Genomic DNA, 57,671 nt, shown 5'->3' with positions numbered 1-57,671 from the left:
CGACGAGCGGCCCGACTATGTGCTCGGCGAGGTCGTCCGGACGGCCGGCCGGTTCAAGGACCCGGTGATCGCCTGCCTCGGTCTGGCCTTCAAGGCGAACATCGACGACCTCCGGGAGAGCCCCGCCCTGCACATCGTCACGCAGCTGGCCGAGCGTCAGCTCGGCCGGCTGCTGGTCGCGGAACCGCACATCAGGGAACTGCCGGACTCACTGGCGCAAACGGGCGTGGCCGAACTCGTCGACGTCACCACCGCGGTGCGGGACGCCGATGTCGTCGTACTGCTCGTGGACCACGATGCCTTCCGAGGCGTCAAACGGACCGCGCTGCGCGGCAAGGCCGTCTTCGACACTCGCGGCATCTGGAGCTGACGCCGAGTCGCCTGCGGAGTCCGGCGCGTCGCCGAACTCCGCAGGGCGCCCGCACAGGCCCATCCAGTGCCCGATCGCCCGTACGGTACGGTCCGCGGCGCGCCCGTCGCCGTACGGGTTCACGGCCTTCGCCATGGCCGCGTATGCCGCACGGTCGTGCAGCAGCAGGCGTACCTGCTTCACGATGTGCTCGCGGTCGGTTCCCACCAGGCGGCTCGTTCCGGCCCGGAGGGCCTCCGGGCGCTCCGTGGTGTCCCGTATGACCAGCACGGGCTTGCCGAGGCCCGGGCCCTCCTCCTGGATGCCTCCGCTGTCGGTCAGGATGATGTGCGCACGGTTCATCAGCCGGGCGAACGCCCCGTAGGCCAGCGGTTCCGTCAGGCGGATGCTGGCGATGTGGGCGACCTGGGGCAGGATCGCCGCCCGTACGACCGGATTGGGGTGCAGCGGGAGCACGATGAGGAGGTCGGGCTCGGCACGCGCCAGATCGGCGAGAGCACTGCCGATGGACTCCATTCCGCCTCCCCATGACTCCCGGCGATGGGCCGTCACCAGCAGGACCCGGCGGGCCGTGTCGTCGAGGTCGGCCAGGGCCGGGTCCCCGTAGTGCGCCTTGCGCCCGACCGCCCAGAGCAGGGCGTCGATGACTGTGTTCCCGGTGACCACGACGGACGACGGGGGGACGCCGTCTCGCAGCAGGTTGTCCCGCGCGTGCGGGGTGGGCGCCAGATGCAGGGAGGCCAGTTGGGTCGCGAGCCGGCGGTTGATCTCCTCGGGGAAGGGCGAGTACCGGTCGCCGGTACGCAGTCCCGCCTCCAGGTGGACCACGGGGATCTGGCTGTAGAAGGCGGCGAGGGCCCCGGCGAACGCGGTCGTGGTGTCGCCCTGGACCAGCACCGCCTCCGGGCGCTCCCGCAGCAGCAGCGGACACAGCCCGTCGAGGACACGCACGGTGATGTCGGCGAGGGACTGGCGTTCGCTGAGGATGTCCAGATCGTGGTCGGCCCGCACGCCGAACAACGCGTGGACCTGGTCGAGCAGTCCGCGGTGCTGGGCGGTCACCGTCACCGTCGGCCGGAATATCGGGGACCGGTCGAGTGCCTCGATGACGGGGGCCATTTTGATGGCCTCCGGTCTCGTTCCGTAGACGACCATCAGTCGCTTCACCCGAATTCTCCTTCCGGGCGGGCACCGGACCGCTGCCGGGGTGGCACCCACCGGTGGCCGTAGTTCCCCGGAGCGAAAGAAGGGCTCGCCGGGCACCAGGGAATCGGTATTCCGCGACAACGCCCACCATGCCAGTGGCATGTTCACCCGGCCGTATGGAGATGTTCGTCCGTCTGGTCCGTTCCGCGTGAGAAGTGCATGTGCCGGTGATTTGCCCTCCCTACAGTGCGCTGGGCCGCGATCCCTCCCCGTAAAGGCAGGAAATGAAAACAGTCCTCCTGTCCCCGCGCACCGGCGCCATCACGGTGGGAGAAATTCCCGCCCCCGAAGCAGCCGCCGGTGTGGTGGTGATCCGCAACGACTGGTCGCTCATCAGCGCGGGTACGGAACGGGCCACCGTCTCGACCGGCGCGCAGAGCCTGCTCGGCAAGGCGAGACAGCGGCCCGAGCAGGTGGCGCAGGTGCTCGACAGCGTGAAGCGAACGGGCCTCGTCGAGACCTACCGGACGGTCCAGGACCGCCTGGACCGTCCGGTGCAGCTCGGGTACTCCTGCGCGGGCACGGTCCTGCGGACGGGCGAGGGGGTCGACGACATCCGCCCCGGGATGCGGGTGGCTGCCGCCGGGGCCCGCTACGCGTCGCACGCGGAGATCGTCGCCGTGCCCCGCAACCTTGTCGTCCCGGTGCCGGACGCCGTGGACACCCAATGGGCCGCCTTCGCCACGGTCGGCGCGATCGCGCTTCAGGGCATCCACCAGGCCGAAGTGGTGCCGGGCTCACGGATCGCCGTCATCGGCCTCGGCCTGGTCGGCCAGATCACGCTCCAACTGCTGCGCGCCTACGGATACGACGGGGTGGGTATCGATCCCGACCCCGCCATGGTGGCGCTAGCCGAGTCGGCGGGTCTTGTGGCCTTCCCGCGGGAGGCGGCCGGCCTGCCCGGCGACGTCTCCCGGCACTGGGCAGGCGCCGACGCGGACGCGGTGCTCATCACCGCCGCCACGTCCAGCTCCGACCCCGTCGAGTTCGCCGGCCTCCTCGCCCGTGACCGCGCCACCGTGGTGGTCGTCGGTGACGTCAAAGTAGCACCGCCACGATCGTCCTACTACCACAAGGAATTGACGATCCGTTATGCGCGGTCCTACGGCCCCGGCCGGTACGACGCACGCTTCGAAGAGGACGGCCATCCGTACCCGGAGGGCTATGTCCCGTGGACAGAACGGCGCAACCTCGCCGAGGTGCTGCGGCTCCTGGCGACGGGCGCGGTGGACTTCGCCCGGCTCAAGCCGCGGGTCTTCGCCGTCGAGGACGCGGCGGGCGCGTACGAGGCGCTGAAACCGTCGGCCGCCGGACGCAGCGTCGCCCTGCTGCTGCGCTACTCCGCAACCGCGCAGCTCCCGTCCCGGCCGGCTCCGGAGGCGGGCTCCCGCACCTGGACCGCCCCTCGCGGCACCTTGCGGCTCGCGGCGATCGGCGCCGGCAACTTCGCCACGCGGACGCTCTTCCCGGAGCTGGAACGGGAACCCGGCGTCGCGTTCTCGTGGGTCGCCGGCGGACGGGGGCTGTCCGCCGCGCACCAGGGCCGACGGTGGGGTTTTCGTACCGTGGCCGAGAGCGTCGACACCGGCCTCGCCTCGGGCGACGCGGACTGCGTGATGGTGCTCAGCCGCCATGACAGCCACGGACAGTATGCGGCGCGGGTGCTGCGCGGGGGTGCCGCCCTGTACTGCGAGAAGCCGCTGGGCCTGACGGAGACGGAGCTGGAGGATGTCGCCGACGCCTGGCTGATTTCCGGCGCCCCGGCGATGGCGGGGTTCAACCGGCGGTTCGCCCCCTCGGTGCGGGACCTTCGCGCCGTGCTCCCCACGGGCGCGCCCCTCCAGGTCGTCCACCGGGTGTTCGCGGGCCGGCTCCCGGCCGACCACTGGTACTTCGACCCCGGGCAGGGTGGCCGGCTGCTCGGCGAGGTGTGCCACTTCATCGACACCGCGGGCTTCCTGGTCCCCGGCAGGCCAGTCGATGTGCGGGCGGTCGGCGTGGATACGCGGGACCCCGCCGCCGCGCAGAGCCTCACCCTGCAGATCACCTACGACGACGGGTCGGCTGCCTCCATCGTGTACGGGGGGCTGACGCCGCCCGGCGCGCCCAAGGAACTCCTGGAAGTGGCCACCGACCGGGTGGCGGCCAGAATCGACGACTTCCGCTCGCTCACCGTGTGGAAGGGGGGCAGGGCGGTCACGACGAAGTACCGGGGCGGTCCGAAGGGACACGCGGCCGAGATGCACTCCCTCGTCCGACTCGTCCGGGGCGAGCCCCTCGGCGAGGAGACCGCTGCCGCCGCCGACTTCGCCTCGGCGCTGTGGAGTTCCCTCGTCGCCTGTCGTGCCGCCCGCTCGCTCACGGAGGATGGCGTCGTGGCGACCGCCCCCCGCACACCGGCTCTGGCCAGGGCACTGGGGTGTCCGTCGCCCGGTCCCAGCGCTGCGGGCGCCGTGCCGAAACCGGGTGGGCAGGCCGCGTACCGGGCCGGTGGTTCTTCCTCGACCACGGCGGCGCGCTGATGTGCGGTTTCGTCGTCCTGCTGAACGACACCGCGCGCCATCTGCCGCCATCGCACGGGGACCCGTGCGCGGCGCTCGCGCACCGCGGCCCCGACGCGAGCGGACACCTGGACCTCGGCGGTGGCAATTGGCATGCGGCGCTGCACTTCCGCCGCCTGGCCGTGGTGGACCTCGATCCGAGGAGCGACCAGCCCTTCGGCTCCCCGAAGCGGGGCGTGATGGTCTACAACGGCGAGATCTACAACGCTTTATACCTGCGCGAGGTGCTGCGGAAGCGGCATGTGACGTTCACGACCGAGGGCGACACCGAGGTTCTCTACGAACTGCTGCTGCAGCCGGACGCACCACGGCTGCTCGACCAGGTGGACGGCATGTTCGCCTTCGCCCTCCTCCTGCCCGACGGCGAGCTTCGCTACGGGCGTGACCGACTGGGCGTGAAACCGCTGTACGCGGCGGTGGACGCGGCGGGCCGCACGGTCGCGCTCGCCAGTGAGATCGAACCGCTGCGGGCAGCCGGGCTGACCGGCGACGTCGACCCCGTCGCGGTGGCGCAGGGCGCCATGTTCCTGTGGACGCCGCCGCCGCGGACCGGCTGGCAGCGCGTTCGTGCCGTACCGGCCGGGACGGTGCTGTCCCGGCGCGCTCCCGGCTATGACACGGCGTCACCCTGGTGGCGGGCCGGTGCCGCGATGCCCGCCGAGGACATCGGTGCCGCGGTCCGCGCGTCGGTCGCCCGGCAGGTGCGCGCGGACGTGACGGTGGGGCTGTTGCTGAGCGGAGGGCTGGACAGCACCTGGCTGGGCGTGGAGATGAGCAGGGAGGGCTTCGCCGGACCCGCCTTCGCCGCCAGAGCACGCACCACGGCGCCCACCGCGGAGCCGTTCGAGGACGATGCCCCCTACGCCGCCCGGGTCGCCCGACGGCTGGGCCTGCCGCTGACGTGGGTCGACCTGGACGTCGACGTACTGCGCCGGATCCCGGAGCTGGTCACCGCCATGGAGCTCCCTTTCGGGGACCCGGCCGCCGTCACCCTCATACAGCTCTCCCGCGCCGCCTGCGGTGAGGCGACCGTGCTGCTGTCGGGGCTCGGCGTCGAGGAACTCTTCCTCGGCTACGAGCGCTACCAGGCCGTGCTGCTGCTGCAACGGCTTCCCGCGTGGGCGCGCCCCGCCCTCGGCGCCACCACCGTGGTTCCCGGACCCCGGCGCTACCGGGGCCGTGTCGACAAGTTCGGGCGGCTGCTCCAGCTCGGCCCCCGCGACTGGTCGTGGGCGACTCAGGCGTACTACTCGGGGCGGGAGTGGGCGGCGCTGTCGCCGTTCATCGGACTGGAGGCGGTCACCGAGCGGCATCGCGAGGTGGCGGGCGGCGTGCTCGACGCGGGCGGGACGCCCCTCTCGGCGCTGGCGGAGTGCGACCGGCGACTGTTCCTGCCGGGGCTGAACCTGCTGTACGGCGACCGCGCGTCGATGCGGGCGAGCGTCGAGCTGCGGGTGCCGTTCCTGGGGGAGCCGGTGGTGGCCGCCGCCCTCGGCGCCGTCGCGGAGGAGCAGCTGCAGCTCGGCGACGGCAAGGCGCGCTTCCGCGCGGCGGCGGTGGCGTCCGGTGTGCCGGAGTTCGTCGCCAGGCGCCCCAAGACGGGGTTCGGGGCGCCGGTGCGGTCGCTGCTGCGCGAGCACGGTGACCGTCTGTGGGCCGAGGTACGGCGCTCCCCGCTGTTCGACGACGTCTTCGACCGGCGGACCGCCGACCGCCTCGTCGCCGAACACGTCCGGGGCCGGCGCGACCGGGGACTCGCCGTGTTCGGGCTGTTCTGCGCGGCCGTGTGGTGGGAGCGAAACGCGACGGGAGGGGCGGGAGGCGCGGGGCGGACCGCGGACGTCCTGTCGGGCTACGAGGCGGCCGTCGTCGGCTGAGCGGCCGGGGTGGCGGGGTGCCGGCCGCCCGGCAGGACGGCGTGGAGGGCGGTCAGGGCGTCCAGCAGGGGAGCGGCGCTCCACCGGGGCGACTCCCACAGGGACCTGTTCCGCGGGGAGCCGCCGGCCCGTGTGTCCGCGCCGAGACCGGGGTAGCGGTCCACGACGGCGGCCAGCACGGCCCGGGGGAAGTCGATCCGGACAAAGCCGTGATGGGCCGCCCACGCCGCCATCCGTACCGCTGTCGCGTCGTTGTTCGGGTCCCGTCTGTTCCGGCCGTCCGCGAAGTAGCGGGGCAGGGGGCCGTCGAACAGGTGCCGCAGGTAGTGGTCCACTCCCCGTTCGAGGGGGCGCCGGACGTCAACGTCGAGCAGCGTTCCCGCCTGTTCGAGGCGCAGCAGCACGTACCCCGTGTGGAAGCCGTCCACCCAGCCCAGCCGCGGGCCCCGCCCGTAGGGCCACGAGCCGTCGGGGCGCTGACCGTTCAGGCTCACCTCGACGGCACCGCGGGCGGCATCGACCAGGCGGTCCGCCAGTTCGCCCGGCAGCGTCCCGATGCATGCCAGGCGGCCGGCGAGCGCGGCACCCATGAGGTTGGCGTTGTGGACGAGGACGTCACTGGCGGGTGTGTAGGTGAAGAACTCGCCGTTGTGCAGGTGTTCCAGGAGCCCGTGAGCGAGGGTCCGTACCGCCTCGTCGCCGAGCGTCCCGGTGTCCAGACAGCCGTCCGCGCAGAAGGTGGTGGCCACGAGGTTCGGGCGGGAGGCGGGGTAGTACGCCCAGCGGGTCTGCACGTCGAACTCGTAACGCCACAGCCCGGCCCAGCGCCCGGACAGCTGCTCGGCGGCCGCCGACCGGCCCAGTCGGAGGGCGCGCTCCCGCCACACGGGGGAGGCCGAGAGCCTGGCGCAGGCGCCGGCCGCGGTTCCGGCGGCCGTCGCGGTGCGCAGCGGGTGAATGCCCAGGGCCGGACGCAGGTCGATCCGGCTGCGTTTGACGGTCTGCAGGAGCACCTGCCGAAGCACACGGTGCACGGCCAGCCGTCCCAGCGGGCCGGTCAGCCCGTCGTACGGGTCCGGGCCCGCCCAGTCGCGGGCGTCGGCCCACCCGAAGAGCCGGTCCGCCAGGGCGAGCACGTCCGTGGCCTCCAGCGGCGAGCCGAGGCGGTCCCCCGGGGCGTGGTGGTCAGGTCCGAAGCGGTCCCGGGGTGAGTGGGCGGTGGGGGTTCCGGGCGGCATGAGCCCTCCAGGGGGATCGCCGGTGCTGGTGGATGCCGTGGACATCAGTGGATGTCGTCGGTGCTGTCGGGCGTGGTGGCGGGTCGGGCAGTTGCTCAGTAGGCGCCCCTGCCCGCCACGACAGCGCCCACGGTCCGGCACAGCACCTCGAGGTCCCCCGACGGGGACCAGTTGTCCACGTACCTGAGGTCCAGGGCGACCGTCTCGTCCCAGGAGAGGTCCGAGCGGCCGCTGACCTGCCACAGGCCGGTGAGTCCCGGCTTGACGACCAGCCGGCGCCGCTCCACCTCGTCGTAACCGGCGGCCTCGTCGGGCAGCGGCGGTCGCGGACCGACCAGGGACATGTGTCCCCGCACCACGTTGAACAGCTGGGGCAGTTCGTCCAGGGAGGAGCGGCGCAGCACCCGGCCGACGCGGGTGATCCGCGGATCACGGCGGATCTTGAACATTCGGCCGTCCTGCTCGTTGGTCCCGGTCAGCTGATGCCTCAGCCGCTCCGCGTCGACGACCATGGTGCGGAACTTGGCCATGGTGAACGGTTTTCCGCCGCGTCCGATGCGCGTCTGCCGGTGCACGGCGGGCCCCGGGGAGTCCATCCGTACGGCGAGGGCCACCGTCACGAACACCGGGGCCAGCAGCATGATCAGCAGCGCCGCGCCCAGCCGGTCCGTCACCGACTTGAGCAGCGTCGCAAGCCCCCGCCTCAGGGGCGGGGCCACGGCCAGCATGGTGAGCCCGGCCACGGAGAGGACGCCCACCCGGCGCCCGGCGACCTCGGTCAGCCCCGGTACGACCACGAGCGGGCACTCCTCGCCGTGCAGGGCCCACGACAGCCGCCGCAGGCGCGTTCCGTTCATGTACGGTCCCGGCACGACGAGGACCACGTCCGCGTGGAGCCGCCGGGCCGCATCCAGTACCGGGGCGGAGTCGGCCGACGGGCGTGGCGGTGCCTGCCGGCCGATACGGGTGGCGACCGGGGCCAGTGTGTGCGGGTCCTCGTCGCCGATCGGGCACACCCCGACGACGACGAACTCGTGGTCGGTCCGCTTCGCGAGGTGGCTCACCAGACCGTCGAGGGCGTCGGCCTCCCCGATCACCAGGGCCCTGCGGACGGTCCGGCCGTCGCGGCGTCGGGCGACCAGGTGACGGTGGATCAGATTCTGTACGGCGGCGCTCGACGGGGCGCAGGGCACCAGGGCGGCCAGCGCAAGGAGGAACGGGGACTCCTCGCCTGTCGCAGCCCGTACCACCGCGAGCAGTCCGATCAGCACCAGCCAGTCCTGCACCGCGGGGCCGATGTTGTCGCGTTCACCGAGACGGGGCTCGCCGTAGCGGTCCCGTGCGGCGCGCACGAGCAGCCAAGCTGCGGCCGCCACCATCGCGTAGGCCACGGCATGCGTGCCGCCGGTCAGCGTGAAGGCCAGATACACCGGCACGGCGGCGCCGGTCACGTCGCCGATGACGGCGGCCGGCGCGTACCACACGGGCTTGCCGGCGCGGCGCCCGGTCGGCGGCTGCTCCCGGATGACCTGTCTCTGCGCAGGTCTTGCCACTGGTACGTGGGGCATAGTCTCCCCGAACAGCCACATTCGCCCTCCAAGCGCATCAAAAAAGGACTATTCGAGTGTGAACGGCTGCCCGGTGAACAGCGGGGCGCGACGCTGGGCTTCGAGCAACTCTCACCCGATGAGCAGAGCTCCATGCCTCGTGCATATGCGGAAATCAGGGCCGGGAGGCGAGGGGTCCACGGGAGGGCACTGAAGAGGTGTGCGGAGCCGCCCGTCCGTCAGGCCGGGGCCAGCGCGACGCGGAACATTCTGGGCCAGAACTTCCCGGTGATCAGGAACTGACGGGTGCCGGGGACCGCCGCGATACCGTTCAGCGCGGCCCCCGGGGCGAGTTCGTCGTCGCGCAGCAGGCCCGAGGCGTCGATGCTCGCCGTCACCGCTCCGGTGACGGGATCGATGCGCACGATCCGGTCGGTGAAGAGCACGTTCGCATACACAGCGGCACCGACGCACTCCAACTCGTTCAGCTCCGTCAGCGGCCGGCCCCCTTCGGTCACGGCGACCTCGCCCGTCTTCGCGAGCGACCTGGGGTCACGGAACGTCAGCCGTGACGAGCCGTCGCTGGTCACCAGCCGGTGCCGGGCCCGCTCGAGGCACACGCCCCAGCCGTCGTCCTGGTAGGGGACGCGACGCAGTTCCTTGAGCGTCCTGGCGTCGCGCTCGATGGCGGTCCGGTTGCGCCAGGTGAGCTGCCACAGGGTTCGGCCGAGCACGGTGATGCCCTCACCGAACAAGGGTGCGGGGAGTGCCGTGCGGACCGCGGGCTTCTTGCCCAAAGGCCCTGCCCGTACCGAGGACCGGCCGGAGATGCCGGTGCCTTCGTAGAGCGTGTCGCCGGCCATCTCGAGGCCCTGGGTGAACGCTCGCGGGTCGTGCGGAAAGGTCTTGAGCACCTTGACCCGCAGGTGCTCGACCCGGTGCGCGGCGACCCGCCGCCCACCCGCGGCCCCGCCTGCCGGATCGTCCGGGGCGTGCTCTCCCGCCGCGCACGACGCGAGCAGCAGCACCCCCAGGAGCACCGCCCCGGAGCGGCGCAGGCGCTCAGACACCGCAGGCACCGACCGGTTTCAGTGTGGCTCGCAGTGGCGTCACCAGGGACTGTCGCAGAAGGACCGGGGCGCGGTCCGCGTGCGGCTCCAGCAGGTGCAGCACCAGCGTGTGGCTGGAGTGGGCGGGCAGCTCCAGGTCCAGCGTGTACACGGAGTGGCCGCGTTCGACGCCGGGCGCGAGCTGCGCCGGACGGCCGTCCAGGGTGGCGCCGTCCAGGGTGGCGCCGACGCCCGCGTAGTACGACACCAGGAGCCGGTTGTCACCCGGCCGGGTGCGGTAGGGCGGGGAGTCCTCCCGCAGGGTGACGTAACCGGGCAGTCCGGAGACCGGGGCCCGGTTGGTCAGGGTCACGGTCGCGGTGACCGGGCGGTCGCCGCGGGAGCAGCCGTTCGCTTCCCAGACCAGGCTCCGGTCGAGGTAGTAGTCCAGTTTGGAGCCGGCCGCGTTGTTCACCACCAGCCCCGCGAAGGGGCCGGGAGTGTCCGGGAGCGCGCCCGAGTAGGAGCGCGACTCGAGGAGACGTTGCTCCGCCGCATGCGCGCTCCACACCTTCAGCCGTCCGTCCCGCTGGACGTCGTTCAGGGCGGCGAGCAGGGCGGGAAGCCGGCGCATGTCGCCGGTCGCGGAGATCAGGGGCCCGGCGGCGGCGCGGGCCGCCTCGACGAAGAACGCCTTGCGCCGGGCGACGTCGTCGTACATCGCGTAGCTGGCCCGTTCGGTGAGGTCCACGACGTTGTCGGCGGTCAGCTCGGTGCCGTCCGCCATGCGGGCCGGGCCGGTGACGCGCAGCAGACGGCTCAGCGTGGCGGGGTCGACGGCGAACACTCCGTCCACGCGCTCGCCGGTGTGTTCGCGCCACGCCGCGGCCCAGATGCGGGCCGCGTAGGGGAAGTGCGGGCTCATGTTGGAGTTGGCCCACACGCGGGTGGGCTCGCTGCCCTGGTAGCGGGCCGTGAAGTCGGCTCCCAGGTCGAGGTCCGTCTTCGTCGTGGCCATCTCGGTGTTGTTGCCGAACCGCTCGAAGGACAGATGACCCCGGTCGGCCGACAGCACTGCGAAAGCCCCCGGAACGCCCCCGGTGCCACGCGCCTCGGCGATGTTCTGGAACGCGAGGAAGTAACGCCGTTCCCCTTGAGTGCCGAGCAGGGGCGGCAGGACGCGGGCCGCCAGTGAGGCGTCGGTCATCACCGGGCCGAGGCGGTCGATCTGCCGCGCGAGCCCGGCCCGGGCCCGGTCGACCGCCGGCAACCAGGTGGACCGGGGCAGCCCGTGCACGTCGGCCTGCACCTCGGCCGCGGCGCGGGCGGCCCGGACGACTTCCGGCGCGTGCTTCTGCAAGGTCATCAGGGCCTCGGACATCCCGTCACCGCGGCCGTCCGGCGTGGCTGGTGGCAGCGCTCGCACCAGCGGGGACAGCACATCGCCGGCCAGCCGGTCGGCCGCGTACGCGGCCCCGCGCACGGTCCTGACCGGGCCGCCGAAGAAGGGCAGCGCGGCTGCGGGGTACCAGGCCGGGCCGGTGGTGAGGCGATGAGCCCGAGCGGCGTGGGCGGCGGCGGAAAGCACTTCCCGTTCCCGCTCCTGGGCGGACGCGGGCCCGGCACCGGAGGCGGCGCCGGGCCCGGGCGCCACCGACTGCCGAAGCGCGTCGAGGTCCCGCCCGGCCGCGATCAACTCCGAACGGGCGAGCAGCCCGGTGACACCGATCCAGACGGCGCCGGCCAGGGGGAGCGCCGCGGCGGCCAGCAGGGTGTTCCTGAGTACGCGACGGCGGCCCGGTGCCCTCTCGCGGGAGTGGCCGGGCCCGCGCATGCGGAAGGCGTCTCGGCCGGGGCCGGGACGCCTTGATTCCGCCGTGCCGATGTCCTGCTCCGTCATGAACTGCGGCGACGGCGCACGGCCAGCATCGTGCCCCCGCCCGCCGCGACCAGCCCCGCCGCGGTGCCGCCCAGCGCCAGGGCCTTTTCATTGCCTGTTTCTGCGAGGCCTGGGCGGTGATGGGGGTTCCACGAGTCGCCGGGTTCGCTGCCTGGCCGGCCGAGCCTGCCCTGCACGTTGATGCCGACGGAAAGCGTCAGGTCGGGGTGGCGGGCGCTCAGTTTGAACGTGTGGCCGCCCAGCACGGCGTGCCTGGGGATGGTCACCTTGCCTGTGACGACTCCTGTCCTGGTCGCCCTGTACCTGCCCAGGACGACTTCATTGGAGAACAGCGACGCGGTGACCAGCTGCCTGGCGCCGAAGCCGGTGCCGACGAAGGTCAGTGCACCTCCGGCGGGCAGCGTGGTGCGGCTGAGGGTGAGACGCGGGGGCGGTGGCGGGTACTGCGCATGGGCGGTCTGCGCCCCCACCAGCGGTGCCGCGACGAGCACGGCAGCTGATCCTGCCGATGCCAGAGCAACCCGCCATCTGGGCGATGTCGTCATCTTCTTCTTCACTCTCCTCGACTTCAGTCCGGGCCAAGCCGCAGCGTCGGCCGTGAGCAAGATCTGGGTACCAACATCTAGATACATGGAATAAATGGGACATATAGCCATCGACTGGCGTGACGCCGGGCAGAAGCCACCGGATGGTGGAGTACTCGCTTCCCGGATGGCCCACGTTCGGCGGGCCGACACAGGGGTGGCTCCCCCGGTTGACGCGCGCGAGTCCCTATCGTCGGCTGCGTACATAGGGAACAGAACATTCCATTTCGGGTGGTTCCCTCGGTCCCATGAGGGGTGCAGCTTGGATCTCCACGGATTCCTGAAGGCTCTTGCCAGACGCTGGCCGACCGTCGTGGTCTGTCTCGTTCTCGCGACCGGGGCGGCGCTCGGCGCGACGAGCTTGAGTACACCCGTCTACGAGGCGAGGACCCAGCTCTTCGTCGCCACCCGCACCGGCGACGACACCGCCCAGTTGAACCAGGGGCAGAGCTTCTCGCAGGCGCGCGTTCAGTCGTACGCCGCGATCGTGACCACCCGTCAGGTGACCCGGCCCGTGGTGAAGGAGCTGCGACTGCGCACCACTCCGGAGGAACTGGCGTCGCGGATCACCGCCGTCGCCCCGCTCAACACCGTGCTCATCGACATCACCGTCCGGGACACCGAGCCCAAGCGTGCGGCACGCATCGCCAACGCCGTGGCGCAGCGGTTCAGCGCGGTCGTCGAGCGACTGGAGGCGCCCAAGCGCCCGCCCGGCTCGGAGCGGTCAGGAAAGAGCCTCCGTACGGGCGACGGCACCTCGCCCGTCTCCCTGGGCGTCACCCAGGAAGCTGTCGCCCCCATCGGCCCGGTCTCGCCCCGCCCGCTGCTGAACCTGGCCGCAGGAGTGCTCGGCGGCCTGCTGCTCGGTGCCGGACTCGTCGCCCTGCGCGAGACCCTCGACACCACGCTCAAGACCAGCGAGGCGCTGGGCGAGTTCACCGCGCTGCCGGGTCTCGGCGCCATCCCGTACGACAGGAACGTCCCCAGGCAACCGCTCGTCAGCGCCGACGGGCACTCCCACCGTGCCGAGGCCTTCCGCAAGTTGCGTACCAACCTGCAGTTCTCCCAGGTCGACGAGCCGCCCCGGATCATCGCGGTGACAAGTTCGGTGCCTGGTGAGGGCAAGACCAACACCGCGGTGAACCTCGCCCTCTCGCTCGCCGAGGCAGGTCTCTCCACCTGCCTCGTGGACGGCGACCTGCGCCGACCGTGCGTGGCCTCGACCTTCGGTCTCGTCCAGGACGCCGGTCTGACCACCGTGCTCATCGGACAGGCCCGTATCGAGGACGTGATGCAGCAGGCCGGCGGCCGGCTCTCGGTTCTCGCCAGCGGCGCCGTACCGCCGAATCCCACGGAACTGCTCGCCTCGGCGCGCATGGAAGAGGTACTGCGCGAACTGGCGGACACCTACGAGGTCGTGATCGTCGACACCGCGCCGCTGCTGCCGGTCGCCGACACCCTCGGACTCGCCTCCTTCGCCCAGGGCGCACTGCTCGTCGTGCGCGCCGCGAAGACCAGCCGGGAACAGGTCCGCACCGCCGCGGAATCGCTGGACCGCGTGAGTGTCCGCGTCCTCGGCACCGTCTTCAACATGGCTCCGGTGCCCCGGGGCAATCGCTACGGCACCTACGGGTCGTACGGCGAGCTGCCCGCTCCTCGTGTGTCGGACCCCCGGAAGGAGGCCGCCGCGGCGGCACGTCTCGCGGGCGAGAAATGACCCAGGTCCTGTTCGTCTGCACGGGCAACGTGCACCGCTCGGTGCTCGCCGAACGGCTGCTGGCCGCGAGGCTTCCGCCCGGTTCGGCGATCCGGCCGAAGAGCGCCGGAACGCACGCCCGGCCCTGGTCCGGCATGGAGGCCTCCACCAGGGCGGTGCTGGAGGAACTGGGCGGTGAGGGCTCCGGCTTCGCGGCCCGCCCGCTCAGCGCACAGCTCGTCGCGGAAGCAGCGCTGGTCCTCGGGCTCGCGCACGAACACCGGGAGGCCGCCGTACGGCTCGTGCCGACGGCGCTGCGGCGCTGCTTCACCCTGAAGGAGTTCGTACGTCTCGCTGTGGGGGGAGTCGACACGGTGCGGGGCGGGGAAGGTACGGCGACCACGCATGGCGATGTACCGGATGGGCAAGTCCCGCCGGCCGTGGACGGTTTCGACGTCGTGGTCGCGGCCACCGCCGGCCGTCGGGGTGCCGTCGCCCCGGTCCCGCCGGCCGAGGACGACATCTCGGACCCGTGGGGGAGGCCCCACTCCGTGCTGTACGAGTGCGCCCGCGAGATCGACGGGACGGTGAGCACACTCGCCCGGTTGCTGGGCGGCGGAGCGAGCCTCTGAGCCGAAGGTCCTTCCGGACGCGATTCGGCTTCTGGGTCACCCTGGCCGACAGTGTGGGAGCCACGGTCGATGGGGAATGGCAGGGTCTCTCAGAGGCCGCGTGACACGCCTGCGATCGCTGTATGGACAATCGGGCCGAAACAAGACCTCTGCGTGCTGCTCGCCCCCTGAGCATCCAGGTCCTCACCGTCCGGGCCGTCACCCGCGCAGATAGGCAAGGACCGCCAGCACCCTGCGATGGGTCGCGTCGGCCGGAGGCAGGTCCAACTTGGCGAGGATGCTGCCGGTGTGCTTGCCCACGGCCGCCTCGGACACCACCAGTTCGAGGGCGATCGCGCCGTTCGACCTGCCCTCCGCGACCTCGCGCAGGGCGTCAACGAAGTCCTCGACCTGCCCCACCCGGTCCTTCAGCAGATAGCCGATCCCCGATCCGTCGCCGGTGTCCAGCAGTTCCGAGGCGTACGTCCGCTGCACGTACTGGCTGAGCACCAGGACCGGCAGCGTGGGCCGCTTCTCGCGCAGCCGCACGGCCGCGTGCAGCCCTTCGTCCTCGAACGCGGGGGGATGCATGGGCGTCGCCGTAGAAGGGCCGTCCCGGGCGGTGCCATCGGGGCAGGGGGCGGACCGGGGGTATGCCTGGCCCTATCCCAACTCTCGTTTCTGCCGCACTGCGCCGCGGTGCCTCCACACGGTTTCGTGAAGCCATGAACATCGACGCGATCCAGTTGCGCTCCGTCAGCAGGCGGTACGGGTCGGGCGACGGAGTGGTGACGGCACTCGACGAGGTCTCACTCGCCTTCCCGGGGGGAACCTTCACCGCTGTCATGGGCCCCTCCGGCTCGGGCAAGTCGACCCTGTTGCAGGGCGCCGCCGGGCTGGACCGCCGACAGTCGACCGGGGCGACGTCGCCCTCGCCGATGGTGCCGACGGTGCCGACGCGGACGCCGTGGCCGCCGCACTGCGTGCGGCGGTGCTCAGCTCGGGCGGGCAGGTCCTCGCCAAGGACCAGTGGGTACGCGCGAGTCACCCCGAGACGAACCGGACGACCCGGCTCGGCCTCCTGCTGGTCCTGGGCATCGCCCTCCTCTACTCCGGCATCTCCCTGGCCAACACCATGGTCATGGCGACCTCCGGCCGGGTGCGCGACCTGGCCGTGCTGCGCCTGGCCGGAGCCACCCGGTGGCAGGTGCTCCGGCTGGTGGGCGCCGAGGCGCTGACGGTCGTCGCGGTCGGCGGAGTACTGGGGCTCCTTGTCGCGGGGCTCAACCTGCGGGGCATGTGGAGCGCCCTGGGCCTGCTGTCGGCCCCGACCACGATCGAGATCCCCTGGACGGCCGTCGGTGCGGTCCTCGGCGCCTGCGCGGTGACGGCCGTCGTCTGGTCCGTCACCCCTGCCGCACTCGCGCTGAGGCGCCGGGCGGTGGAGCTGGCGGGTGTCCGGGAGTGACCCAGGGCCTAGGCGGAGGTGGTCGCGGCGATGGTTTCCAGCGAGCTGATGAGCAGGTCCCACAGGCGCTCGGTGTGCAGCTTCGTCGCCACGGAGGTGTTCGCCGGGCCGGAGCGGCCGCGGAAGTCGGTGACCGTCATGCCGTAGGTCGCCGTACCCCGCAGCTCGACCTCGACATGGGCCGGCGTGACCTCCATCAGGCTCGGGTCGATGGCCCGGCCGACCGCGCACGCGTCGTGGATGGTGGCCATCGCGCCGTGCACCTTGCCGACGTTGGCGTTGTAGTGGTCGAGGAGATCGACGACGAACCGGGACACGGGTGTGCCCAACGCCCCGATACGGGCCAGCAGTTCAGGTGTGGCGGCGGCCTGTGCCGTCAGATCGAGGCCGACCATGGTCAGGGGCCAGCCCGCCGAGAAGACGACCGCGGCCGCCTCGGGATCGGCGTGGATGTTGAACTCGGCCGCCGGTGTGATGTTGCCGCGGGTGTACGACCCGCCCATCAGGACGACCTCCTTGACCAGTTCGGCGATACGGGGCTCCCGGCGCAGCGCCAGCGCGATGTTGGTCAGGGGCGCGGTGGGGACGAGGGTGATCTCACCGGGGTGGGCGAGGACCGCCTCGATGATCAGATCGACGGCGTGCCGGGGGTCGGTCTCCACGGCCGGAGGGATGAACGCGGGGCCGTCCATCCCGGTGTCCCCGTGGATCTCGGCGGCGAGGGTCTGGTCCCGGACGAGGGGACCGCCGGCACCGGCCGCGACCGGTACGCCGCGCAGGCCCGCCAGGGTGCAGACCTGCCGGGCGTTCAGGGTGACCTTCTCGATGGTCTGGTTGCCCGCGACGGTCGTGATGGCGACGATCTCGACGTCGGGGTTCCCGGCGGCGAGCAGGATGGCGATGGCGTCGTCGAGCCCGGGGTCGCAGTCGATGATGATCTTCTTGGGCATGGGCGTCCTTCGGGTGGGACGGGATGCGGACCGGATCACTGGAAACAGCATGCTCCAGCCGACCCGTGTCGACCCCACCCCACCTCACTTCCCCCGCCCCTGTCGCGAAGGCTCACCTCAGCCGATGCGAGGTGGCTCACCTCAGCGGATGCGAGGTCCTCCCGGACGCCTCGTCGATCTCGTCGTGCGCCTTGGTCAACAGTTTCATCGCCAGTTCGTTGAGCGCCCGCGCGCCCGCGACCTCCTCGCCGACTCTCGGCTGGTTGGAGTCGGAGGGGTGGCGGCTGGCGTACCCGTGAGCGCGTACCTCGTTCCCGTCGGGGAGCCGGAGGAGAGCGGCGGCGCGGGTGCGGTGGTCGTCCTCCTCGAACTCGATCTCGACATGCCAGCCGACGGCGGTCCGTGCCTGCGCGGCGGCCGTTTGCGACTGTGTCGTCTGTGTCATTGCGATCACCTCCGAGGCGGGCCCAGCCCCTGATACGGGCCTCGGCCCCTACTACCAGAGTGTGCTTCTTCCCCCGACTCCGCACAGGATGACGCCCGACGGCGACAAGGGATGACCGGACGACTACGATCCGCCCGCGCCGAGGCGTCTTCTCGGAGGGTGCCCCAAGACGTCTTGGCCGGGCGGCGCTGACGAACCACCGGCAGCTCACCCCGTTGTCGGGCGTCACCACCAAGGGAGAGCCGACGCCGCTCGACGAACTGCGCGGCAGCGTGGCCGGGTCTGGGACGCCTGTCAGGACTTCCGCCACGGATTCGCGAGGAGCTGGGCGTCACGCCGCCCATCGGGCGCCTGCTCGCGGTCGACCGGGCACCGAACGAAGCCGAGGGCGACAAGGTGCTTTACCTCTTCGACGGCGGCCGGCTCAGCCAGGACCACCTTGTCCGGATCACCCTGCGGCCGGACGAGCTGAAGGGCTTTTCCTTCCTGCCCCCGGGCGGACACGTTCGAACTGCGACTGCAGGGCCAGTCAGGAATCAGCAGTCAGGCATCAGCAGTCAGGCATCAGGAGTCAGGAATCGTCGCCTCCGGAGCTTCGCCGATAAGTACGGATGATCACGAGCGTCGAGAAAATCACGAGGATCAGAGCCGTCGATGCCGAGATGAGTCTCCAGTTCAGCGAGCTTTGCTGATCATCGCTTGAAAGGACTGCCGCGGCCATTCCTGGCCCGTTCGGGAAGGTGATTCGAGCTTTTTTCGTCACCTCCAACAACCCGCTTTTCAACGTAAGGGAGACGTCCCACGGGCCGTCCGTGACCTGATCGGTCACGATGACGTTCACCGACGCGGACTGGCCGGGCGCCAAGCTCTTTCCGGAGTCGACCGGGTAGGGTCCGGCGCTGATGCTTCCGGATACCTGGGACATCTTCATGGCGCCGGTGAGGTCCAGAGCGCGGCCACCGGTGTTGTGGACCTTGGCGTGTACGACGGCGCGCCCACTGGCATCACGCTCAGCCGTCATGTTGTCCACCGTGAATCGGGCACGCGGCGGGTTGTTGCCGCCCACCGAGAGGTAGAGCCGGATTCCGGTGCGGCTGACCAAGGTGATGCCGCTGCCCAGGTCGCGACCGCTGACCTGCGCCCACACCACGCCGTATCGCTCGCCGGGGGCGGCATCCTTCGGAATGGCGATGGTCACGGTGTCACGGGCTCTGGAGTGAGCGGGGACATCCAGGCTCAGCCGACTGGGCTTGATCCAGGTGGTGAGCTCGTTACGGGTGCTTCCGGCAGCGCCGACGAAGGCACCCCGGCGGATATCGGCCGCGCCGGGGTAGACCGCGACATGCAGGACGTCGGCCGACTTGTTCGACACCTCGATGCGCCGCTTCACCGTGACACCGGGTTTCAGGCTGTCGATGATGTACTGCCTTGCCCGTGGGTCTTTGACGAGGTCGGCGGGGACATCGACGAGCCGGATACCCACGGCGTCCGGGGGGTTCGGCCGCTGTACCGGATCCGATACGAGGGATGTGGCCGAAGCGGCGCTGGTGGCCACGGCAAGCGCCGTGGCCACCAGCACCGCGAGGGAAAAGAACCTGGGCACAGGGCTTTACGGTTTCCTTTTTTGCGGTGAGGACGTACGAGGTCTCAGGCCACGGAGTGCGTGATCGTCGAGCTGTACGTTCCCGCCAGCGCGTTCGCGGGAATGGTGAGATGGATCGTCGGGTTCCAGGTGGCCGAGTTGATGCCGCTCACGCCGGTGGCCACCTGGACGGCGCCAGGGGGATAGAGCGCGTTCAAGTCGCTCGAGGTGACAGTGGCGGTGCCGCTGACCGAGGCTGCCGGTGTGATGTAAGCGCTGGAGCCGTTAGCGGATACGGAGATGTTCTGGGGGCCCGTGAAGTCGACCGCGCTTGCCGTGGCGGTCCAGCCCGCGGTACCGCCTCGACCGTCTGTCACCGTGACGTTGCCCAGCTGGCTGTTGACCGACTGCGCACTGCCGCTGACGGCGACGGTGCCGAGATTCACGGGCCCCGCCGGGACGCTGATGTCGAGCGTGCCTGACGAGACCTGGACGGTCACCGGCGTGTCCGCCGCCGAAGCCGGCATCGGCGATGCCAGAACCGCCACTGCCGCTCCGGCGATCAGGGAGCTGATGACTCTACGAATTCTCATGGGTGTGACCTCGCTTGGCTACCGGGAGAGGTTGGGGCAGCACGGCAGGGGCCGATGCGCAAGTTCACGCTAAGGCGAGCATGATCAAGAAGCGCACGGACTCCATTGTGTGGAGGCTCGATCCACACGAACGGCGGAGTTTGGGGGGCGGCTGACGCGGCCATGACTGCATCACCACCAAGGACAGTCCCGACACGCCGCCATCAACGCCCCCGGACAAAGACGTACACGAGCGTCACTGTCCGGCCATTGCGACGGCAGGTGGCGGTGTCGAGCGGCGACCGTGACCGATGTCCGAAGGCGGGCGTCGGCGCGCGCCACAGGCCGTGCCACATCAGATGGTCAACCAGGGGCAACACCGGTCCGCCGCGGTCGAGATGCGCCGCCGAGCCGGGGACTCTCCAAACCCGGAACGACCTGCGCGCAGTCGCCACCCCGCGCCACCAGGCTTAGAAGGCGGTGCTCGTGGTCTCCGGTGCAGTCATGAACTCTCTACGACGAGTACATGTTGCCCACGGGCCCCAGAGTGCCGAGTGAGTGATCATCTCTGGGCCGTCCCTGGGCCGTCCCTGGGCCGTGCGAGGTCGCTCGGCGGTGACCGGCGACGACAACCAGTGACAGGTCAGCCACCAGCACGGTCGGTGAACGGCCAGGTCACGGCCCCCCGGCCGAACGGGTTTCCTTCGAGGGGTAGCCGTCAGGCAAGATGGGGTGTATCTGCCCACTGCCGATTTCAAGCGTCCGGACGGTTTCTCTTGGCTGAGTTCATTTACACCATGCGCAAGACGCGCAAGGCGCACGGCGACAAGGTGATTCTCGACGACGTCACCTTGAACTTCCTGCCGGGTGCGAAGATCGGTGTGGTCGGTCCCAACGGTGCCGGTAAGTCCACCGTTCTGAAGATCATGGCGGGGCTCGAGCAGCCGTCCAACGGTGAGGCGTACCTGTCACCCGGGTACAGCGTCGGGATGCTGCTGCAGGAGCCCCCGCTCGACGAGTCCAAGACCGTTCTGGAGAACGTCCAGGACGGCGCCGCCGAGATCATGGGCAAGCTCAAGCGCTTCAACGAGGTCGCCGAGCTCATGGCGACCGACTACTCGGACGCGCTCATGGAGGAGATGGGCAAGCTCCAGGACGACCTGGACCACGCAGGCGCGTGGGACCTGGACGCCCAGCTGGAGCAGGCCATGGACGCCCTGGGCTGCCCGCCCGGCGACTGGCCGGTCACCAACCTCTCCGGTGGTGAGAAGCGCCGCGTCGCGCTGTGCAAGCTGCTGATCGAGGCGCCCGACCTGCTGCTCCTCGACGAGCCCACCAACCACCTGGACGCCGAGTCCGTGCAGTGGCTGGAGCAGCACCTCGCGAAGTACGCGGGCACCGTCGTCGCCGTCACCCACGACCGGTACTTCCTCGACAACGTCGCCGAGTGGATCCTCGAGCTCGACCGTGGCCGCGCGCACCCCTACGAGGGCAACTACTCCACGTACCTCGACAAGAAGGCCTCCCGCCTCAAGGTCGAAGGCCAGAAGGACGCCAAGCGGGCGAAGAGGCTCAAGGAAGAGCTCGAGTGGGTGCGGTCCAACGCCAAGGGGCGTCAGGCCAAGTCCAAGGCGCGTCTGTCCCGCTACGAGGAGATGGCGGCCGAGGCCGACAAGATGCGGAAGCTGGACTTCGAGGAGATCCAGATCCCGCCGGGCCCGCGTCTGGGTTCCATCGTCGTCGAGGTCAACAACCTCTCCAAGGCCTTCGGGGAGAAGGTCCTCATCGACGACCTCTCCTTCACGCTGCCGCGTAACGGGATCGTCGGCGTCATCGGCCCGAACGGCGCCGGCAAGACCACGCTCTTCAAGATGATCCAGGGACTCGAGACGCCGGACTCCGGCACGATCAAGGTCGGCGAGACCGTCAAGATCAGTTACGTCGACCAGAGCCGCGAGAACATCGACCCGAAGAAGTCGCTGTGGGCCGTCGTCTCGGACGAGCTGGACTACATCAATGTGGGCCAGGTCGAGATGCCGTCGCGCGCGTACGTCTCCGCCTTCGGGTTCAAGGGCCCCGACCAGCAGAAGCCGGCCGGTGTCCTCTCCGGCGGTGAGCGCAACCGGCTCAACCTCGCCCTCACCCTCAAGCAGGGCGGCAACCTGCTGCTCCTCGACGAGCCGACCAACGACCTCGACGTCGAGACGCTGTCCTCGCTCGAGAACGCGCTGCTGGAGTTCCCGGGTGCGGCCGTGGTCGTCTCCCACGACCGCTGGTTCCTGGACCGGGTCGCGACGCACATCCTCGCCTACGAGGGTGACTCGAAGTGGTTCTGGTTCGAGGGCAACTTCGAGTCGTACGAGAAGAACAAGATCGAGCGCCTCGGCGCGGACGCCGCGCGCCCGCACCGTGCCACCTACAAGAAGCTGACCCGGGGCTGATCGATCTTGCGGCACATCTACCGCTGCCCGCTGCGCTGGGCGGACATGGACGCGTACGGCCACGTCAACAACGTGGTTTTCCTCCGCTATCTGGAGGAAGCCCGTATCGACTTCCTGTTCCGCCCGGAGAAGGACTTCAAGCAGGGGTCCGTGGTAGCGCGCCACGAGATCGACTACAAGCGGCAGCTGGTCCACCGGCACACGCCGGTGGACATCGAGCTGTGGGTGACGCAGATACGAGCCGCGTCGTTCACGATCGCCTACGAGGTCAAGGATCCGGACCAGGTCTATGTCACGGCCTCGACGGTCATCGTGCCGTTCGACTTCGAGACGCAGCGCCCGCGCCGGATCACGGCCGAGGAACGCGAGTTCCTGGAGTCGTACCGGGACGACGTGGACGAGGCCGTCGCGGCATGACCGTGACCGCGTTGCACCTCACCGACGACGGGGAGGCGGCGGACCTCGCCGCCTTCCTCGCCCGGCTGATCCACTACGACCGCGCCGCCGCCGTACGCCTCCAGGTGTCCGGCACCGCGCTCGCGGTCTTCGGCCGGCCGCCGTCGTTCGAGGTCCTTGCGATCCGTACGGCGCGGCTCGCCAAGCCGTACGAGAACGGTCTCGACGTGACACTCGACGTGACCGTCTCCGCCGGTGAACTCCTGGAGTCCATCGACGAGTCGGCGGCCACCGTCAGCGTTCCCGGGGCGGTCACCGGGCCGCCGTGGGCCGGGGTCCTCCCGCCCCGCGGAGGCTGGCAGCCGGAGCCGGGACTGCCCGGACCGGACGCCGTACGCGCGATGGTCGCCACCGCGGTCGCCGAATTCCGGTCCCGTACGCAGGAGTTGGCGCCCGAGGCCCGTACCCGCGCCGAACTCGACCGCATAGGACGGGAGATCTGGTCCCGGCCGATCGGTGACACCGGCCTTCAGGTACGAGCCGTGCACGCGGCGCAGTCGCTCGGGTTCCTGCTGCCGGTGCGTCAGGCCGACCCGGGCGAGAGCCCGTTGGGGCTGTACTCGTCCGGGGCGTGGCTGCGGCTGCGTACGCCCTACGGATCGATCGCCGTCCGCCGGGCGGGACTCGGGGCACTGGACGTCAGCGTCCGCTGATCCCCCCGGAGGGGCGCTCTCAGCCGGCCGTGTTGATCATCGACGCCGCCGCGTACGTCAGGTAGTTCCACAGCGTGTGCTCGTGCTCCTCGGAGAGGCCGAGCTCGTCGACGGCCACGCGCATGTGCGCCAGCCAGGCGTCGTGTGCCGCCTGGTCGACGGCGAACGGGGCGTGCCGCATGCGCAGCCGGGGGTGACCGCGGTTGTCGCTGTACGTCGTCGGGCCGCCCCAGTACTGGATCAGGAACAGCCTGAAGCGCTCCTCGGCCGGGCCCAGGTCCTCTTCGGGGTACATGGCCCGCAGCAGCGGGTCCTCGGCCACTCCCTCGTAGAAGCGGTGCACGAGGCGCCGGAAGGTCTCCTCGCCGCCGACCTGCTCGTAGAAGGTCTGCTCCTGAAGCGTGCCGCGCCGAATCTCTTTCACCTCACCATCGTCTCAGACCGGGTGACCGAGGACGCAAGGCTTAGGACCAGCGACCCAGCGCCCCCAGCGACCTGGCGGCCCAGCGGGTGCGGCACTCGCCTCGCGGCCCGTCCCGCCGCACAGTGGAGGTATGAGCGGGCACGCTCTCGACCACGACCACGACCACGATCACGACCTCGACAACCTCGCCACCCTGGCGCGGGCCGCCCTGGTGCGCGAAATCGACCGGAGTGGGGCCTGGGCCGCCGACCCGGTGTGGCGGGCGGCGTTCGAGGAGGTCCCGCGCCACCTCTTCGTGCCGTACTACTACGTCGGTGCCGTGGGCGGCTTCGAGCGGGTGTGGGGCGAGGACCCCGACCCGCGCAGCCGTGAGCACTGGGTGCGCGGCGCCTACGCGGACGCCCCGCTGGCCACCCGGGTGCGCGACGGTGAGTTGGTCTCCTCCAGCAGCCAGCCCTCGCTGATGGCGATGATGCTGACCGCGCTGGAGGTACGGGAGGGGGACGCCGTCCTGGAGATCGGCGCCGGCACCGGCTACAACGCGGCGCTGCTCGCCCACCGTCTCGGCGACCGCCTGGTGACCACGGTCGACCTCGACCCGGAGATCACCGAGTCCGCGCGCCGGCACCTGGCCACCGCCGGATACCACCCGACCGTCGTCACCGCGGACGGCGCCCGCGGGGTCCCCGAACGCGCCCCCTTCGACCGGATCATCGCGACCTGCACGCTGACCTCGATCCCGCGGCCGTGGCTCGCCCAGTGCCGTCCCGGCGCCCGCATCCTGGCGCCGCTGTCCACCGGCCTGATCGCGCTGCGCGTCCGGGACGCCGGACACGCCGAGGGGCGTTTCCTGCACACGCCGGCCTACTTCGTGCCCCTGCGCGGCGAGAGCCGGCCCGAGGAGTCGGAGCCGCAGGACCTGCGCGAGCTGCCGCGCCGGGCCCGCGGCGACGAGCTGTTCCGATTCCTGCTGACCCTGGCAGGGCGCGGCCTCGACCCGTACGAGGCGTACGAGCTGTGGGAACGCGAGAACCGGCCCGTGCGCGAGCGGTACGGGGTCACGGTCGACGGCGCGGACGCCTGGGCGTGGCTGGACGACCCCGAGGGGCCGTACGCCTGGCCGCTGCCATGACTCCTGCCGTGACTCCTGCCGTGGTCCCTGCCGCGACCCCCGCCGTCAGCCTCGCCTGATGGTGATCGTCGTCCAGGCGCCGACATGCACCCGGTCGCCGTCCTGGAGCGGGATCGGCACGAAGGGCTGGATGGGCTCCTCGCCGCCGTTGACCGTGGTGCCGTTGGTCGAGTTCTGGTCGACGACCGCCCAGCTGCCGTCCGGCTGCTGGACCAGGACCGCGTGCTGGTGCGAGACGCCCGGGTCCTCCGGGGGCACCGAGAGGTCGATGTCGGGGATGTCGCCGGTGGAGTGCCGACGGCGGCCGATCGTCATCTGGTTGCCGGTGAGCGGGCGCTGCTGCTCCGGCGAGTACGCGGGCAGGTTCAGGCCCGCGGCCTCGGGGCCGGAGCGCTGCATCATCGCCATGAAGTACTCGCGGTCGGGACCGATCGTCGCGCTCCAGGACAGCGGCTGCCGCTGCTGCTGGTAGTCGGGACCGGGGCCGGGCGGGGCCTGGGTCACGCCGGGCTGCGGATAGCCGTAGCCGCCGCCCTGACCCATGCCGGGACCACCGGGGTGGCCGCCGGGACCACCCGGCCCGCCGGGCGAATTGCCCGACGGCGGGGAGATCACCCAGTCGTCGTCACCGCCGCCGAAGGACGGGCCCCCGGGCTGCGGACCGCCGGGCCCGGGCGGACCCTGCTGCGGGAACGCGGGCGCGGCCGGCTGCTGGGTGAAGGCCTGCGGGGCGCCGGGGCCACCGGGTCCGCCGGGCGTGGGCCCGGGCGGCGGCGGAACCGGACGGGACGGGTCCGCACCGAAACCGCCAGGACCAGGACCACCGAAGCCACCGGGCCCACCGGGACCAGCGCCAGGGCCGCCGGGCCCACCAGGACCACCGGGACCGCCCTGACGGGACGGGTCGCCGCGGAAGCCCGACGGATCCTGCCCGTAGGGCGGAATCGGTTCCGCGGGGCGGTTCATCTGCGAGGGCCGCGAGCTCTGGTAGTCGAACGGGTCGTGACCGGGACCGGTCGCGGGGCCGGGACCGCCCGGCTGCCCCTGCGGCGGCTGCTGGAAGCGCAGCGCCGGATTGGGCATTCCGGGCGCGGGTGACTGCGGACGCGGCGCCGCCGGGGTGTACGAGGTCGCCGTGTTCGTCAGGAAGTTCCACCGGCACTCCTCGCAGAACGGCGCACCGCCCTCACGGGGCGTACGGCACTGCGGGCAGAGCTCCGGCTCGGAATTGGGCACGGCGGACAGGTGCGGGCGCCCACCGGGGGCGCCGGGGCCGCCGGGACCCCCGGGACCGGAGGGCGGGGGCGAGCCGGGCGGCGGATAGCCGTAACCGGCGGCGGGCGGCGGCGGTGGAGGGGGCGGAGGCACGGCACCGGCCATGCGGTGACCGCAGACCTCGCACCAGTCGTCGGAACCCGACTGGTGTCCGTTCGGGCAGGTCGGCATGTCGGCGCTTCCCCCTCTCCTTTTCCGGCCGTTGTGACCGGGTTTCTCCAGTTCCCCACGGGAACCGGGCTCGCTACTTCTTTACACGAACAGTCTTTGTGGACCGTGTCTCAAGGGTCATTTCGTCAGCCTCTTCGACCCTTGCCTTCAATCGCACAGTACCTGCCGCGGCGTCGACCACGTCCACCACCTTCGCAAGCAGTTTCGCAGTATCCGCGTTGCCCGACGCGCTCGCGAGCTGAACGGCGCGGCCCAGCTTGGCCGTTGCCCCGTCGACATCTCCCGATTTGCGAAGATCCAGACCTTGTTGGATGACTTGCGCCAGTTCGGCCTGGCCTGTGTAGTGTGCGACCTGGGCGTTGATCCTCGTCGAGGCCACCATGTCGTCGGTCCACACGGCCTTGACGAGCCCCTGGGCGCCGAGGTTGTGCACGCCCCCGTCGCCCTGCGGCACGACGAGCGAGACCCGGGCGGCCAGCATCTCCTGGCCCACTCCGGCCAAGGGGACCTCGACGCACACGTGGTAGTCGCGGGACTCGTCGCCCCAGGACCCGGTGGGGTAGTCGCCGGCGCGCGGGCCCGCCTCGGTGCGACGGTCGGTCAGCTCCTCGACCGTGGGGGCCACTTGCTTGACGAACTTGATCTCGGTGCCGACCGGCGTCCACAGGCGCAGCGCGACGTCCGCGACCTCCTTGCCCATGGCCGTCTCCATCATCTGTGTGAAGTCGGCGGACAGGGCGGCCGGGTCCGCGACGATGTCGGCGGTGCCGAGCAGCGCCGAGGCGATCCCGGTGACCTCCTTGACCTCCCAGTCCGTGCCCACTCCACGCGCGTCACAGGTGAAACGTCCGGCACAGGAGTCGAGCGCGGCCTTGAGGTCCTGTGGCGACTCGTGTTCGTTGCGGCCGTCGGTCAGCAGGATGCCGTGCCGGATCGACACCTCGGCCGAGGACAGCAGTCGGTCGGCGAGGCGCAGCCAGGTGCCGATCGCCGTACCGCCGCCCGCGCTCAGCCTGCGCAGTGCCTCCTTGGCCTGGCCGCGGGTCGCCGCGTCGGCCACCGCGAGGCGCCCGCCCGCGGGGTAGACCTCCTTGGCGACGTGCGTGCCGCCGATCACCGCGAAGTGCACGCCGTCGCGCAGGGTGTCGATCGCGGCGGCCGTGGCCTCGCGGGCGTTGCGCATCTTGGTCGGCGGGTAGTCCATCGAGCCGGAACAGTCGACCATGATCACCACGGCGGCGTCCGGGCCCCGGCCCGCCGCGTACAGGTGGGGCGCGCCGACCGCGCTCCCGACGGTGCCGCCGCCGGTGGCGCTCACCGTGACGATCGCGTTGACCTCGCGGCCGCCCTCGGGCAGGTACTCGTTCTGGTACACGTCGACCGAGAACTGCGGCACGTTCGACTTCGAGAAATTGGCCATGCCTTCTTCGTCCCCCTCAAGACCTCCGGTAGTTGGCGGAGGCGATGACTGTATGCGGACCGGTCCCCTCCGGTCCGAGGCCGTCCCCGTGGGCACGGATTGCGCCTTTTCGCGGCCTCAGGCCGATCCTGCCCCCTGCGGCGGGGCCGGGAACGGGACGACGGCCACTGTTACGTTGTCGTGGCCCCCACCGTCCAGGGCGTGACCCATCAGGACCTGGGCGCTGTGAAGGGGCCTTTCGGCGGCGTCCAGCGGCACGACCTCGGCCATCTCCTCCGCCGCCTCCGCGTAGTTCCACAGTCCGTCGGTGCACACGACCACCACACCGGGCCGGTCCGGCTTGAAAGAAGCGGTGTGCGGCTCCAGTTCGTACGCGTCCGCGCCGAGCCAGCCCGTGATGGCGTGGGCGCGCTCGTCGGCGTACGCCTGCGCCTCGCTCATCAGGCCCGCGGCGACCATCTGCGCGGCCCAGGAGTCGTCCTCGGTGAGCCGGGCGGGGGGTGAAGTCCGGTCGACGGGAACCCAGTAGGCGCGGCTGTCGCCGACCCAGCCGACGATCAGCAGGGCGGGGGTGACGACGGCGCCGACGAGGGTGCAGGCGGGCGCGTTCTGGTGCGGGGCGTGCTCCTCGTGCGCGGGGGGCGCCTCGGCCAGCGAGTTGACGGCCTCGGAGGCCGCGAGGATCGCCTCGTGCATGGCCTGCTGCGGGTGGGTGCCGAGCGGCAGCGCCGCCAGCAGCGCCTCATTGGCCGCCCGCGACGCGGCGAGCGAGGCCTCGTCGGGGCGGGTCGCCGAAGAGACCCCGTCGCAGACGATCGCGACGACCGCGGGAGAGCCGTCCGGCAGCGCGGTCGAGGAGATCGCGAACGCGTCCTCGTTGCGGTGGTGACGCAGACCCCGGTCGCTGACCGCGGCCACCGCACCCAACTCCTGCTCCATGTGATCCCGTTCGCGCGGCTGGGCGTGCCCGCAGTTCTCGCAGTAGCCGTCGCTGTCCACATGACCGGAGCGGCAGGCGACGCACAGTTTGGTGCCCGCGGGGGGCGTGACGGGTGCGGCGAGGTCGGCGGTCCGCGGATCGACGACAGGCCCGGCGGGGGCTTCGGCCGGCGGGGCGAGCGGGTACTCGTCGGGCTCCGGGGGCCGGTCGAACCGTACGCCCGAAGGCTGCCCGCCCGTAGGCCCTGCACCCGAAGGCTGCCCGCCCGAAGGCCCTGCCCCCGAAGGCTGCCCGCCCGAGGGGTGGTCGCCCGGCTGCTGGGCTCCCGCGGACTCCGTGTCCGGGTGCGGGAGTTCGGAGCCGCCCGAGTCCATGCCCCGGATGTCGGTCGCCCGGTGCACAGGCGCGGGCGTGTCGGAGTTCGCCGGCTCCGGCGCGAGGGGCCAGTCCAGGGACGCGGCGGCCTCGGAGGAGCGTGTCGACGAGCCGTTCATGGCGATCGTGGGGTGGTCCTGGGGCGGTGTGGGCACCGCCGACAGGTCGTACCCGCACGCACCGCAGAAACGGTCACCCGTCTCCAGGGGCTCCTCGCAACTGGGGCACCGCGAAAGGGCCGTCGGCTGGGGCATCTGGGACATCAATCACACCCACGTCCGGGGGCGGTAACGGTTGGCACGTTCCACCAGGTCGATCCTCTCCTCGCCGCCCTGCGCGAGGCGGGCCAGCGTGCGGTACGAACGCTCCAGTGCGAAACGCAGACCGCGCTCGTCCACCTCACTGCCGAGCAGCACCCGTCCGCCGACGGAGTGCAGGGCGGAACTCTGGCTACCGGAGAGTACCCAGTCCAGGGCGCAGCCAAGGACTTCCGTCGACAACTGCTCGCGTCGCACCGCGTCCAGACCGTATCCGTCCAGAGCCTCGACCTGGCCCGCGGCGGCGGTCAGATCGTCCAGGAACGCCGCTGCCGCCGCCTCCTCGGCCAGCCGCTGCCGCAGCCGCGCCCGCACGGCCGCGACCCGCGCCGCCGTGTAGTGGATCGACGACTCCGGTACGGACTCCAGTGTGCGTACGGAGCCGCGGCGGTCGCCCGCCGCGAGCTGTACGCGGGCCAGGCCGAACGCCGAGCTGACATAGCTGGGGTCGGTCGTCCACACCAGGCGGTAGTACTCGCCCGCGTTGTCCAGCTGCCCGAGCACCTCCGCGCACAGGCCGAGGGCCAGCTTCGGCGCGGGCTCGCCCGGGAAGGCGTCGTAGATCGCGTCGAAGGACAGCGCCGCGGTCTCGTGCTCCCCGGTCGCCAGGGCCGCGACGCCCCGGTACCAGACCACCCGCCAGTCGTCGGGGTGGTCCGCCTCCAGCGCCTCCAGGGCCCTGCTCGCACTGGCCAGTTCGCCCATCTCCAGCCGGGCCCGCAGCTCGCGCAGGCGCAGCTCCAGAGAGCCGGTGGGCGCCGCGTGCAGCGCGGTGATCAGCTCCGCGGGCGCCGAGGCCATCAGGCCCGCGAGGAAACCGGCGTTGGGGTCCCCCGGGTCGACCCGGGGGACCGGCAGCGCGAGCGCGGTCGCCGCGGCGTTCAGCGGCTTGACCACAGTGGCCGGGACCGGAGCGGGAGCCAGGGGGAGCGGCGGGGTCCCGTTCACCCCCGCTCCGTTGCTGCCGGGGGATGGCGAGGGCGCGCGCTTTCTCCCTCGCAGGGGCACCGCGCGCGCCCCCAGCCGTGACACGTCTCCGTCCAGCCTTCCGAACAACTCCGTGTCCGTGACCTTCAGTTCCGGCCCGAACAGGGTGGACAGGGACGGGCGCGCCCGCCCCGTCTGGAGGGACACGACCTCCCTGAGCACACCCGTCAGCTGCTCCGCCATCTCCTGCGAGGACGCGAACCGGCGCGCCGGATCGGGGTCGGTGGCGCGCACCAGGAGCCGGTAGAAGGACTCGTACGTCCGGAAGACCTCGATGTTGTCCGGGTCCGGCAGGGAGTCCACGAAGACGTTCGTGTACCCCTGGAAGTCGAAGGTCAGCACGGCCAGGGTGCGGGCGACCGTGTAGAGGTCACTCGCCACCGACGGACCGACCTCGGCCACCTCCGGCGCCTGGTAGCCCACCGTGCCGTAGATGGCCGATTCGTCGTCGTCCATTCTGCGCACCGCGCCCATGTCGATCAGCTTGAGCTGGTCTTCGGTCTGGATCGCGTTGTCGACCTTGAAGTCGCAGTAGAGCAGATTGCGGCTGTGCAGATGGCCGAGCGCCTCCAGGGCCTCGATGCCGTACGCGCAGGCCTGCTCGACCGGCAGCGGATCGCGCTTCCCGTCCCCCGTCCGGCGCCCGTTGGCGATCTCCTTCAGCGACTTGCCGCCGACGTACTCCATGACGATGTACCCGTCCAGCGAACCCGTCCGCTGGTCCAGGTGCTCCACGAAGTTGTAGATCCGCACGATGTTGGCGTGCTCGATCTCCGCCAGGAAGCGCCGCTCGGAGATCGCCGCCGCCATCGCGTCCTGGTCGCCGGTGTCGAGCAGACCCTTGAGGACCACCCAGCGGTCGGAGACCGCACGGTCGACGGCGAGGTAGACCCAGCCGAGCCCGCCGTGCGCGAGACAGCCCACCACCTCGTACTGGCCGTGCACGATGTCGCCCGTGTGCAGCTTCGGCACGAACGAGTACGGGTGACCGCACTTGGTGCAGAACCCCTCGGTGCGCCCCACCCGCTCACCGCGCGAACGGCCCACGGGCGCCCCGCAGTCGGAGCGCGAGCAGAACCGCTTGCGCTCGGGCACCTCCGGGTTCTCCAGCACCATCGCGCGCGGGTCGGGCCGCGGCACGTCCGGCACCTGCACCAGCCCGACGCCGAGCCGGCCGCGGCCACTGGAGGCGGCGGTCGAGCCCGAACTGCGCACCGACACCGAGCGGCCGGTCGCGTTGCCGGACAGCGAGCGCGACAGGCGTCCGGAGACCGAGCGCCGCGACTGCGAGGAGCGCGAGGACGTACGGGAACTGGAGCTGCGGGAACTCGCCCGCGAACTGCTGCCGGAGCCGCGCGAGCCCTTGCCGCCCGCGGTGAGTCCGGTCGGGGGCGAGCCCACCATGCCGTTCGACGCGACGACGGGTGCCAGACCGCACGTGTCGCAGTACAGCTCGCCGCCGCCCACGTCCTCGTACGACCCCGGGCAACCGGGCCGCTGGCACTTCTGCTGCTCACTCACACTGCATCACCTTCAACGCTCACGCGTGGGGCCCCCTACGGTCGGTGGGGCCGCCCTGTTCGGGTACCCGCGGGCTGAGCAGATCGACGGCGGCCCGCTGATAGCGCAGCACCGCCTCCTCCGCCACCCGCAGATCGCAGGGCGCGCTCCACAGCATGCGTCGGGCCGCGTCGTAGCGCTCGATGAGGAACGGGTCCTCCGCGAGGCCGTGCCGGGCCACCTTCGCCTTGTACGCGTCGAGGCGGCCGCGCAGCTCCGCGCGGACCGCCAGCGGCGCGGTGACCGCGGTCAACGACTCGCGGGCGCGCAGCAGCTCGTCCTCGGCCTTCTCCTCCAGCGCCTCCAGGAGCGGCGAGAGACGGTGCCACTGGGCGTGTCTGCGGTACTCCGCGGCCGCCGCCAACTGCTCCTGCAGCACCGTCGGCGGCCCGCTGACGGCCGGCACCTCGGACGCGGCGATCTTCGCCAGCACCTCACCGCGGGCGCTCCTCGCCTCCGCGAGCGTGCGGTCGGCACGGCTGAGTACGTCCCGCAGCCGCACGAGTCGGGCCTCTGCGTCCTGGCGGACGGTGAGCACCGCGTCGATCTCACGGCGCACGTCCTCCAGGGCGCGCGCCTCGCGGTCGTACGTCGTCGTGTCGGGACGTCCGCCGCCGGGCGCCGAACTGCCCTTCGTGGGCACCCAGAAGGCCAGCGGGTCGGAGACGACCTGCTGACGCAGGGTGCTCAGCGTCCGGGTGATCCGCTCCAGGTCGTCGCCCGCCGGGTGCTCACCGGGGCGTACGCCCACGGAGTGCGCGAGCTGGCGGGTGCGCTGGAGCTCCGCGGCCAGTAAATCGATCCGGGCGGGCAGCGCGGACCAGACGGCGTCCGCGGCGACGACCATGTCGAGGGAGGACGCGTACAGCTCGTTCATCCGCTCCACCAGCGCGACCAGCGAGAACTGCTCGCTGAGCTTGCCGGTGCCCGAGAGCGTCGGCGCGTTCGCCGCGGCGGTGGTCGAGCCGGCGACCGTGATGCTCGCGCCACGCAGCAGCTCGGTCAGCTCGACCAGGTCCTCACGGCTCGACCAGCGGCGCCGGGAACGGATGTCGCGGGCGGAGCGCAGCGCGTCCGTGTACGCGTCGAAGTACGCCCACAGCAGCGTGATCGACGCCTCCGCGGTCGACCAGCGCTCGTTGGTCGTGCCCGTGAGCTCGGCGCCTTCGAGGAGTCTGCGGCCCGCGTGGTCCTGCAGGGCGAGGAGCGAGGTCTCGATGGCCTCGTGCTCCGCGCCGAGCCGCGCCAGCGCACGGTCCACCTCGTCCCGGTCCATCACCGGCTCGGGGGGTCCCGTGACGCCCATCGATCACCTCTCGCTCTCGGTCGTGCCCGTCGCTTGCGTTCCCGTCGGCCGCGTCGTCCGCGCTGCCGATACCCGGAATTCCGTTACTTGTAGTGCGCCGTCGGCGGAGTCGCCGACGGGGAGTCCGCCTTCAGGGTCGCGGACAGCCACTTGGTGTACGAGGCCTGCCAGCCGCCGCTCTTGCGGTAGTCCACGAGCACCTGGTTGACCCGGCGTACCAGATCGTCGGCGCCCAACTTCATCGCCACGCCGTAGTAGTCGTCGGTGAAGGTCTTGCCCTTCAGTTCGACCGTCGGGTCCTGTGCCGCCTGGCTGGCGGCGAGCGCGCCGTCGGTCACCACGGCGTCGACCTGACCGAGCTGCAGCCGCACCAGGCAGTCGAGTTGGTTGGGCACGGTGGTGGTGATGTCCGCGGAGGAGGCGAGCGTGCCCGCCTTCTTGTCGGCCGACAGCCTGTCGTACGCCGTCGAGCCAGCCGCCGAACAGATCCGCCGGCCCGCCAGCGTCTTGTCGTACCCCTTGATGCCGGAGGTCTTGGGGGCCAGTACCTGTTGTCCGGTCAGGAAGTAGGGGGCGGAGAAGGCCACGTCCTTGAGGCGGGAGCAGGTGATCGTCATGGTGCGCACCACCATGTCGACCTGACCGGACTTGATCGCGGGGATGCGCTGGTTGGTGGGGATGGCGTGGAAACGGACGGCGTTCGGGTCGCCGAGGATCTCCTGCGCGATCTCGTGCGCGAGATCGATGTCGAAGCCCTCCAGGTCGCTGCTCTTCGCCGTGTTGTTCGGATCGCGGTAGCCCCAGCGGTAGCTGTTCTGGTCGACGCCGACCGACAGATAGCCGCGCTGCTTGATGGCCGTGATCGTCTTGCCGTTGTCGTCGGAGGACGGGGCGGGGCTCTGGTCCTGCGGGTCGGTGCACGTGTCGGCCCGCGCCTGGATGGCCTGGCCCACGCCCTGGCCGCCGGTGCCCGTGCTGCCGTCCCCGTGGGCGCTGCTCAGCGGCAGCAACAGGGCGAAGACCGCGGTGACGACCAGGGCGAGGGCCATCGCACCCACGCCGCCCCAGCCCTTCAGGCTCGCCCTCAGACGTCGTGCAGTCATCGCCATGCCCCCTTTCACCGCTCCCCCTCTCACCGGTACTCCGAAAGCCTGCGCCCGATGCCGAGCAGCGCGCCCGCCGCGGCCAGCACCGCGAGGACGGCCGCGCCCGCCGGGAGCCCGCTCATCGCGTCCCGGCCGTCGCCTGCCGCCTGCTTGAACTCACTCTCCTCGTGCGTCAGGGCCGCCGCGAGGTTGGTGTCCACGCCGTCGAAGCACTCGCCGGTCGGCTTGTCGGCCGCCGAACCGATCACCTTGTTCAAAGCGCCCTGGTAGTCGCCCGCGTCGTCGGCCGTGCGGGCCTCCTGGTGGCGGGACTTCCAGACCTTCATGTTGGCCGTCGCGGCCTCGACGGGCTTCTTGCCCGCCGTGTCGTCGGCGAGGCCCTCGGCCAGCGCCAGGCCCTTGGTGAGGGTCTTCATGTCCAGCTGGAAGTCGTAGTCGTAGAGGTCCATGACCTCCGTCGCGGACACCTGCTTGGTCTCCGCGCCCCGGCTGACCAGCGTCAGGTTCTCGTTGCCCCGTGCCTTCAGGGAGGCGATCCGGGCGTCGTGCAGCACGTTCAGCGAGCGAACCCCGTGGTCGTACGAGGAGTTCAGCCCGGCCCGGGCCACGCTGTGCCCGACCACCAGCCAGAGCAGCACCACCGCGGAGGCGGCCGTGGCGGCGACCAGTCCCTGGTTCAACACCCTGTTCGTACGGTGGTAATGGCGCCGCTGGGCCCAGAAGAGCCCGCCGAGCGCGAGGATGCCGAGACCGATCGCGGCCCACGGGTAGGGCTTCGCGTCGGCGTAGTCGGCGCTCAGCCGGGCGTTCTCCCGCTTGTAGAGCTCCTCGGCCGCGGGGAGCATCTGCTGCTGCATCTTCTCGTTCGCGTACCGCAGGTACGCGCCGCCGAGCGGATAGCCCTGCCGGTTGTTGGCGCGGGCCCGCTCGATCAGGCCCTTGTACTCCGGCAGCAGCTTGTTGAGCTTGGCGATCGTGTCCGTGGACGGGGACCCCGGGTCGGAGTTGGCGGCGGCGGTGATGAGCCCCTGCGCGGCCGTCCGGATGTCCTTCTCGTACCGGTCGCGGGTGTCCGCGCTCTCCTGGCCGCCCGCGAGGAAGCCGCTGGAGGCCGCGGTGTTGGCGTCCGCGAGCGAACGGTAGATGTCGGCGGCGCCGGCGCTCAGCGGCTGGCTGCTGTGCAGCACGTCGTCCGCCGCGCTCGAGCGCTCCGTCATCTGCCAGGCGGTGACCGTGCCGAACGCGACGACCAGGAGGGCGAGGACGGCGCCGATGAGGCGCAGCCGGCCCGGCTCCGTCGTCGCCGCGGCGCGCAGGCGCTCCACGCCCTCCGCCCAGGCGGTGCGGCGTGCGGGAGCGATGTCGGGCGTGGCGGGTCTGCCCTGTGGCGAGGGGGGCCCGGACCGCGGCGCCGTCGCTGTCGCCGTCGGGCCGTACTGGGCCGCTGTCGCGCCGGACTGCGGCGGGACGGCCGGCATCGTGGGCGTGGCCGGCTGCCCCGGTGGCGCCGTGCCCTTCGGCGGCTGTGTCACTTGACCTCCCCCATGGTCATCCGTCGGTCACCTCCCCCGCGTGCGCGGGAGCACGAAGAGAGGTGCACGGCCGCAAGTATCGCCGTCTGGACTGACATCCGCACAGGCCTTGACTCGATCTTGTTCGGATTGCAGCCCACCCTTCGTACACTGGTGGCCCGTTCGGACGGCAGCGCGACCGCGGCGCTCCGCGCCACCCCCCTGACCATGAATACGCGACCGGTGTGTGTTCGGTTCCCTTTCGAATGTGCCGGTATTGGGGTGTGTGCGAGGGGTGGTCTTTTGGGTGCGGGTGAGTGGGGGCTTGGCGCGCAGTTCCCCGCGCCCCTAAAAGCCTGGGGTCGTCCGGCGTTTGAGGGCGAGGTCGTTGAGGCCGATGGGGGCCTGGGGCGCAGCCCCGGCCCTCAGGGGCGCGGGGAACTGCGCGAACGGCCCCCACCGGCCCGCAGCCGACGAACCCACCCGGGGGTCTGGGGGCGAAGCCCCTCAACCCCCCTCGTAGAAGGCCCGTACGCGGGTGTGGACCTCGGCGGGGGCGTGGACGTGGTCCAGGCCCAGGAGGGCGGCGCCCAGCACGGGGCGGGACGAGATCACCTGGGGGACCGCCTTGGGGGCCTGGGCCGACAGGAGTTCGCGGATCCGGTCGTCGAGTTGGGGATGGCGGGCGGCGAGGACACCACCGCCCAGGAGGACGGGGGTCTCCTCGGCGAGGAGGTCGAGCCGGGTCAGAGCGACCGTGGCCATCGCGACGACCTCGTCCGCGAGCCGGTCCACGAGAGCGCGAGCGGCCTCGTCACCCTCCGCCGCCGTCGCGAACAGCACAGGAGTCAGTTCATGCCGGCGGTCGTGCTCGATGTGCTCCAGGTGCAGCGCCTCGATCAGGGCGTACATCGAGGACAGACCGAAGTGGGCCGGAAGGGTGCGGGACAGGGCCGTGGGCCCGCCCCGGCCGTCCTCCGCACGGGCCGCGTGCCACAGGGCCTCCTCCGCCAGGCCCCAGCCCCCGCCCCAGTCCCCGGAGATCCGGCCGAGCGCCGGGAAGCGGGCGGTGCGGCCGTCGGGGCGCATGCCGACGCAGTTGATACCCGCGCCGCACACGACGGCGACCCCGCGCGGCTCCGCTATCCCGGCGCGCAGGATCGCGAACGTGTCGTTGCGCACCTCCACGCTCGTGCCCCATCCGCGCGCGTGCAGCGCGGCCGCCAACTGCTCCTCCTCCACAGGAAGATCGGCGTTGGCGAGACAGGCCGAGACATGGGCCACGGAGTCGACGCCCGCCTCGGCGAAGGCGCGGGCGACGGCCTCGCCCACGGCGTCCACGGCCGTGTCGACCCCGACCGTCGGCGGCCGGAATCCCCCGCCGCGCGCGGCCCCGACCACCCGCCCGTCCACGGACACGACCGCGACGTCGGTCTTGCTGTTCCCCGCGTCGATGGCCAGGACCATGCCCGCGGAGTCGGATCCGGCGGCCGTCCCGGCGCCGGGTCCGGATGACGTCATGCCCACGCGAGATGCTCCCGGTTGTGCGCGATCAGTTGGTCGGTGAGGGCGTCGGCGTACTCGTACTGGCCGATGAGGGGGTGGGCGAGAAGGGTCCGGAAGATCCGGTCGCGTCCGCCGCGCAGGGCGGCTTCCAGGGCCAGGTCCTCATAGGACGTCACGGCCGCCATCAGCCCCGCGTACAGGGGGTCGACCGGCAGGACCGGCAGTGGTGTCGGGCCGTGCGGACCGACGGCCGCCTGCACCTCGATCACGGCGTCGTCCGGGAGGAAGGGCAAGGTCCCCTTGTTGTAGGTGTTGACCACCTGGTAGGGGCTGCCGCCCCCGCCGAGCAGCGCGGCGGCGAGGTCGACGGCCGCCTCGGAGTAGAACGCGCCGCCCCGCTTGGCGAGCAGCTCCGGCTTCTCGTCGAGTGCCGGATCGCCGTACATCGTCAGCAACTCCCGCTCCATCGCGGCGACCTCCGCCGCCCGCGACGGTTTCGTCCGCAGCTCTCGTACGACCTCGTCGTGCGCGTAGAAGTAGCGCAGGTAGTAGGAGGGGACCACGCCCAGGCGGTCCACGAGGGTGCGGGGCAGGCGCAGGTCGTCGGCGATCGTGTCGCCGTGTTCGGCCAGCAGTTTCGGCAGGACGTTCTCGCCCTCGGGGCCGCCGAGGCGCACCCCGGTCTCCCAGCTGAGGTGGTTGAGGCCCACGTGGTCCAGATGGACGTCCACGGGGGCGACCCCGAGCATTCCGGCGAACTTCCGCTGGAAGCCGATCGCCACGTTGCACAGCCCGACCGTCCTGTGGCCCGCCTGGAGCAGCGCGCGCGTCACGATCCCGACCGGGTTGGTGAAGTCGATGATCCAGGCGTGGGGGTTGGTACGGCGGACGCGTTCCGCGATGTCCAGGACGACCGGGACCGTGCGCAGCGCCTTCGCCAGACCGCCCGCGCCCGTCGTCTCCTGGCCGATGCATCCGCACTCCAGCGGCCAGGTCTCGTCCTGCTGGCGGGCCGCCTGGCCGCCGACGCGCAGCTGGAGCAGGACCGCGTCCGCGCCTTCGACGCCCGCGTCCAGGTCGGAGGTCGTGACGATCCGGCCGGGGTGCTCCTGCTTGGCGAAGATGCGCCGCGCCAGGCCGCCCACCAGTTCGAGGCGGTCGGCGGCCGGGTCGACGAGGACCAGTTCCTCGACGGGCAGGGTGTCCCGCAACCGGGCGAAGCCGTCGATGAGTTCGGGTGTGTAGGTCGACCCTCCGCCGACCACGGTGAGTTTCATGTGTGTGTCAACCCTTCACTCCGGTGAGCGTGACGCCCTCGACGAACGCCTTCTGTGCGAAGAAGAACACGAGGATCACGGGGGCCATGACCAGTACGGTCGCGGCCATGGTGAGGTTCCAGTCGGTGTGGTGCGCGCCCTTGAACGACTCCAGGCCGTAGGAGAGGGTCCAGGCGCCGGGGTTCTCGGAGGCGTAGATCTGCGGGCCGAAGTAGTCGTTCCAGGCGTAGAAGAACTGGAAGAGGGCCACGGCGGCGATCCCCGGCTTCGCCATCGGCAGGACGACCTTCAGCAGGGCCCTCAGGTCCCCGCAGCCGTCGACCTTCGCCGCGTCGAGGTACTCGTTCGGGATGGTCATCAGGAACTGGCGGAGCAAAAAGATGGAGAACGCGTCGCCGAAGGCCATCGGGATGATCAGCGGCCACAGCGTGCCGGACAGGTCCAGTTGTTTCGCCCAGAAGAGGTACATCGGGATGATGACGACCTGCGGCGGCAGCATCATCATCGAGATGACCAGCATCAGCGACAGGTTCCGGCCCCGGAAGCGGAACTTGGCGAGGGCGTACGCGACGGGGATCGACGACACGACCGTCAAGACGGTGCCGGCACCGGCGTACAGCAGGGTGTTCTTCCACCAGGTGAGGAAGCCGGGGGTGTCGAAGACCTTCTTGTAGTTGCCCCACTCCCAGGTGTGCGGGATCAGATCGCGGCTGAGTGCCTGCGAGTCGCTCATCAGGGAGGTCAGGAAGACGAAGACGAAGGGCAGGACGAAGAAGAGGGCGGTGGCGACGCCGAGGGCGTGGATCGCGACCCACTCCAGGAGGGCCTTGCGGCGGGCGGTGCGCTCGGCGGGCGAGACCGGGGCCCGCAACTCCACGGGCTTGTCGAGTACTTGTGTCATGGGTGTCAGTCACCTGCCTGGATGAGACCGCCCCGGCGCCGCATCAGGAACGCGGTGAACACCATGGACAGGGCGAAGAGCACGAGCGCGACCACACAGGCGGAGCCGTAGTCGAAGCGCTGGAAGCCGAGGTTGTAGACGAGCTGCGGCAGGGTGAGCGTCGACTTGTCGGGGTAGCCGGGCTCGAACTGCGTACCGGCGCCCTGGATGACGCCCGAGGCGACCTTCCCGGCGATCAGTGGCTGGGTGTAGTACTGCATGGTCTGGATCACGCCGGTGACCACGGCGAACATCACGATCGGCGAGATGTTCGGCAGCGTGACGTACCGGAACCGCTGCCAGGCCGAGGCGCCGTCCAGCTCCGCCGCCTCGTACTGCTCCGTCGGTACGTCGAGCAGCGCAGCCATGAAGATGACCATCAGGTCGCCGATGCCCCACAGGGCCAGCAGGGTGAGGGCCGGCTTGGACCAGCTGGGGTCGTTGAACCAGCCGGGGGCCGGGATGCCGACCTTCTCCAGGATCGAGTTGACCGGTCCCGTGCCGGGGTTGAGGAGGAAGGCGAAGGCCATCGTCGCGGCGACGGGCGGGGCGAGGTAGGGGAGGTAGAAGAGGGTGCGGAAGACGCCCGTGCCTGTCTTGATCTTCGTGATCAGCAGGCCCACGCCGAGTCCGAAGACGACCCGCAGGCTGACCATGACCAGAACCAGCCACAGGGTGTTGCGCAGCGCGGGCCAGAACAGCGGGTAGTGCTCGAAGACGTAGGTCCAGTTCTTCGTCCCGCTCCACGTCGGTGGTTTGAAGCCGTCGTAGTGCATGAACGAGAAATAGACGGTCGAGATCAGCGGATAGGCGAAGAAGACCGCGAAGCCGATCAGCCACGGCGACATGAAGGCGAGGGTGCGCAGCGCCGATCGGCGCCGCTTCGAGGCCAGTGTGACGGTGCTCATGTCCGTGCCCGTCCGCTACTTCGCCTGCGCGATGTCCGTGTCGATCTGCGCGGCGGTGTTCTGCAGACCCGCCTTCAGATCCTTCGTCTTGCCGCTCTCGTAGTCGTATCCGAACTGCTGGATCGTCACGAGGTAGGTACCGCCGTTGATGGACGCGGGAGTTGTCGTCGAGTTCGGGTTCGACGCGATGTCCAGGAACGTCTTGAAACGCGGGTCGTACTTCAGTTTCGGTGACTTGAGCGCGGTCAGCGTGGAGGGCACATTGTGAATGGCGTTGGCGAAACCGACCACCGCGTCCGTGTCCGTGGTCATGTATTTGACCAGTTCCCAGGCCGCGTTCTGCTTCTTGCTGGTGGCCGCGATGCCCGCGATGGTGCCGGTGATGTAGCCCTTGCCGTACTGGTCGGCCTGGTCGTCGGGGACGGGCAGCGGGGCGACGCCGATCTCGAAGTTCGGCTTGGCGTCCTCGGCCATGCCGAGCCGCCATTCGCCGTCCAGCTGCATGGCGACCTGGCCGGTGTGGAAGGGGTGTTTGGGGCCCCACTCGTCACCGAGCTTGGAGCGGTACTTCTCCAGCTTCTGGTAGCCGCCGAGTTCGTCGACGAGCTTCTTCTGGAGGGTGAATCCGGCGGTGAACGCGGGGTCCTTGGCGAGGTTCGACTTGCCGCTGCTGTCGAAGTACGTCGGGGAGAACTGGCCGAAGTAGTGCTCGGTGGTGGACTCCCAGCCGTGGTAGTTCGGCATGAAGCCCAGCTGGGAGTAGGAGTCGCCCTTGGAGATGGTGAGCTTCTTCGCGTCCGCCTCGAATTCGGACCAGGTCTTCGGGGGGCTGGAGATCCCGGCCTTCTTGAATGCGTTCTTGTTGTAGTAGAGGCCGTACGCGTCACCGAGCAGCGGCACCGTACAGCGGTTGCCGTCGAACTGGGTGTACTCGTTCATCGCCTTCGGGAAGGTCGTCGACGGGTCGATTCCCGCCTTCTTGAAGAAGGGGTTGAGATCGACCAGCGCACCGGAGGAGCAGAACTTGCCCACGTTGTTGGTGGTGAACGAGGAGATCACGTCGGGAGCCTTGTCGCCGCCGGAGCGCAGGGCCTGGTTGATCTTGTCGTCGGTCATGTTGGCGACGATGTTGACGTGGATGTTGGGGTGCGTCTTCTCGAAGCCCGCGACCAGGGCCTTCACGCCCGCGATCTCGCCGGGCGCGCTCCAGGCGTGCCAGAAGTTGATCGTCGTGTCCTTGGAGGCGTCGTCGCTCGCGCCCGAGGACGACTGGCCGGTACAGGCGGTGGCGAAGAGGGCGAGCGAGGCGGAAGCGGCGAGAGCAGTGGCGACTTTCCTGGATATTCCGGGCATGGCGGGGTCTCCCTAGGGCAGGGCGGTGGTGGTGGTGTTGGTGTTCGCGGAACGATTCGCGGGACGGTTCGTGGGACGGGGGAGTCGGTCGAGGGGTGGGACTCAGCGGGAGGTGTCGAAGACCTCGTCGCGGGTGGCCGCCAGCGCGCTCTCCAACGCGCCGCGCAGCACGGGGTGTTCGTGTACGTCGCCGACCACGAGGCGCGGTCGGGAGGCGGCCAGCTCCTCCAGCTCGGCCTGCACCAGGACGCGCAGTGGTTCACCGCCGGCGGTGAGCGAGGCGCCGCTGAGCACGACGAGTTCGGGGTCGAGCACGGAGACGAGTGAGGCGAGACCGGTGGCGAGACCGGTCGCGTACGTCTCCAGGAGTCGCAGGTGCGGCCCCTCGTTGATGCGGGCGGCCTGTTCGACGAGGGCGGCGGCGACCTCGGCGTAGGGCCCGGTCGGCACCGGCTGGATGCCCAGCTCGCGGGCGAGCTTGGGAATGGCCTGCGAGCCGGCCAGCTCCTGGTAGCCACCGCTGTTGGCCTTGGTCACCTGGCGTACGAGGGGTGCGCCGGGCACGGGCAGGAAGCCGACCTCGCCCGCGCCGCCGGTCCAGCCGCGGTGCAGTCGGCCGCCCAGGACGAGGGCGGCGCCGAGGCCGCCCTCGTTCCACAGCAGCACGAAGTCCTCGTGTCCCCGCGCCGCCCCGAGCCGCTGCTCGGCGATGGCCACCAGGTTGACGTCGTTCTCGTACTCGACGGGCATCGGCAGCGCGGCCGCGAGCTCGTCGAGGAGGCTGGGGGAGTGCCAGCCGGGCAGGTGGGAGGCGTACCGCAGCCGCCCGGTGTTGGGGTCGAAGGCGCCGGGTGTCCCGATGACGAGCCGCTGGACGTCGCCCCTGGCGAGACCGGCCGCCTTCACCGCGCCGTCGAGGGCGTCGGTGACCTGGCGTACCACGGGCTGCGCGGGGCGCCGGCCCGGGGTGAGCAGCTCGTACTCGCCCACGGTGCGGCCGGTGACATCGGCGACGGCGGCGAGGATGCGCTCGGGCGTGACGTCCAGGCCCGCCGCGTGGGCGGCCCGCGGATTGACGGCGTACAACTGGGCGTTGGGGCCCGGCCGCCCCTCGCTCGTGCCGGTGGCCAGCACGAGTCCGGCGGCCTCCAGCCGGGCGAGGAGCTGGGAGGCCGTGGGCTTGGACAGCCCGGTCAGCTTCCCGATCCTGGTCCGCGAGAGCGGTCCGTGCGCGAGCAGCAGATCGAGGGCGGCGCGGTCGTTCATGGCGCGCAGGACGCGCGGGGTGCCCGGCGTACCGGCGGATCCTGCCATGTTTGTCGACACCTGCCTTTCAACTGCCCAGTCGCTCAGCTTCCCAGGGTGATCGCTGGGAAGTCCACTGCAAGATCATTGTTAGGAAAGTTTCCTATTGGTGGGAGGACGGTAGGCCGCGGGTCGCGGAGGCGTCAAGAGAAACCGCCCCCGAGGCAACAGAGTCGTTACCTACGGGGGCGGAGTCCGGGGCTCGTTCGCTCAGTCGAGCTGGGTGAGGGTCGCGTTGCCGCCCGGTGCCGCCGCGTCGGCCGGGGGGAGCGCGGTGGGGTAGAGGCGGACGTCGCTGAGGCGGCCGTCGGCGTATTCGCCGTACGCGCCCTGGTAGAGGCGGCGGCCGAACTGGACGGGGCCGACGGCGTTCCAGTCGGTGCCGGTGTAGGCCTTCGTGGCGGACAGACGGCCGTTCACGTACAGCAGGAGCTGACCGGCGTCCGCGTCGAAGACCCCGACCAGGTGGGTCCACTTGCCCGCCACGGCCTTGGCGCCGTAGACGGCGGTGAAGGAGGTGCTGGTGGTGTCGTCGTTGTGGCGGCCGAAGGCCCAGACGCCCGAGCCGGCGGAGTAATAGAGCTGGAAGCCGTTGGCGGCACCGACGGACGGGGCGTCGGATTGCGACACGAAGGTCGAGTTGCCGCCCGTGAGGGAGTTGAGCCTGACCCAGGCCGAGACGGTGAAGCTGCCGCTGGTGTCGACGCCAGGGGCGTTCGTCGTGGCGTAGCCGGCCGTGCCGTTCAGGCTCAGGACGGTGCCGCGGTCGGCGTCGGTGGACCAGGCGGCGCCACCGGTCAGGGTAGCCGGAAGGGTGCCGGTGGGATCGGTGGCAGTGATGCCGGTGCCGTCGTCGAGGTTCCAGCTGTGGGTGGCGGTGTCGGTGACGCTGCCCAGTGAGACGGGATCGGCGAAGGTGGCGGTGGTGCCTGCAGGTGTGGCGCCGGGGTATTCGGTGAGCTGGCCGGCGGTGTCGGTGGCGTAGAGGTCGGGCTTGCCGTCGGGGCCGCCGGTGGCGCTGTTGACGTCACCCGGGGAGGCGAAGGTGGGGTAGTCGCGGGCGCGCAGCACCATGGGCAGGCCCGTCGCGGGGTGGGCATTCCAGCCGGCGGCGGCACTGCTCGTCCAGTTCTGGGCTGTGTGGCCGTTGCATGTGTAGAGCTGGACCTGGGTGCCGTTCGTGCTGCTCTCGCCCGGATCGTCCAGGCACTTGCCGGACTGCGGGTTGACCAGGCTGCCGGAGGCGCCGGTGGTCCACTTCTGCGCTGTACTGCTGTTGCACGTGTAGAGCTGGACAAGCGTGCCGTTGTCCGTGCCGCCGCCGGTGACGTCGAGACACTTGCCGAGGACGCGCAGAGAGCCGTCGTCGTGCAGGACCCACTTCTGGGCGGCGGAACCGTTGCAGGAATACACCTGGATCTTGGTGTGGTCGGCGGTGTGCGAGCCCGCGTCGTCCAGGCACACCGAACTCCCGTCGCCGGTCTTGACGGCGGAGGCCAGCGCGGTACGCACGGGGGCGTGGAGCAGCTTCGGCAGGGAGAGGGAGGTGGAGGCGTCGACGTCGATCGGGAAGGTGTAGACGGTTCCGGACGTGTCGTCGCGGGCCCACAGGGTGGGCGTGCCGCGGCTGACCCTGCCGTTGCCGTCGGTGTCAACGGCGAAGGTGCCGCCGACGCGACCGGGGGCAGTCAGGGTCAGGCCGGACCAGTCGCCGTCGCCGAGCAGTCGCGGGTGGCCCAGGTGGGCGTCGCCGTAGGTCTGGTAGATCCACAGCTTGTTGTTCTCCACCGTGATCACGGCGGGGTGGTCCGCGTTGCCGTAGACGTCGCCCGCGACGACCATCTGTGAGATGTCCCAGGGGCTGGTCGGGTCGTATCCGGCGTCCGCGCAGCGGTCCGCCGGGACGGTGTCGGTGGACTCGCAGGCGTCCTTGATCACCAGGTCGTACCGGCGGTCGACGAAGCCGGGGAAGGTCGAGTCCGGGGTGCGTGGGAACGCTGTGTCGACCTTGGGATCGAGGTCGTTCCTCACCACGTACAGCTGGTGGGTCTTACGGCCGTACGCCAGCAGGTCGTCGTGGGTGTCGCCGTGCAGGTTCCCGCGGTGGGCGATCACGTAGTCGCTCCAGGTCCCGGTGGGCGGGCCCGCGGCGGTCGAGACGATGACCGGGCCGGTGATCGCGGGCGGGGTGCCGGTGACGGGTCCGTCCTGCGCCGGTGCGGGTGTCTGGGCGGGGTCGCTGTCGCCGGGGATCAGCTCGAGGGCGCCGGTCCTGGTGGTGGCGAGCAGGTCGGGACTGCCGTCGCCGGTGACGTCACCGGGGGAGATCTTGGTCTTGGGGTTCCAGGGCGCGGTGAAGGTGTAGCCGGCCGGGCTCTGGGAGATGTTGCCGGCCCGGTCGACGGCGGCGACGTACAGGGTGTGCACGCCCCAGTTGGTGACCGGGATCGTCACGGTGCCGACGGCGGTGGCACCGTCGGCGGATGTGACCTTGGCGGTGTGGCCGGTGGTGGCGGTGGGCTGGCTGTCCAACTGCCACAGGAAGTGGTCGATGCCGCTGGACTTGCAGCCGGCCGGATTGCAGGTGTCGGCCGGGGAGCCGTCGGCGGCGGAGACGGAGAAGTCGGTGGTGACTCCACTGCCCGCGTAGGTGTCGGCGACTCCGCCGCCGACCGGCGGGAAGTGCGGGTTGTCGGCGACGGCCGGAGTCTGCGGCGGGGTGAAATCGGTGTCGAACCAGCAGTGGTCGCTGACGGCCGACTTCAGGCGGATGGCGGAGTTGTCCTGAGCGTAGACGTCCCAGCCGTACTCGTGGCCGTCCTTGAGGGTGAAGCCGATCCGTGCGTCGGCGTCCTGGCCGGAGGCGACCATGCCGCTGTCCGGGGTGGACTTGGAGACCGGGTTGCCGTCCTTGTCCAGGTCGGTGCGGTCCCAGACGTTGTAGTGCGCCTCGGCGTGTTCGCCCTTGATGTGGGTGATGACGGTGGAGTGCAGCTGGATGTTGCTGCCCGCGTCGTCGTAGGTGGTGGCGCCTATCCACCCGATGGCACCGCTGCCGGTGACGCAGTCGCCGTCCGCGCCGAGCGGCTTGGGCGTGGTGCGCGACTTGGTGGGGGTGTCCGGCGGGATGTCGAAGCTCGTGGTGAGGGTGAGGACCTGCGACATCCGGAGGTAGTCGTCGTTGGAGCTGGTCTTGGACTCGTCGCCGTACAGCCCGATGGTCCAGGTGTCGTAGCCCGTGCCGATGAGCTTCTGGATCTGGTCGTCGACCCGGAAAGTGGCGGTGGAGTTGCTGCAGTTGCTGTTGCCGTTGGCGCCGCTGGGGACGGTGGTCTTGACCGGGGCGTAGCCCTCGTCGTCCATGACGTCCGGGCGATGGTCCCAGTCGGTGTTCTCGTTGATGCCGTGGGTGGTGTGCAGAGTGATCGGTTGGTCGTGGGAGCAGTCGAGGCTGGCCGCGAACGTGGTGCTGACTGTCACCTCGGCCTTGATCACCTTCATCGAGGTGGCGAGCCCGCTGGTGTTCACCGCGTAGTACGACCGTTCCAGGCCGACTCCACAGGCGCCGCCCCAGCGCTGGTAGCCGACGCCCTCGCCGTTGGTCTGTGGCTTGTTGTACTGCGGGGCGCCCGAGCACTGGGAGCTGGAGTACAGCTCGTCGAACGCGCCGGACTTGCTGACGACCGGATTGTCGAACGGGTCGATGTAGACGGGGTAGGTGGTGCCGGGCCCCGCGAGGACGGAGGAGTCGGGGGTCAGGGTGAGGCCGTCGGATGTGGTGCTCATGGGCACGCGGCCGATCTGCGCGCCGGGTCCGGGACCGTCCACCGAGGAGGCGGGGGTGGGGGAGCCGTCGGTGGCGGGGCGTACGAACGCGGCCCGTCGTGCCTGAGTACCGGCACCGGCGTCGGTACCGGTGCTGGAGTCCCACATCAGCGGTGGCGGGCTGGTGTACGACACCGATCCGTCGGGCGCGGTGGCGTCCATGCCGCCGGAGGGGGTGGAGGCGAGGTCGAGTCCTTGCGTGCTGGTCGCCACCGCGAGCTTCGCGACTCGGGGATCGGCGGCGGCCCGTGCGTCATGCACGATGAGTACATCGCTGAAACCGCCCTGGTCGGTCACCGTGACCGACAGGTCGACGCCTGGGAGCACCGAGGCGTAGAGCGCCGTGTCACCGCTGACCTGGGGGGCCGGAAGAGCGAAGGGCATGGTCAGGCTCATGCTGTGCCCGGCGGGGTCGGTCAGCGTGGCGAGTGGGCCGCTGCCGCCGGCGGACAGGTGAACGCCGCTCGGGGTGGCTTTGGGGGAGTAGGTCCCGTCGGAGCTTGCGACGAGCGTGGCGTCCACCGGCACCCAGTCACCGTTCTCACGCACCCTGACCGGCAGGACGCCGGTGGTCGTGGTGAACGAGCCGTCCGGATGGGCCACCACGGCGTCGGTTTCGCTGGTGAGCGCGTCCACGGGCACGTCCGTACCGTCGGCGACCGCGCGGGCCTGGGCGGCGAGCAGCGGATCTGCCGTGTCGCCGGGGTCCGTGGAGGTGACGGCCGAGGCCGGCGCGGTGAGCGTGCCGAGCGACAGGGAGCAGAGCGCGGCGAACAGCGCCAGTCTGCGGAACGCCGGTCTGCTGGCGGATGACGACGGCACGGAACAACCCCTTCGCGCGACGGACAGGGCAGACACGAGATCTGCGATCATCCGCCGCACCGAAGTGACGCTACGTGGCACTGATGTTCGCTCCCCCGGACACAAAAAGTACACAGAAAATGTCAAAGATAATCACAGTGTTGTCATGGCAATGGCAAAGAGTATTGAGATCGGTAAGAGCGCTCCATAACGTCCCCTTCCGGATCACGCAGACCACGTGACCTTTGCCTGACGGCTCGCCAGAGCCGTTTCATACGGGGGGACTTCACACGTGGGTGTGCGCCGAAGAACACTGACGCTCGTCTCCGCCCTGGTTGCGACCATGGCCCTGCTGGTGACCGTTGCTGTCGCCCAGGGCGGCATCGGGCCGTACGTCTTCCACGGCAAGGTCTGGAAGCCCAAGGCGCTGCCCACCACGCCCGCCGTCGGCGACCACGCGCTGCGCCGTCCCCAGGCGGTCCACCCCCGGGGCTACCGGGCGTTGACCCGTTACCGCGCGACGAGCCCCGCCTGGCCGACCGCCGGAGCGCGTACCGTCGCGCTCGACGGGCGGCCGGTCAAGGCAGGTTCGCTTCCGGTATGGGTGGCGCCCGCGACCGGAACCCGCGCCGCGGACGCCGTACGCGTCCAGGTCGCCCCGCATGCGCAAGCGCTGAAAGCCGGGGCGGACGCCGGAATCCTGGTCGGCCTGAGCCGCAGTGGCAAGGACGCCAAGGGCAAAGTCCGTGTCGTCATCGACTACTCGTCCGTCGCCAAGGCGTACGGCGGCGGCTACGGCGCCCGGCTGTCCCTGTCCCGACTGCCCGCCTGCGCTCTGACCACTCCTCAGAAACCCGCCTGCCGCGCCCGGACGGCCGTGCCGTTCGCCAACCGTGCCGCCGCCCAGCAGATCACCGCCACCACCACGGCCGACTCGGCGCTCGCCGTCACCTCGGGCAGTCGGGGCTCCCAGGGCGACTACGCGGCCACCTCGCTCACCCCGGCCGGGAGTTGGCAGACTTCGGGCACCGGCTCGTACACGTACTCCTACCCGATCGAAGTGCCCCCGGCGGTCGGAGACACCGGCCCGGGCGTGGCGCTGTCGTACGACTCGCAGTCCGTCGACGGCGAGACCTCGGCGCGCAACTCGCAGGCGTCCTGGATCGGGGACGGCTGGAGTTACCAGCCGGGCTTCGTGGAGCGGACGTACCGTTCCTGCGGCTCGCTGCTCGACTCCGACGGTAACAAGATCCTCAAGGGTTCGGGCGACGAGTGCTGGGCCGGTGACAACGCCACCGTGTCGTTTGGCTCGCACTCAGGTGTGCTGGTGCCGACCACGTCCTCCGGAGCGCCCGGCGAGATCAAGGAGTTCAGACTCCAGGGCGATGACGGCACTGTCGTACAGGAGCTGTCCGGGGCGGCCAACGGCCTGCACGACGGCGTCTACTACCGCGTCCTGACCACGGACGGGGCCGCCGCCTATTTCGGCGCCGATCATGCCCCGACCGCCCCGGGTCCCGCGGGCAAGGCGGGCTCCGACTCCGGCGACGACACCACCCACTCCGCGTGGGGTGTGCCGGTGCTGCACCCCCGCTCCTCCGATCCCTGTCACAGCGACACCAACGGCAAGAAGTCGCGCTGCGACAAGCCCGAGGGCTGGCGCTGGAACCTGGACTTCGTCGTCTCGCCCCAGGGGTTCGTGCAGCGCTTCGACTACACGACCGAGAGCGGGTACTACGACCTGGGTGGGGGCCAGGCGGCCGCGTCCAGCAACACGGACGACACCGGCACTCTCACCTCGTACACCCGCGGCGGAACCCTCGCCTCCATCTCGTACGGCTACACGCTCGACGACGAGCAGGCGGGTCGGACCCCCGCCGCCCAGGTGGCCTTCACCTCCCAGCAGCGCTGCCAGGCCACCTCCTCCTTCACCGACTGCTCGGCCGGCAACCTGGACGACAACACGGCCCCCCACTGGCCGGACGTCCCCTACGACCTGCACTGCGACTCCACCGACAAGACCAAGTTGCCCGACGGGGCGACCAAGGTGCCGACCGACGTGTGCATCGTCTCGTCGCCGACCTTCTGGTCCACCACCCGGCTGGACAGCATCACCACCAAGGTCCACGTCAAGGACGGGACCACGGACAAGCTGGTCCCGGTCGACAGCTACGACCTCGGACAGGTGTTCTCCGACGCGGGCGGCACGGTCGACCCGGTCACCGGTACCACCGTCGACCCCAAGGACGCGGGCTCGCTCCAGGCCGTGATGTGGCTGCAGTCCATCCGCCACACCGGCAAGGGCACGTACGGCAACGGCAACAGCGACCTCGCCCTCAACCAGGTCTCCTTCACCGGCACCGAGATCGACAACCGGGTGAACGACGAATCGCCGTCCGCCCCGCCGCTCTACCGGCCGCGGATCTCCAGCGTCCAGACGGAGACCGGTGAGTCCATCACCGTCGAGTACAACCAGAACCCGTGCGCGGGCAAGTCGCTGTCGATCGACAAGGCCGACTCGAACACCAACTCCTGCTACCCCGTGTACTGGACGGTGCCCGGCGCCTCCAAGCCGATCGCGGACTGGTTCAACAAGACCACCGTCCACAGCGTCACCGTCGCCGACCTGACGATCGCCGCCCAGTACAACCCGGATTCCTCCAAGATCCCGGCGGGGTCCGAGGCGCAGGTCTCCACCTACAGCTACTCCGGCCCCGCCTGGCATCGCGACGACTCCGACCAGACGGACGACCAGTACCGCACCTGGGACCAGTTCCGCGGCTTCCGCACCGTCACCGTGCAGACCGGCAAGGCGCCCGAGCCGGTCACCCAGCGGACCACCACCTACCTCCAGGGCATGGACGGCGACTACCAGGCCGACGGCACGCGCCGCTCGGTGAGCGTGGACGCGACGGTCGGCGGCAAGACCGTCGAGACAGTGACGGACGCCGATCAACTCGCCGGCACCGCAGTGCAGTCCGACACTTACACCGCGGCCGGCGGCACCGTGAACGCTTCTACCGTCAGCGGGCCGTTCTCCTTCACCACCACCGCGCACGCCGACCGCACCTCCTGGACCGCCTGGACCCAGGACGACCACCCCGGCGAGACCAAGCCCGCTCAGGCCACCCTGCCCGATCTCACCGCCCGCCGGATTCAGTCCGGCCAGTCGCACGGCTACGCGCTGCTCGCCGACGGAACCTGGCGGCACACGCGCACCGACACGGCGTACGACGACCAGGGCCGGGTCCAGACGGTGGACGCGCACGGCGATGTCTCCGTGGCGGCTCAGGAGAAGTGCACCACCACGGCGTACGCGGACCCGTCGGGTGCCAACGGGATGCTGCTCGCCTACCCCGACCGGACCACCACGGTCGCCGGGCCCTGCGGCACCGCGGTCAAGGCCGACACCCTGATCTCCGACAAGCAGATCTACTACGACGGCGACGGCTCCCTCACCGACCTGGGCACCTTCGGGAAGGTCGGCCAGGGCAAAGTCAGCGCCACCCGGATCGCCACGGGCTTCGCGACCGACGGCACCGAGAACTGGCGCACCACCAGCGGGATCGCCTACGACGGCGCGGGCCGCGTCACCGACGCCCTCGACGCCACCGGCGGCAAGGGCACCCACACCGACTACCTCCCCAAGTGGAGCGACGCGGGCGGCAACACCAACCCCACCAGCATCGTCTCCACCAACCAGAAGGGCTGGAAGGTCACTTCCGTCCTCGACCCCCTGCGCGGCCTCACGGCCGAGAACACCGACGCCAACAACCGCGTCACCGACATCACGTACGACGCCCTCGGCCGCCGTACCGCTGTCTGGCTGCCCGGCCGGGACAAGAAGACGCAGTCCGCGGACATGACGTTCGCGTACTCGATCAACCCGGGGGCCGTGCCCGCCCCCGGCGGCACCATCACCAAGCCCGGCGACCCCTCCGCCGTCACCACCCGCACCCTGCGCGAGGACGGCACCTACTCCACCGCGATCAGCATCTACGACGGGATGCTCCAGCCGCGCCAGACCCAGACCACCGCCGACGGCGACTCCGACTCCGGCCGGATCATCGCCGACACCTTCTACGACTCGCACGGCTGGCCGAGCGCCTCGTACGCCCCGTACTCCGAACCGTCCGCGTACCCCTCGACCACGCTCTACGCGGCCAACGAGAACGAGATCCCGGCCGAGACCACGACGACGTACGACGGCCAGGGCCGGGCGACCACGAGCACACTGTGGCACCAGGCCGTCAAGCAGTGGGACACCTCCACCACGTACAAGGGCGCCGACGAGACCGACACCACGCCGCCCGCCGGGGGGTCCTCGACCGCGGTCTTCACCAACGCCCTGGGACAGACGGTGAAGTCCGTCGTGAAGAACACCGGCGCCACCGTCACACTCAAGGGTGGCAGCGTCATCCCGTCCGGCACTTCGCTGACCTCGAACACCGTGCGTCTGACCATGCAGGCCGACGGCAATCTGGTGCTCACCGCCCTTTCCACCGGCAAGACCCTCTGGTCCAGCGGGACGAGCGGAAACCCGGGCGCCTACGCCCAGTTCGGCACCGACGGCAACCTCGGCGTCTACACCGCCTCAGGCACCTCGAAATGGAGCAGCGGCCTCACCGCCACCACCGGCGCGACCTTCCGGGTCCGGGCCGACTCCACCGCCGTCATCGTCGCGAGCGACAACAGCACGGTGCTGTGGAAGCAGGGCACGGCGGGCGCCGTCGCCTCGGCCGACTCCACGACCCAGTACACGTACACGCCCGCCGGGCAGGTCCACACCGTCAGTGACACCGCGGGGAACGCCTGGTCGTACGGCTACGACCTGCTCGGCGAGAAGACCACCCAGACCGACCCCGACACCGGTACGACGACCTTCGACAAGTACGACGTCCTCGGCAACCTGCAGCAGACCACCGACCCGCGCGGCCAGGTGCTGTCGTACGGCTACGACTGGGACAACCGCCTCACCTCCGAGTACGCCGCCGCCTGGTCGGCCACCCCCGACCCGGCCAAACAGCTGACCTCCCGGGTCTTCGACACCCTGGCCAAGGGGTACCCGACCTCCTCCACCCGGTACGTCGGCGGGGCGAGCGGCAGCGCGTACACGGAGGCCGTCACCGGCTACAACACCGCCTACCAGCCGCTGGGCGCCACGCTCACGGTCCCGGCCGCCGACGGCTTCCCGGGGACCACGAGCAATGGGACCGTCACGTACACGACCACGTCGACGTACACGCCGAGCGTGGGACTGCTGAACACACAGCAGTACGCGGCCGACGGCGGACTGCCGAGCGAACGCATCGGCTACGGCTACACCCAGCAGGGCAACCTGGACGGCTTCGGCGGCGACATCAGCCCCGCCAACACGCCCTCCTACCTCGACGGGACCGTCCACGACCCGTTCGGCCGGGTCCTGCAGACCAACTACGGCCCCAACGGCAAGGAACTGGCCACCTTCACCCAGTACGACGCCACCACCGGCCGCGTCACGCAGAACAGCAGCATGGTGCAGACGTCGAGCACGGCTCTCGACGTCGTCAACTACCGCTACAACCGGGCCGGTGAGCTGACCGCCGCCGACGACCTCCAGAACAACACCGCCCACGACACCCAGTGCTTCACCTACGACTCCTTCCAGCGGCTGACCGCCGCCTGGACGGACACCGCGGGGATCACCGACTCCGGCAGCGCGCCGGTGGGTTCGGTCGGCGGCTGCACGACCGCCTCCGTACAGACGTCCGCCGCGCCGGTGAAGACGAAGACGGTGGGCGGCCCGGCGCCGTACTGGGAGACGTACACCTACGACCTGCTCGGCGACCGCACGGGCACGGTCGACCACGACACGACGGGTAACGCGCTCGCGGACACCACGCAGGCGACGTCGTACCCCGGCACCGACGGCACGGTATCCGCGGCCCACCCCGACCAGGCGGGCGCGACCACGATCAGCAACCCGGGCACGGGGTCGGCCACGCAGACCCCGGCGTACACGGACGCGAACGGCAAGAACGCGGGCAACACGCTGACGCGCAAGACCGGTTTCACGGGTCCGCTGGCCACGGCGTTCACCCTCTCGGGTGGCGGCAAGCTGTGCGTGGAGGAGACGGGCTCCGGGGCGAAGGTCGAGGTCAACACCTGCAGTTCGACCGCCACGGCACAGAAGTGGACGATCGGCACCGACGGCACGGTGAAGGCGGCCGGGCTGTGCCTGGACACGGCGGGCAACGCCACCGCTTCCGGGACGGGCGTGGTGGTGGACACCTGCTCGACCGACGCCACCCAGAAGTGGCGGGTCACGACGACCGGCACCCTGGTCAACGCGGCCAAGAACACGATGTGCCTGTCGGACCCGGCGGCCAGCGCCACCAAGGCCACTCAGCTGACGCTGACCGCATGCGGCGGCAAGGGCCAGAACTGGTCGACGATCGCTGCCGGCGCGCTGCCGGCGGGCCAGACGCAGACGTTCACGTACGACGCGGAGGGGCGTACGGCGACGGTGTCGACCCCGTCCGGTGCCACCGACCGCACCAGCAAGTACCTCTACGACGCCGACGGCAACCTGCTGGAGCAGACGGCGTCGGTGGGTGGCACGGACAAGACCCGCGTCCTGTATCTCTTCGGCGGCGTCGAGCAGCTCACGCTCGACGTGGCGGCGAAGACGTGCACGGCGCTGCGGTACTACGCGGGCCCGGACGGCACGAGGATCACGCGTTCGTCCTCCGGTGGCGTCACCTACCAGGTCGCCAACGCCCAGGGCACGGCGACGACGGCGGTCGACGCGTCGACTCTGGCTGCCACGCGCCGCTTCTACGACCCGTACGGCAACCCGCGCGGCACGGAGCCCTCGACCTGGGTCTCCGCCGACGAGAACCACGGCTTCCTCGGAATGCCGGGCGACCCGGCCACCGGCCTGGACCTGCTCGGCGCCCGGAACTACGACCCCGTCCTCGGCCGCTTCCTCACCCCCGACCCGGTCTTCCAGGCGGGCGATCCCAATCAGATGGGTGGCTATACGTACGCGGCCGACAACCCGACGACGGCCTCCGATCCATCGGGCCTGTGTCCGAAGGACATCTGCGACGGCTATGGGCAGCACACCGGCACAACGTCTACCAGTGGCAGCGGCGGCACTGACACCTCCAGCGGTAGCAGCGGGAGCCAGGGCTCCGGCGGCTCATCACCGACTCCCTCACCCTCGCCAGGACCGACTCCGACCCCAGGGCCTTACCCCTCTGTTCCTCACGCCCACAATTTCCTCACCAACATCGTCCTGGGCATCGCCAAATCGGCGCTCGACGTCGTCGTCTGCGAGACCTGGATCACCGGAAGCGGACCACAGCACGATCAGGCCTGCGAGGTGGCCGGCGGGGTGGTTTCCGGCGGTGGCCTCGACGGCAGCGTTCCCGGAACCATTGAGCGTGGTGCGGCGGGTGACGTCGACGGTGCCATCGGCGCTGCTGGGGGCGACGCAGCCGCAGCGGCCGGCGCGGGCTCCAGGGCCCTCGACGACGCGGCCGCCCAGGCGGAGGACCTCGCGGCTCTGAAGCGGGCGAACGCGCACGCCCGTGCGGAGGAGGCGACCAAGGACGCGGACGCCGCGGCGGCCAAGCCCAGCAAGCCCGAGACGGGATCGTCCGGTACCGAGCCGGCCAAGCCGCGATCCGCCGGGAAGTGCAGCTTCTCGCCGGACACGCGGGTTCTCCTGGCCAAGGGCAAGACCAAGCCGATCGGTCAGATCAAGACCGGTGACAAGGTCGAAGCGGCCGACCCCAAGACTGGCAAACACCAGGGCGCGCACAGCGTCACCGCCACCTGGGTCCACCGTGACCACGACCTCGTCGACGTGACCGTTCGCACCCCCGATGGCCACACCGCCACCCTGCACACCACGTCCCGACACCCCTTCTGGGACCGGACCGTCCAGGCCTGGGTGCCGGCCGGAAAGCTCACGCCTCATCACGCCCTCACCACCGAGGACAACCACAAGGTCTATATAACCGCCGTCCAGAAAATCCCAGGGGCGGCCGAGCGTTACAACCTCACCGTTGCACGGCTCCATACGTACTATGTTGTGGCGGGCGGCGTCCCGATCTTGGTCCACAACGCTTGTGGGCCCGATCCGAGACCTGGCCCAGCTCAGGATGGACATACGCTAGAGGATTACGCCAACGCAAATCGCGGACATAATCAGGCGACAACCCCTGACTTTGTCACGGAGTACACGTCACCTTCTGGAAGGTCCTATTGGGGGCGCACCCAGGGAGATACTGAAATTGAACCGGGAAGTGCGCTCGATGACGTCCTGGGTGCCAATGGGCGTGATACGTGTTCGGAGATCTGCGCTATGAATGAGGCGCAGAAAGCGGAAGGTGATTCGGCTATATTCGGCGGATCTTTTAGAACGCTGCGAGTAAGGCCCCTAGGGTCTCCATTGGAGAGTGGTGTGCCATTCGACCCGTGCGAGGAATCGTGTCAGGTCGTGATCAGGAAAACATTCGGGACGTGGAGCAATTGAGCGGAATGTTCGGAGACGGCGATCCTTCAGTCGTGAGGGCTTTGGTTGTAGCTGGATGGTTTCCGCATAGGCGAATTGACATTACTTCCTCGGTTAATTTGCTTGAGGGGGCCGGGTTTCAGTTGAATGGAACCGCCCTTCGGGTATGGGAAGAATTCGGGGAATTGGTGATCAAAAGCTCCGCAGCTCGTGTTCCTGCATCGTCCCTACGGGTCGATCCGGTGGACGCCTGCATCGATGCCCTTGACGAAGCTGTCCTGTTGTCTCAACGACTTGGCCAGAACTACTCGCCCCTCGGAATGTGGTCCGTGCAATTTAGGTCTTATGTTGCGGCTGACGGTCAGGTTATTGCCGTGGGGACGCACACCATTTGGGAGTTGGGTTCGAGCTTTACCGAGGCGGTGACCTACGTGGTCAACGGCGGAGAAGACCGGGCGCATCGGGCTGATTGGTTGCCCTGAGTCCGAATCTGATATCTACTGTGCATGGTCGGGGGAAGCTCCGGAACCCATGAAAGCGTGGCGTCCAATTATCAGTGGTGGAGCTAAGCCCGCAGCTCGGATTCGCGCACTAGAGGCGAATGGACATCTTCTCGAGGTGCAGGACCAATGGGTGAGGCTTTGCGATGAAATTGGACTCTTTGGAGACCAAGGTGACTTTCTCATCAGTGTTGCTGGTATAGGCGCCGCGAAAGCCCCACGGGCTCACGTTCGGCGCGCCAGTTCGATGAGGATCAGCAAACCGTGCTTGACCTGCATAAAAGCAGGTAGAGGGGTGCCGCGTAGCACACGTACTATGTGCTGGCGGGAAATACGCCAATTCTCGTACACAATGTCTGCCCCAAACTGGGGAATTATGACGGCGCGGAAGGTACGGGATATGGCCCGGCGGATGAGGCCGCACGGGTGAATGGCCCCTGGGCGAAGAACGACATTGGGCGTGGAACTCGTGGACTTCGCCCGAATCGACTTGGTGACCGTCTTCAGCTTCACCATGCGGACCAGATGCCAGGCTCGCCGATTCATGAACTGGATCAGGATTTCCACCTCAATGCAGATATTCACCGCAATCCCTTCCGGATGCTTGGTTTGATAACTGGCCAGGACCGCGCCATCCGCGAGGCCGGTGAGATCGTGCGGGCCGCGCACCGTGAGGTCGCCGGTGGCTGACTGGCGCTGGGAGCCGTTTCAGGACGACCTGCTGGACGGGCTCCCGGATGCGGCGCGCGCCGAGGTCGAGCGGCTGGCCAACGAGATCGCCGTCCGCGAGTCGATGGTCTTCCTGGAGGGGGCGGCCTACACGGGACCGGGGCCGGGCGTGCGGACCGAGAGCAGGGGGTTGCTCATGTTCGACCGTCTGACGGATGTCCGCGGGGAGCGGATCGTGGTGGTGCAGGTGAGCTGGTTCGGCTGATGCCGGAGCCATGGGCCTGGTCATGCGTGCGCCGGAGCTGTGGGCTTGCTCGTACGTGTGAGGGGGCGGCGCCCGGGACACCCCGGCGC

The 57,671-nt window shown here is 70.3% G+C and carries 37 protein-coding genes and 4 pseudogenes (1 of these 41 running past the window's edge); 14 read left to right on the top strand and 27 right to left on the bottom strand.

The window, feature by feature from the left end; translation table 11 throughout:
* Nucleotides 1–307: pseudogene (gene wecC / locus ACFVWD_RS31055) on the top strand (UDP-N-acetyl-D-mannosamine dehydrogenase); its annotated part reaches 872 nt to the left of the window's first position; the annotation flags it as partial.
* On the opposite strand, the gene wecB reads toward wecC, so the two are convergent.
* On the bottom strand, nt 209–1,537 hold the full coding sequence (wecB, locus tag ACFVWD_RS31050; RefSeq protein ID WP_389600854.1) for a non-hydrolyzing UDP-N-acetylglucosamine 2-epimerase: 1,329 nt from the start codon (nt 1,535–1,537) through the stop codon (nt 209–211). The pseudogene wecC and the gene wecB overlap by 99 nt on opposite strands.
* 263 nt (nt 1,538–1,800) lie before the next feature.
* Between wecB and ACFVWD_RS31045 the strand changes: the two genes are divergently transcribed.
* Entirely contained in the window at nt 1,801–4,098 is a 2,298-nt protein-coding gene (locus ACFVWD_RS31045; RefSeq protein ID WP_389600853.1) for a bi-domain-containing oxidoreductase, read from the top strand.
* Nucleotides 3,996–6,014, top strand: a complete 2,019-nt coding sequence (locus ACFVWD_RS31040) for an asparagine synthetase B family protein (RefSeq protein WP_389600852.1) — start codon at nt 3,996–3,998, stop codon at nt 6,012–6,014. The genes ACFVWD_RS31045 and ACFVWD_RS31040 overlap by 103 nt, the downstream gene beginning before the upstream one ends.
* On the opposite strand, the gene ACFVWD_RS31035 is transcribed toward ACFVWD_RS31040, so the two are convergent.
* From ACFVWD_RS31035 to ACFVWD_RS31015, 5 genes are all read right to left on the bottom strand, one after another.
* Nucleotides 5,990–7,252 carry a hypothetical protein gene (locus tag ACFVWD_RS31035; RefSeq protein ID WP_389600850.1) on the bottom strand — a complete coding sequence of 421 codons (1,263 nt, stop codon included), beginning with the start codon at nt 7,250–7,252 and terminating at the stop codon, nt 5,990–5,992. The genes ACFVWD_RS31040 and ACFVWD_RS31035 overlap by 25 nt on opposite strands.
* 95 nt (nt 7,253–7,347) lie before the next feature.
* Nucleotides 7,348–8,820: a sugar transferase gene (locus ACFVWD_RS31030; protein ID WP_389600848.1), complete on the bottom strand. Its 1,473-nt coding sequence runs from the start codon at nt 8,818–8,820 to the stop codon at nt 7,348–7,350.
* Nucleotides 8,821–9,038: 218 nt separating this feature from the next.
* Nucleotides 9,039–9,869 carry a glutaminyl-peptide cyclotransferase gene (locus tag ACFVWD_RS31025; RefSeq protein WP_389600846.1) on the bottom strand — a complete coding sequence of 277 codons (831 nt, stop codon included), beginning with the start codon at nt 9,867–9,869 and terminating at the stop codon, nt 9,039–9,041.
* Nucleotides 9,862–11,748 carry a DUF4012 domain-containing protein gene (locus ACFVWD_RS31020; RefSeq protein WP_389600845.1) on the bottom strand — a complete coding sequence of 629 codons (1,887 nt, stop codon included), beginning with the start codon at nt 11,746–11,748 and terminating at the stop codon, nt 9,862–9,864. Before ACFVWD_RS31020 ends, ACFVWD_RS31025 begins: the two co-directional genes overlap by 8 nt.
* Nucleotides 11,745–12,239, bottom strand: coding sequence for a hypothetical protein (locus ACFVWD_RS31015; RefSeq protein ID WP_389600843.1), 495 nt, complete (start codon nt 12,237–12,239; stop codon nt 11,745–11,747). The genes ACFVWD_RS31020 and ACFVWD_RS31015 overlap by 4 nt, the downstream gene beginning before the upstream one ends.
* Before the next feature lie 355 nt (nt 12,240–12,594).
* Here ACFVWD_RS31015 and ACFVWD_RS31010 point away from each other — a divergent pair, with 355 nt between their 5' ends.
* Both ACFVWD_RS31010 and ACFVWD_RS31005 read left to right on the top strand, forming a co-directional pair.
* Nucleotides 12,595–14,049, top strand: a complete 1,455-nt coding sequence (locus tag ACFVWD_RS31010; RefSeq protein ID WP_389600841.1) for a polysaccharide biosynthesis tyrosine autokinase — start codon at nt 12,595–12,597, stop codon at nt 14,047–14,049.
* Nucleotides 14,046–14,660, top strand: coding sequence for a low molecular weight phosphatase family protein (locus tag ACFVWD_RS31005; RefSeq protein WP_389600839.1), 615 nt, complete (start codon nt 14,046–14,048; stop codon nt 14,658–14,660). Before ACFVWD_RS31010 ends, ACFVWD_RS31005 begins: the two co-directional genes overlap by 4 nt.
* A 198-nt stretch (nt 14,661–14,858) precedes the next feature.
* Here ACFVWD_RS31005 and ACFVWD_RS31000 read toward each other — a convergent pair.
* Nucleotides 14,859–15,224, bottom strand: a pseudogene (locus ACFVWD_RS31000) (LuxR C-terminal-related transcriptional regulator); the annotation flags it as partial.
* 140 nt (nt 15,225–15,364) lie between these two features.
* Here ACFVWD_RS31000 and ACFVWD_RS30995 point away from each other — a divergent pair.
* A pseudogene (locus tag ACFVWD_RS30995) lies at nt 15,365–15,553 on the top strand (ATP-binding cassette domain-containing protein); the annotation flags it as partial.
* Nucleotides 15,547–16,107, top strand: a pseudogene (locus ACFVWD_RS30990) (FtsX-like permease family protein); the annotation flags it as partial. The pseudogenes ACFVWD_RS30995 and ACFVWD_RS30990, both read left to right, overlap by 7 nt.
* A gap of 8 nt (nt 16,108–16,115) precedes the next feature.
* On the opposite strand, the gene ACFVWD_RS30985 reads toward ACFVWD_RS30990, so the two are convergent.
* The 4 genes from ACFVWD_RS30985 to ACFVWD_RS30970 form a co-directional block, all read right to left on the bottom strand.
* Nucleotides 16,116–17,057 carry a nucleoside hydrolase gene (locus ACFVWD_RS30985; RefSeq protein ID WP_389600837.1) on the bottom strand — a complete coding sequence of 314 codons (942 nt, stop codon included), beginning with the start codon at nt 17,055–17,057 and terminating at the stop codon, nt 16,116–16,118.
* Between the two features lie 136 nt (nt 17,058–17,193).
* Entirely contained in the window at nt 17,194–17,502 is a 309-nt protein-coding gene (locus ACFVWD_RS30980) for a DUF1876 domain-containing protein (RefSeq protein ID WP_389600835.1), read from the bottom strand.
* Nucleotides 17,503–18,073: 571 nt separating this feature from the next.
* On the bottom strand, nt 18,074–19,105 hold the full coding sequence (locus tag ACFVWD_RS30975) for a hypothetical protein (RefSeq protein ID WP_389600833.1): 1,032 nt from the start codon (nt 19,103–19,105) through the stop codon (nt 18,074–18,076).
* A 44-nt stretch (nt 19,106–19,149) separates the two neighbouring features.
* Nucleotides 19,150–19,677, bottom strand: coding sequence for a hypothetical protein (locus ACFVWD_RS30970; RefSeq protein ID WP_389600832.1), 528 nt, complete (start codon nt 19,675–19,677; stop codon nt 19,150–19,152).
* 755 nt (nt 19,678–20,432) lie between these two features.
* Here ACFVWD_RS30970 and ettA point away from each other — a divergent pair.
* Genes ettA through ACFVWD_RS30955 form a run of 3 tightly spaced genes read left to right on the top strand, consistent with a single transcriptional unit; the run spans nt 20,433 to nt 23,206 of the window.
* Nucleotides 20,433–22,097 carry an energy-dependent translational throttle protein EttA gene (gene ettA / locus ACFVWD_RS30965; protein ID WP_389600830.1) on the top strand — a complete coding sequence of 555 codons (1,665 nt, stop codon included), beginning with the start codon at nt 20,433–20,435 and terminating at the stop codon, nt 22,095–22,097.
* A 6-nt stretch (nt 22,098–22,103) separates the two neighbouring features.
* On the top strand, nt 22,104–22,514 hold the full coding sequence (locus ACFVWD_RS30960; protein ID WP_329534131.1) for a thioesterase family protein: 411 nt from the start codon (nt 22,104–22,106) through the stop codon (nt 22,512–22,514).
* A 2-nt stretch (nt 22,515–22,516) separates the two neighbouring features.
* Nucleotides 22,517–23,206, top strand: a complete 690-nt coding sequence (locus ACFVWD_RS30955) for a hypothetical protein (RefSeq protein WP_389600890.1) — start codon at nt 22,517–22,519, stop codon at nt 23,204–23,206.
* Between the two features lie 19 nt (nt 23,207–23,225).
* Here ACFVWD_RS30955 and ACFVWD_RS30950 read toward each other — a convergent pair whose 3' ends face one another.
* On the bottom strand, nt 23,226–23,630 hold the full coding sequence (locus tag ACFVWD_RS30950; protein WP_389600829.1) for a globin: 405 nt from the start codon (nt 23,628–23,630) through the stop codon (nt 23,226–23,228).
* 130 nt (nt 23,631–23,760) lie between these two features.
* Here ACFVWD_RS30950 and ACFVWD_RS30945 point away from each other — a divergent pair, with 130 nt between their 5' ends.
* A complete protein-coding gene (locus ACFVWD_RS30945; protein WP_389600828.1) occupies nt 23,761–24,762 on the top strand; it encodes a methyltransferase domain-containing protein in 1,002 nt (333 codons plus the stop codon).
* A 45-nt stretch (nt 24,763–24,807) separates the two neighbouring features.
* Here ACFVWD_RS30945 and ACFVWD_RS30940 read toward each other — a convergent pair whose 3' ends face one another.
* The 14 genes from ACFVWD_RS30940 to ACFVWD_RS30875 form a co-directional block, all read right to left on the bottom strand.
* On the bottom strand, nt 24,808–26,208 hold the full coding sequence (locus ACFVWD_RS30940; protein ID WP_389600827.1) for an FHA domain-containing protein: 1,401 nt from the start codon (nt 26,206–26,208) through the stop codon (nt 24,808–24,810).
* A 73-nt stretch (nt 26,209–26,281) separates the two neighbouring features.
* Nucleotides 26,282–27,628 carry a VWA domain-containing protein gene (locus ACFVWD_RS30935; protein ID WP_389600825.1) on the bottom strand — a complete coding sequence of 449 codons (1,347 nt, stop codon included), beginning with the start codon at nt 27,626–27,628 and terminating at the stop codon, nt 26,282–26,284.
* 117 nt (nt 27,629–27,745) lie between these two features.
* A complete protein-coding gene (locus tag ACFVWD_RS30930; RefSeq protein ID WP_389600824.1) occupies nt 27,746–29,209 on the bottom strand; it encodes a PP2C family serine/threonine-protein phosphatase in 1,464 nt (487 codons plus the stop codon).
* The gene (locus ACFVWD_RS30925) at nt 29,210–31,768 is read right to left on the bottom strand and encodes a tetratricopeptide repeat protein (protein WP_389600822.1); all 2,559 of its coding nucleotides are present in this window, start codon (nt 31,766–31,768) and stop codon (nt 29,210–29,212) included.
* Between the two features lie 19 nt (nt 31,769–31,787).
* Nucleotides 31,788–33,113: a hypothetical protein gene (locus tag ACFVWD_RS30920; protein WP_389600821.1), complete on the bottom strand. Its 1,326-nt coding sequence runs from the start codon at nt 33,111–33,113 to the stop codon at nt 31,788–31,790.
* 83 nt (nt 33,114–33,196) lie between these two features.
* Nucleotides 33,197–34,216, bottom strand: coding sequence for a glutamate ABC transporter substrate-binding protein (locus ACFVWD_RS30915; protein ID WP_389600819.1), 1,020 nt, complete (start codon nt 34,214–34,216; stop codon nt 33,197–33,199).
* A gap of 29 nt (nt 34,217–34,245) precedes the next feature.
* Nucleotides 34,246–35,697 (bottom strand): hypothetical protein, encoded by a 1,452-nt coding sequence (locus tag ACFVWD_RS30910; RefSeq protein WP_389600888.1) that lies wholly within the window; start codon nt 35,695–35,697, stop codon nt 34,246–34,248.
* A gap of 540 nt (nt 35,698–36,237) precedes the next feature.
* Nucleotides 36,238–37,251, bottom strand: a complete 1,014-nt coding sequence (locus ACFVWD_RS30905) for an N-acetylglucosamine kinase (protein ID WP_389600817.1) — start codon at nt 37,249–37,251, stop codon at nt 36,238–36,240.
* Nucleotides 37,248–38,513, bottom strand: a complete 1,266-nt coding sequence (locus tag ACFVWD_RS30900; RefSeq protein ID WP_389600816.1) for a 6-phospho-beta-glucosidase — start codon at nt 38,511–38,513, stop codon at nt 37,248–37,250. Before ACFVWD_RS30900 ends, ACFVWD_RS30905 begins: the two co-directional genes overlap by 4 nt.
* A gap of 7 nt (nt 38,514–38,520) precedes the next feature.
* The gene (locus ACFVWD_RS30895) at nt 38,521–39,414 is read right to left on the bottom strand and encodes a carbohydrate ABC transporter permease (protein WP_389600815.1); all 894 of its coding nucleotides are present in this window, start codon (nt 39,412–39,414) and stop codon (nt 38,521–38,523) included.
* 5 nt (nt 39,415–39,419) lie between these two features.
* Complete coding sequence (locus ACFVWD_RS30890) at nt 39,420–40,361, bottom strand: carbohydrate ABC transporter permease (RefSeq protein WP_075031872.1); 942 nt, start codon at nt 40,359–40,361, stop codon at nt 39,420–39,422.
* A gap of 15 nt (nt 40,362–40,376) precedes the next feature.
* Nucleotides 40,377–41,714 carry an ABC transporter substrate-binding protein gene (locus tag ACFVWD_RS30885; RefSeq protein WP_389600813.1) on the bottom strand — a complete coding sequence of 446 codons (1,338 nt, stop codon included), beginning with the start codon at nt 41,712–41,714 and terminating at the stop codon, nt 40,377–40,379.
* A gap of 102 nt (nt 41,715–41,816) precedes the next feature.
* Nucleotides 41,817–43,028: an ROK family transcriptional regulator gene (locus ACFVWD_RS30880; protein WP_099922615.1), complete on the bottom strand. Its 1,212-nt coding sequence runs from the start codon at nt 43,026–43,028 to the stop codon at nt 41,817–41,819.
* 201 nt (nt 43,029–43,229) lie between these two features.
* Complete coding sequence (locus ACFVWD_RS30875; protein ID WP_389600811.1) at nt 43,230–47,666, bottom strand: LamG-like jellyroll fold domain-containing protein; 4,437 nt, start codon at nt 47,664–47,666, stop codon at nt 43,230–43,232.
* A gap of 277 nt (nt 47,667–47,943) precedes the next feature.
* Here ACFVWD_RS30875 and ACFVWD_RS30870 point away from each other — a divergent pair, with 277 nt between their 5' ends.
* Complete coding sequence (locus tag ACFVWD_RS30870; RefSeq protein WP_389600810.1) at nt 47,944–56,169, top strand: ricin-type beta-trefoil lectin domain protein; 8,226 nt, start codon at nt 47,944–47,946, stop codon at nt 56,167–56,169.
* The gene (locus ACFVWD_RS30865) at nt 56,157–56,630 is read left to right on the top strand and encodes an SUKH-3 domain-containing protein (protein ID WP_389600809.1); all 474 of its coding nucleotides are present in this window, start codon (nt 56,157–56,159) and stop codon (nt 56,628–56,630) included. The genes ACFVWD_RS30870 and ACFVWD_RS30865 overlap by 13 nt, the downstream gene beginning before the upstream one ends.
* A 243-nt stretch (nt 56,631–56,873) precedes the next feature.
* Here ACFVWD_RS30865 and ACFVWD_RS30860 read toward each other — a convergent pair whose 3' ends face one another.
* The gene (locus ACFVWD_RS30860) at nt 56,874–57,317 is read right to left on the bottom strand and encodes a hypothetical protein (RefSeq protein ID WP_389600808.1); all 444 of its coding nucleotides are present in this window, start codon (nt 57,315–57,317) and stop codon (nt 56,874–56,876) included.
* Between the two features lie 13 nt (nt 57,318–57,330).
* On the opposite strand from ACFVWD_RS30860, the gene ACFVWD_RS30855 reads away from it, so the two are divergent.
* Entirely contained in the window at nt 57,331–57,582 is a 252-nt protein-coding gene (locus ACFVWD_RS30855; RefSeq protein WP_389600806.1) for a hypothetical protein, read from the top strand.
* The last annotated feature ends 89 nt before the right edge of the window (nt 57,583–57,671 follow it).

The organism is Streptomyces sp. NPDC058086 (assembly GCF_042885015.1).
GTDB lineage: Bacteria > Actinomycetota > Actinomycetes > Streptomycetales > Streptomycetaceae > Streptomyces.
Note: the sequence above shows the minus strand (reverse complement) of the source record. Positions and strands in the feature narration are given on the sequence as shown.

What these genes read in the sequence shown, in the direction of transcription:
- ACFVWD_RS31020 (WP_389600845.1), bottom strand. Translation starts at nt 11,748, where the DNA reads ATGACGGAGCAGGACATCGGCACGGCGGAATCAAGGCGTCCCGGCCCC.
- ACFVWD_RS31045 (WP_389600853.1), top strand. Translation starts at nt 1,801, where the DNA reads ATGAAAACAGTCCTCCTGTCCCCGCGCACCGGCGCCATCACGGTGGGA.
- ACFVWD_RS30970 (WP_389600832.1), bottom strand. Translation starts at nt 19,677, where the DNA reads ATGAGAATTCGTAGAGTCATCAGCTCCCTGATCGCCGGAGCGGCAGTG.
- ACFVWD_RS30980 (WP_389600835.1), bottom strand. Translation starts at nt 17,502, where the DNA reads ATGACACAGACGACACAGTCGCAAACGGCCGCCGCGCAGGCACGGACC.
- ACFVWD_RS30900 (WP_389600816.1), bottom strand. Translation starts at nt 38,513, where the DNA reads ATGAAACTCACCGTGGTCGGCGGAGGGTCGACCTACACACCCGAACTC.
- ACFVWD_RS30905 (WP_389600817.1), bottom strand. Translation starts at nt 37,251, where the DNA reads ATGACGTCATCCGGACCCGGCGCCGGGACGGCCGCCGGATCCGACTCC.
- ACFVWD_RS31030 (WP_389600848.1), bottom strand. Translation starts at nt 8,820, where the DNA reads ATGCCCCACGTACCAGTGGCAAGACCTGCGCAGAGACAGGTCATCCGG.
- ACFVWD_RS31035 (WP_389600850.1), bottom strand. Translation starts at nt 7,252, where the DNA reads ATGCCGCCCGGAACCCCCACCGCCCACTCACCCCGGGACCGCTTCGGA.
- ACFVWD_RS30940 (WP_389600827.1), bottom strand. Translation starts at nt 26,208, where the DNA reads ATGCCGACCTGCCCGAACGGACACCAGTCGGGTTCCGACGACTGGTGC.
- ACFVWD_RS30945 (WP_389600828.1), top strand. Translation starts at nt 23,761, where the DNA reads ATGAGCGGGCACGCTCTCGACCACGACCACGACCACGATCACGACCTC.
- ACFVWD_RS30935 (WP_389600825.1), bottom strand. Translation starts at nt 27,628, where the DNA reads ATGGCCAATTTCTCGAAGTCGAACGTGCCGCAGTTCTCGGTCGACGTG.
- ACFVWD_RS30910 (WP_389600888.1), bottom strand. Translation starts at nt 35,697, where the DNA reads ATGCCGGCCGTCCCGCCGCAGTCCGGCGCGACAGCGGCCCAGTACGGC.
- ACFVWD_RS30915 (WP_389600819.1), bottom strand. Translation starts at nt 34,216, where the DNA reads ATGACTGCACGACGTCTGAGGGCGAGCCTGAAGGGCTGGGGCGGCGTG.
- ACFVWD_RS30890 (WP_075031872.1), bottom strand. Translation starts at nt 40,361, where the DNA reads ATGAGCACCGTCACACTGGCCTCGAAGCGGCGCCGATCGGCGCTGCGC.
- ACFVWD_RS30885 (WP_389600813.1), bottom strand. Translation starts at nt 41,714, where the DNA reads ATGCCCGGAATATCCAGGAAAGTCGCCACTGCTCTCGCCGCTTCCGCC.
- ACFVWD_RS30895 (WP_389600815.1), bottom strand. Translation starts at nt 39,414, where the DNA reads ATGACACAAGTACTCGACAAGCCCGTGGAGTTGCGGGCCCCGGTCTCG.
- ACFVWD_RS30920 (WP_389600821.1), bottom strand. Translation starts at nt 33,113, where the DNA reads ATGGGCGTCACGGGACCCCCCGAGCCGGTGATGGACCGGGACGAGGTG.
- ACFVWD_RS31005 (WP_389600839.1), top strand. Translation starts at nt 14,046, where the DNA reads ATGACCCAGGTCCTGTTCGTCTGCACGGGCAACGTGCACCGCTCGGTG.
- ACFVWD_RS30880 (WP_099922615.1), bottom strand. Translation starts at nt 43,028, where the DNA reads ATGGCAGGATCCGCCGGTACGCCGGGCACCCCGCGCGTCCTGCGCGCC.
- ACFVWD_RS30985 (WP_389600837.1), bottom strand. Translation starts at nt 17,057, where the DNA reads ATGCCCAAGAAGATCATCATCGACTGCGACCCCGGGCTCGACGACGCC.